The organism is Kitasatospora sp. NPDC052868 (assembly GCF_044547105.1).
Lineage (GTDB): Bacteria > Actinomycetota > Actinomycetes > Streptomycetales > Streptomycetaceae > Kitasatospora.
In genome coordinates this window covers 283,060-337,279 of the sequence record NZ_JBITZW010000004.1, presented here as the reverse complement: position 1 = coordinate 337,279, position 54,220 = coordinate 283,060, and the positions used below count along the sequence as shown (strand labels likewise).

Sequence of the window (54,220 nt, the reverse complement as noted above, 5' to 3'; positions counted from 1 at the left end):
CTCGCCGACGAGCTGGCCGCGATCACCGCCACCACCGACGAGCAGGTCAGGACCGACCTCGACTACCTGGCCGCCGAGCACGACGGCCGGCTCCCCGCGCGGCTCTGGCCGCTGTACCGGGAGCCGGCCGCCCAGCTCCCCAAGGTCGCCGCCGAGATCGAGGCCTACTGGCAGACGGCCCTCGCCCCCTACTGGGCCAGGATCCGCGCGGTACTGGAGGCGGACGTCTTCCACCGGGCCCGGCAGGCCGCCGAGCAGGGCACCGCCCGAGTCCTCGACGATCTGCACGAGACCGTCCGGTGGGACGGCCAGGCGCTCCGGCTGGCCGAGCGGCACTGCGCCGTCCAGCGGATCGAGGCCGGCGCCGGGCTGCTGCTCGTCCCGTCCGCCTTCGCCTGGCCGCGCGTGCTGACCCGCTCGCTGCCGCCCGACCCGCCGCAGCTCGCCTACCCCGCCCGCGGCATCGCCACCCTGTGGGAGCCCCGGACGGGGAGCGACTCGGACGCGCTCGCCGCCGTACTCGGCCGCTCCCGGGCCCTGCTGCTGACCGAACTCGACTCGCCCGCCTCGACCACCGAGCTCGCCCGCCGGAGCGGAATGTCGGCCGCCGGGGTCTCCCAGCACCTCACCGCGCTACGGGCGGCCGGCCTGACCAGCGCCCACCGGGCGGGCCGCGCGGTCCTCTACGCCCGCACCGCCGTGGCAGACGCCCTGCTCGCGCCGTCGGACGGCCCCGGACACCCCGCCGGGTAACCCGTCGGTACGAATGGCCCCTCGCAGCACCCCTCGGCGCACCCCCTCCTCATATGATCGGAGCGACATGCGCCATGCTTGGTGATGCAGAGCACTGTACGAAAACTTGCGCCGGACGGCCCCAGGGCCGAACGGCCGAGAAGGAGGAAGCACGTGGACGACGTTCTGCGGCGCGCCGCACTCTTTGCGGCACTCGACGACGAACAGGCCGGCGAGCTGCGCGCTTCCATGACCGAGGTCACCCTCGCCCGTGGCGAGTCGCTGTTCCACGAGGGCGACCCGGGCGACCGGCTGTACGTCGTCGCCGAGGGCAAGGTCAAGCTGCACCGCGCCTCGCCGGACGGGCGGGAGAACATGCTCGCCGTCCTCGGCCCCAGCGAGATGATCGGCGAGCTGTCGCTGTTCGACCCGGGCCCGCGCACGGCCACCGCCAGCGCGCTGACCGAGGTCAAGCTGCTGGGCCTCGGTCACGGGGACCTCCAGCCGTGGCTGCACGCCCGCCCCGAGGTCTCGATCGCGCTGCTGCGCGCCATCGCCCGGCGCCTGCGCCGGACCAACGACGTGATGTCCGACCTGGTCTTCTCCGACGTGCCCGGTCGCGTCGCCAAGGCCCTGCTGGACCTCTCCCGCCGGTTCGGCGTGCAGTCCGACGAGGGCATCCACGTCGCCCACGACCTCACCCAGGAGGAGCTGGCCCAGCTGGTCGGTGCCTCCCGGGAGACGGTCAACAAGGCGCTCGCCGACTTCGCCGGCCGCGGCTGGCTGAAGCTCGAGGCCCGCGCGGTGGTCCTGATGGACGTCGAGCGGCTGTCCCGCCGCTCGCGCTGACCCCGGTCGGAGCAGACGTACGCGAGGGCCCGTGCACCGGTTGGTGCACGGGCCCTCGCGTGTGTCCGGGCCTTCGCGTGTGTCCGGACGGCCGGAGCGGGTGTCAGATCAACCCGTGCTCCTCCAGGTACTGCAGCTGGGCGCGGACGGACAGCTCGGCGGCCGGCCAGAGCGCGGGATCGACGTCCGCGTAGACCCGGGCCACCACCTCGGGCGCCGTCCGGCAGCCGGCCTCGACCGCCGTCTCCACCTGCGCGAGGCGGTTGGCCCGGTGGGCCAGGTAGTAGTCCACGGCGCCGAGGGCGTCCGCGAGGACCGGCCCGTGGCCGGGCAGCACCGTCCGCACACCGTGCTCGGAGGCCATCGTGTGCAGGCGGCGCAGCGAGTCCAGGTAGTCGCCGAGCCGGCCGTCGGGGTGGGCGACCATCGTGGTGCCGCGGCCGAGCACGGTGTCTCCGGTGAGGACCGCGCCGTCGGCCGGGAGGTGGAAGGTCAGCGAGTCCGAGGTGTGCCCGGGGGTGCCGACCACCCGCAGGTCCAGGCCGCCGACGTCCAGGCGCTGGCCGTGGGTGAGGCCCTCGGAGCCGAGACGGTGCGCCGGGTCCAGCGCTCGCACCTCGGTCCGGGTGAGCTCCGCGAAGCGGGCCGCGCCCTCGGCGTGGTCGGCGTGGCCGTGGGTGAGCAGGGTGAGCGCGATGCGCTTGCCCTGCTGTTCGGCGGCGTCGACGACCCGGCGCAGGTGGCCCTCGTCGAGCGGGCCGGGGTCGACGACCACGGCCAGGTCCGAGCCGGGCTCGGAGAGCAGCCAGGTGTTGGTGCCGTCCAGCGTCATCGGTGACGGGTTCGGCGCCAGCACGCAGAGTGCCCGGGGGGTGGCCTCGCCGCCGATGGCGGCGGCGGGGTCACCCGGGAGGAGTCCGCTCACCGGCCGCCCCCACCGGGGTGGCCGAGCACGCGCGCGGGCAGTGCCCGGAGGAGGTCGCGCAGGCCGCGACCGCCCTCCTCGACGATCTCGGCCTCGAAGGCCAGGGTGCGGGGGGTCAGGCTGCGGGCGGGCATCTCGCGTGCCGTCCGGCGAGCCACATCGTTGTGGGTCATCGGGCGTCGGTCCTTCCTCTGTCGGCGTTGCGGAAATCGGTGGGCTGTACCGGCGGGCCGAGCGGCCCCGGGTCAGCGGTCCAAGGTCAGTCGTCCCCGGGGTCAGCGGTCCCCAGGGTCAGCGGTCCTCGGGAAAGTCTCCATCGATGGTCAGCTCTTCATACCCCGACCATCGAACCGTCATTCGATCACCCCTCACCTCGGCGCGGCCGAGGATCGGGTCCAGCGACCGGCCCGCGGCCGCGTCCAGCGCCCCGGCGGCGTCGCGCACCGGCAGCAGCTCCCGCAGCACCGTGACGGTCGGCGGCAGCATGCCGTACCGGCCCTGCTCGTAGCCGCTGACGGCGTCGGCCGGGGAGAGCCAGGCGACCTTGTCGGCCTCGCCGACCTCCTGGGCCGCACTCTGACCGGGCGGCAGGGCCGCGACGAAGAACCAGGTGTCGTACCGGCGCTCCTCGAAGGCCGGGGTGACCCAGCGGGCCCAGCCCGCCAGCAGGTCGCTGCGCAGCAGCAGCCCGTGGCTGCGGAGGAAGTCGGCGAAGGAGAGCTCGTGCGCCTCCAGGGCGGCCCGCTCGGCGGTCCAGTCCCGGGGCTCGGCGGTGCTGTCGGCGTCCGGTCCGGCCAGCAGGACGCCGGCCTCCTCGAAGGTCTCCCGGACTGCCGCGCAGACCACCGCCTGCGCGGTCCGGGCGTCCACGCCCAGCCGCCGTGCCCATTCGGCGGGGCCCGGTCCGGCCCAGCCGAGCTCGGCCTCGGCGTCGCGCGGGTCCACCCCGCCGCCCGGGTAGGCGTACATGCCGGCGGCGAAGGCCATCGAGGTGCGTCGGCGCAGCAGGTACGCCTGCGGCCCGTCGGCCGCGTCCCGCAGCAGCACCACGGTGGCGGAGGGCTTGGGCGCCGGCGGGGTCAGCTCGCCGGACTCGACCGCCCGGATCCGGGCAGGCCAGCCGGGCGGCATCGGGAGCGTCGTTGCTCGATGGTCCATGCCCGGATGCTAAGCGCCGGGGGGCGGGCTTGGACAGAGCCGCCCGGTCCCCCGTTCGGCGGCGGCGCGCCCCACGGCTCAGGACGCGCCGCGCCGCACGATCACACGCCCGTCTTGACCCGGACCTGGAGCTCGACCTCGACCGGGGCGTCCAGCGGCAGCACGGTGACGCCGACGGCGCTGCGGGCGTGCACGCCCGCCTCGCCCAGCACCTGGCCGAGCAGCTCGCTGGCACCGTTGATGACACCCGGCTGACCGGTGAAGTCGGCGGCGGAGGCGACGAAGCCGACCACCTTCACGACCCGCTCGATCAGGTCCAGGTCGCCGATCACCGACTTCACCGCGGCCAGCGCGTTGAGCGCGCAGATCTGCGCGAGCTGCTTGGCCTCCTCGGGGGTGACCTCCGCTCCGACCTTGCCGGTGTTCGGCAGCTTGCCGCCCACCATCGGCAGCTGGCCGGAGGTGAACACGAACTCGCCCGACCGCAGGGCCGGCACGTACGCGGCGACCGGGGCGGCCACCGGCGGCAGGCTCAGGCCCAGCTCGGCGAGCTTCTCCTCGACCTTGCTCATGCGCTCTTCTCCCGCTTGAAGTAGGCCACCAGCTGCTCCGGGTTCGGACCCGGCACGACCTGGACGAGCTCCCAGCCGTCGTGGCCGAAGTTGTCCAGGATCTGCTTGGTGGCGTGTACGAGCAGAGGCGCCGTCATGTATTCCCACTTGGTCATGGCCAGACTCTAGACGAGCCTTCACGGCGATCCGCGCGGGCCGCGGCCCGGCGTGTGAGGTGGGCCACAAACCGGGCATGATTCAGGTCCGGCCCCCCTGATGCTCCCGGCATCCGGCGCGGTCCCTGGTTACCCTCGCGGGAGGGCACCTGTGGAAGGGCACCGGAACGGTGTCTGCCGGCGGAGCGGCCCACGGCCCTCGAAGACGGACGGAGACGGAGCGTGGCACGCACCCCCGGCCAGGCGGCCCGGCGCGATCCCGACTGGGAGGGCGTACGGCTGCACGTGGTCAGCGGCAAGGGCGGCACCGGGAAGACCACCCTGGCCGCGGCGCTGGCACTGGCGCTCGCCGCCGACGGCAGGCGGACCCTGCTGGTAGAGGTGGAGGGCCGCCAGGGCATCGCCGAGCTGTTCGGGATCGCCGCGCTGCCCTACGAGGAGCGCCGGATCGCCTCGGTCTCCCGGGCCCAGCTCGGCCTGCCCCCGGCCACACCCGCCGGCGACGGCGGCAGCGGAGGCGGTGGTGTCAGCGGCAGCGGCAGCGGCAGCGGAGAGGTCTATGCGCTGGCCATCGACACCGAGCTGGCGCTGCTCGAGTACCTCGACATGTTCTACAAGCTCGGCCGGGCCGGCAAGGCGCTGCAGAAGGTCGGCTTCGTCGACTTCGCCACCACCGTCGCACCCGGCGTCCGGGACGTGCTGCTCACCGGCAAGGCCTGCGAGGCGTCCCGGCGCAAGGGGCCGGACGGCCGCCGGAAGTACGACGCGATCGTGATGGACGCGCCGCCGACCGGGCGGCTCACCCGCTTCCTCAACGTCAACTCCGAGGTGGCCGGACTGGCCCGGTTCGGGCCGATCCACACGCAGGCGCAGGCCGTGATGCGGGTGCTGAAGTCCCCGGAGACCGCGGTGCACCTGGTCACCCTGCTGGAGGAGATGCCGGTGCAGGAGACCGTCGACGGCTTCGCCGAGCTTCGCGAGGCCGCCCTCCCGGTGGGCGGGGTGATGGTGAACATGGTCCGGCCGCCGGTGCTGGACGCGGCGGCGGTCGCAGCCGTGGACGGGGACCACCGCGAGGAGGTCGCGCTGGCCCTCGGCGAGGCGGGCCTCGGCGGGCGCTCCCGCAAGCCGGAGACCGTCCGGGCCGCGGTGGAGCCGCTGATCGACCCGCTGCTGGAGCAGGCCAGAGAGCATGCCGAGCGGGTGGAGCTGGAGCGCGAGCAGCGCGCGGACCTGCAGCAGCTCAAGCTGCCGACGTACGAGCTGCCGCTGCTGGGCGAGGGCGTGGACCTCGGCGGCCTCTACCGGCTGGCGGGCGAACTGAAGCGTCAGGGGGCGGCGTGAGCGGGCAGGGTGGGCGGGGCAACGCGATGCGTGGGAACGGCGGCCGTCTCGACGTGGACGGGCTGATCGACGACCCGAAGACGAGGATCATCGTCTGCTGCGGCTCGGGCGGGGTCGGCAAGACCACCACCGCCGCGGCGCTCGGGCTGCGGGCCGCCGAACGCGGCCGCAAGGTCGTCGTGCTGACGATCGACCCGGCCCGCCGACTGGCCCAGTCGATGGGCCTGACCGAGCTGGACAACACCCCCCGGGTCGTCAAGGGCGTCACCGGCGAGGGCGAGCTCCAGGCCATGATGCTCGACATGAAGCGGACCTTCGACGAGGTCGTGCTGGCCCACGCCGATCCCGAGCGGGCCAAGGCGATCATGGAGAACCCCTTCTACCAGTCCCTGTCGGCCGGCTTCGCCGGCACCCAGGAGTACATGGCGATGGAGAAGCTCGGCCAGCTGCGCGCGGCCGAGGAGTGGGACCTGATCGTCGTCGACACCCCGCCGTCCCGCTCCGCGCTGGACTTCCTGGACGCGCCGAACCGGCTCGGGTCCTTCCTGGACGGCAAGGTGATCCGCATCCTGACCGCGCCGGCCAAGGTCGGCGGGCGCAGTGCGATGAAGTTCCTCAACGCCGGGATGGGCCTGCTCACCGGCACCCTCGGCAAGATCTTCGGGGCCCAGCTGCTGACCGACGTACAGACCTTCGTCAGCGCGATGGACTCGATGTTCGGCGGCTTCCGGGAGCGCGCGGACCGGACGTACCAGCTGCTCAAGGCGCCGGGTACGGCGTTCCTGGTGGTGGCGGCGCCCGAGCGGGACGCGTTGCGCGAGGCCGCGTACTTCGTCGACCGGCTGGCGGCCGACCGGATGCCGCTGGCCGGCCTGGTGCTCAACCGGGTGCACGGTACGGGGGCTCCGCAGCTGACCGCCGAGCGCGCGCTGGCAGCGGCCGAGGCGCTGGAGGAGAACGGTTCGGAGAACGCCTCCCCCGAGGCCGAACTGCTCGCCGCCGGACTCCTGCGCCTGCACGCCGAGCGGATGCAGATCCTCACGAGGGAGCGTCGCACCCGCGACCGCTTCGTCTCGGTGTACCCGGACGTGTCGATCGTCGAGGTCGGTGCACTGCCCGGGGACGTCCACGACCTGGAAGGGCTGCGCGCCATCGGGGACCGCCTGAGCGGTGCCGTGTAGCGCGGCCGTTCCATGCAGCCCGACGGATCCGTACAGCTCCGCGGATCCGTGCAGGTCGGCGGGCGCCGTGTGGTCCGGCGCCGTGTGGTGTGGCGCTGCGTGGTGCGGCGCGGTGTATGCCGGACGGTCCGTCCGGACGCCGCTGCTCAGCCCGCCTGGGCGTAGTCCGTCAGTATCACGCCGGTGGCGAGGGACTCCTCGTACTCCGTGCGGGCCGTCTCCAGCAGCCGCCGCCAGGACATCACCGTCGGACGGCGGCGCAGCAGCGCCCTGCGCTCGCGCTCCGTCATACCGCCCCAGACCCCGAACTCCACCCGGTTGTCCAGCGCATCCGCCAGGCACTCCGTGCGGACGGGGCACCCGCTGCACACCGCCTTGGCGCGATTCTGCGCCGCCCCCTGGACGAACAGTTCGTCCGGATCACTAGTGCGGCAGGCGGCCTGCGCACTCCAGTCGTCTACCCAGCCCATGCCGGCGCCGTCCTCTCCCGAATCGAGGCTCCCCCACGGCGGCAACGGCATATTCACCGTTGCCAGTTGAGGACGTTACGGAAGAACGACAGCTTGCAACAGCCCCTTCGGGCTCAATCTCGAATGACCCGATTGGACTATGGGTATCACTCAGCTCACTCGTTGGAGTGATCGCAGGTCGCAAGCCTTGCCAGGAACACGGGCGCCACTCTAGCCACGCGCGTCGTCACGGAGCGCCACCAAAAACAGGGGTGCAGCAGGTGACAGCTACCTCAAAAGCAGCCCATCGGGGGGCAATTCGGGCAAACCTCATCACTCACAAGAGTGAGCGATGTTGACGCACCGAAGCTGTCGCAAGCTTGTGACAAGCCTAGGCGAACACCTGCGCCTCTGTGCGGTATTCGGCGACGTAGGGTTCTCCCCATGGCACCGAAGCGCCCCCAGGCATCCCAGAGCCCAGGCAACAACGGAGCTCCGCGCGGCCGGCGCCGCGGGTCACCGCTCGAGTTCGCGGGACACGGAGTGAAGTTCCTGGGTGTCAGCGTGCTCTCCGGAGTCCTTCTCGCCGGCATGGCCCTGCCCGCCGTCGGCGCGCTCGGGCTCACCGCGAAGAACACCGCGGAGAGCTTCGACAACATCCCCGACGACTTCAAGACCCCGCCGCTCACCCAGGCCACCCAGATCTTCGACGCCAAGGGCGGTCTGATCGCCAAGGTGTACGAGCGCGACCGCACGGTGTTGACCGCCGACCAGATGTCCCCCTACATGCGCCAGGCGCAGGTGGACATCGAGGACGCGCGCTTCTACGAGCACGGCGCCGTCGACCTCAAGGGCGTGCTCCGCGCGGCCAGCAAGAACGCCGAGAGCGGCACCGCCTCGCAGGGCGCCTCGACGCTGACCCAGCAGTACGTGAAGAACGTCAACGTCGAGAAGGCCGGTGACGACCAGGCCGCCGTGCTGGAGGCGCAGCGCAAGACCCTGGGCCGCAAGATCCAGGAGCTGAAGGTCGCGATCAAGCTGGAGGAGGATCTGACCAAGGACCAGATCCTCACCAACTATCTGAACATCACCTTCTACGGTCACCAGGCCTACGGCGTGGAGTCGGCGGCCCAGCGGTACTTCAGCAAGAACAACAAGGACCTGACCATCGCCGAGGCCGCCACCCTGGCCGGCGTGGTGCAGAACCCCTCCCAGTACGACCCGGTGCGCTACCCCGAGAACACGGTGAAGCGGCGCAACGTGGTGATCGACAAGATGCTGGAGAACAAGCACATCACCGCCGACCAGGCGAAGGAGGCGAAGGCCGCCCCGCTGGGTCTGAAGTACAAGGACCCGCAGAACGGCTGCATCACCGCCAACGCCGGGATGGGCTTCTTCTGCGACTACGTCCGGCACGTGGTCAAGCAGGACCCGGTGTTCGGCAAGACCGCCGCCGAGCGCAAGAAGTTCTGGGACCAGGGCGGCCTGAACATCTACACCACCCTCGACCCGGACAAGCAGGCCGCCGCCCAGAACGCGGTGACCAGCAAGGTCAAGGTCACCGACTCGGTGTCGGCCGCCGCGACCATGATGGAGCCGGGCAGCGGCAAGATCCTGGCGATGGCCCAGACCCGCCCGTACGGCCTGGACCCGAACAAGAACCAGACCGTCGTCAACCTCAACGTCGACGCGGCGATGGGCGGCGGCAACGGCTTCCAGCCGGGCTCGACCTTCAAGCCGATCATCGCGGCCGCGGCGCTGGAGTCCGGGATCTCCCCCACCCAGGCGTACCCGTCGGAGAACCGCATCGAGTGGCCGACGATGAAGACCTGCGAAGGCACCTGGAAGAACACCGAGAAGGGCGACAAGCGGTTCGTCCCGAACGAGAGCAAGAGCGAGGTCGGCCCCTACGAGCTGAAGGAGGCGATGGCCCGCTCGGTCAACACCTACTTCGTGCAGATGGAGGCCGAGATGGGTCTCTGCCCGGTCAAGCAGATGGCCAACAAGCTCGGCATCACCACCCGGGCCAGCGGTGACAAGCTGGACGTCGTTCCGGCCATCACCCTGGGCACCCAGGAGATGTCCCCGCTGACCATGGCGAACGTCTACGCGACCTTCGCCGCCCGGGGCAAGTACTGCACCCCGATCGCGGTCAACAAGATCACCACGGTGGACGGCAAGGACATCAAGGTCCCGGCCTCCAGCTGCAGCCAGGCGATGTCGGAGAGCACCGCCGACGCGCTCAACACCGTGCTGCTCAACGTGACGGAGAAGGGCACCGGCGCCTCACTCGGCCTGGAGGACGGCCGCCAGATCGCGGGCAAGACCGGTACCACCGACAAGAAGAAGGCCGCCTGGTTCAACGGCTACACGCCGCAGCTCGCCACCGCCGTCTGGATCGGCGGCCCGGCCGGCGGTGTGGAGATGAAGAACATCAAGATCGGCGACACCTACTACGGCGGCGACGGCGTCTTCGGTGCCACCGGCCCCGGCCCGATCTGGAAGCTGGCGATGGACCAGGCGCTGAAGGGCTCCGCCAAGGAGAGCTTCCAGACCGTCAACATCCCGGACCCGGCACCCAAGCCCGACCCCAACGCCACCCCGACCGCCGGCGCCACCCCGCCGAGCGGCGACGCGGCGGGCGGCAACCCGGCCGGCGGCAACCCTGCGGGCGGCAACCCCGGCGGCGGCAACCCCGGCGGCGCGACGAACGCCGGCGGGATGATCGGCGGCGGGTTCACCCTCCCGCCCGGGATCATCGGCGGGAACGGGAACGGCAACGGTAACGGCAACGGCGGCGGCCACCGCTGACCCGCTGACGCAGCGAATGGAAAGGGGCGCCCCCCGAGTGGTCACTCGGGGGGCGCCCCTTCGCCGTGGGCACCGGCCACGTCAGCGGGCCGGGCGTCGGCGCGTGCTCAGGAAAGCGCGGCCTTCACCACGGCGGCCACCCGGCCGCCCTCGGCCAGACCGTCCACCTTCGGCTTCACCAGCTTCATCACGGCGCCCATGCCCTGCGGCCCGGTCGCGCCGCTCTCGGCGACGGCGGCGGCCACGATCGCCGCCAGCTCCTCGTCGGACAGCTGCTTGGGCAGGTACCCGTCGAGCACCACGCCCTCGGCCCGCTCCCGGTCGGCCTGCGCGGCCCGACCGGCGTTGTCGAACGCCTCGGCGGCCTCCCGGCGCTTCTTCGCCTCGCGGGCGAGCACCTTCAGCACCTCACCGTCCGAGAGCTCCCGCTTCTCCTTGCCCGCCACCTCCTCACTGGTGACAGCGGCGAGCGTGAGCCGGATGGTGGACGAGCGGAGCTCGTCCCGTTCCCTGATGGCAGCCGTGAGGTCCTCCTGCAGCTGCGCCTTGAGCGTCGTCATGGGCCCGAGTCTCCCACCTGCGCCGTTCGATCGCCCGGCATTAACCCCGAAGCCTCCCCCCGAGCAGCTGTAACTCCTCATAATGGTTACATGACTGCTTCCGACGAACCGGCCTCCGGACTGGTGCTGACCACCCCCGGAGGCGCGCGGTTCCGCTTCGATCCGGGGGCGCTCTGCCTGGAGCTGCTGGTGACCGGCGGACCGGGTGCCTACGCGCGGTACGAGGTGCTGCACCGGCCGGAGGACCTCGCCGCGTGGCTGCCCCAGTCGCGGCTGCGGCAGCCGGCGGACCGGATCGCCATCAGCGCGGAGCAGCTCGCCGCCGCGCGGACCCTGCGCGACGCGCTCTGGCGGCTCGCCGAGGCGTGCGCCCACGGGGAGGCCGGGGCGGCGGCGGACTACGCCGTGCTCAACCGGGCCGCCGCGCACCCCCCGCTGGTCCCGCAGATCGGCCCCGACGGCTCGGCCGCCGCGCCGCTGCCGGCCGACGGCGACCAGCTCGTCTCCACCGTCGCCCGCGACGCGATCGCCCTGCTCACCGGGCCGCACGCGGACCGGGTCCGCCAGTGCGGCGGCGACAACTGCCAACTGCTCTTCGTCGACACCTCCCGGCCCGGCCGACGGCGCTGGTGCTCCATGGAGCGGTGCGGCAACCGGCACAAGGTCCGGGCACTGCGGGCCCGGCGCGACCACGCCGACGAGCACCCGGGAGGCCGGGAGGAGAGCTGACCCCGCGACCGCCCTGGCGCGCCGGGCCCGGTTCCCCGGGACCGCCCGGCGGCCGACTCGCCCGACGGGTCGGCGGGATCGTCAAGGCCTGCGAAGGCTCCGCGGGCGGGCTGGGCAGCCGGCCCGACGGCCCCGGGGAACGGTCCCGGCCACGCGCGCACCGGCGAGCGGTGCCGGGCCCGGCGGCTGCCGGGCCCGGCACCGCACCGAAGGCGCATGGAGTACGCCCGCGTGTCCCCCCGCGCCCACCGGACGTTCACCAGCTGATCCGCCGTCTGAGAGCATGGAGCGATGCGACCGCTGTACTCCGTCCCCCTCGGAATCGCCGCCACCGGCGCCGCCTGCCTCGCCTACTCGGTTGGGTACGAGGTGCGTTCCTTCCGGCTGCGCCGGATCGAGGTCCCCGTCCTACCCCGGGGCGCCCGTCCCATCCGGGTACTGCAGGTCTCCGACATCCACATGGTGAGCGGCCAGGACAAGAAGCAGCGCTGGCTGCAGAGCCTCGCCGGGCTCCGTCCCGACCTGGTGGTGAACACCGGCGACAACCTCTCCGACCCGCTCGGCGTCCCCGCCACCCTGGACGCGCTCGGGCCCCTGATGGAGTTCCCCGGCGTGTACGTCTTCGGGTCGAACGACTACTACGGCCCCGCCCGCAAGAACCCGGCCCGGTACCTCCAGGCCATGCGCAGCGGCGTCCACGGCATGAACAACCCCGACGGCACCGCCGGCCGCGGGATCAGCGGCGCCGTGCACAACCCGTGGGAGAAGCTGCGCGACGGCTTCGACGCCGCCGGCTGGCTCGACCTCACCAACACCCGGGGCCGGCTGACCATCAACGGGCTCGACCTGGAGTTCACCGGCCTGGACGACCCGCACATCCGGCGCGACCGCTACAGCGAGGTCACCGGCGGCCCGTCCGCCGACGCGGACCTCTCGCTCGCCGTCGTCCACGCCCCGTACCTCCGGGTCCTGGACGCCTTCACCGCCGACCGCTACCCGCTGATCCTGGCCGGCCACACCCACGGCGGCCAGCTCTGCATCCCCTTCTACGGCGCCCTGGTCACCAACTGCGACCTCGACGCGAAGCGGGTCAAGGGCCTCTCCACCCACCAGGCCGGCGGCCGCCGCTCCTACCTGCACGTCTCCGCCGGCTGCGGCACCAACCGCTACACCCCGGTCCGCTTCGCCTGCCCCCCCGAGGCCACCCTGCTCACCCTCACTCCACCCCGCTGACCTGCGGCGGACGCTCTCCGGGAATCGGATTTCGTCTCTCGGCGAGCGTCCGGTAGAGTTCTACTCGTCGCGAAGGAGACGGAGCGGCAAACAGCAGGACCGGGGTGTGGCGCAGCTTGGTAGCGCGCTTCGTTCGGGACGAAGAGGCCGTGGGTTCAAATCCCGCCACCCCGACCCAGTAACACCAGCTCAGGGCCGGTGTCCTTCACAGGACACCGGCCCTGACTGCTTTTCAGGGGCGCCTCTGGAGAGATCCGGGAGAAGACCCCGAAGTCCACCTCCAGGGCGGCCCCGCTCGGGAGCCTCCGGCGTGCTCGGCTGCACAGGGGGCGAGCGGGTCAGAAGAGGGCGGGGAGGTCGGTGCGGGAGGTGACGTCGAGTTTGGGGTAGGCCTTGTAGAGGTGGTGGCCGACCGTTCGGGGGCTGAGGAAGAGCTGGGCGGCGATGTCCCGGTTGGTGAGGCCCTGGGCGGCGAGGCGGACGATCTGGAGCTCCTGCGGGGTGAGGGCGGCGAGTGAGCCCTCGGGGGCGTCGGCGGGTGTGGTCGCGGGGGCGGCGGTGCCGGTGGCGGTGAGTTCGGTGCGGGCGCGCTCGGCCCAGGGGTGGGCGGCGAGGCGTTCGAAGGTCTCCAGGGCGGCGCGCAGGTGGGGGCGGGCGTCGGTGCGGCGGCGTTCGCGGCGCAGCCACTCGCCGTAGAGCAGGGCGGTGCGGGCCTGCTCGAACGGGCGGTCGGTGCCGTCGTGGAGCTCCAGGGCGGACCGGTAGGCGGACTCGGCGAGTTCGTCCGGGCCGAGCAGGGCCTGGCAGCGCAGCCGCAGGGCCTCGGCCCAGGGCCGGTCGGCGGCGCGGGCCCAGCGGGCCAGGCGCTCGTACGGTTCGGCGGCGCGGTCGGGGGCGCCGAGGCGGACGGCGGCCTCGACCAGGTCGGGGATCGCGCGGGTGGCGCAGACGTGGTGCCGGTAGCGGCCGGTGGTGAGGGCCTGGAGGCGGACGGCGGCGTCGGCGGCCCGGCCCTGGCCGAGGTCGAGCAGGCCCAGTGCCCACTGTGCCCAGGGCTCACCGGGGGCGGGGGCGGCGGACCGCGGCGCGTCGGCGGCCAGGGCCGGGCCGGCCAGGGCGGTGGCGGTCAGGGCCACGCACTCCTCGGCGGCGCCACCGAGCGCGGCCAGGCAGGCCAGCAGCGCGCTGAGTTGGCTGACCCACTGGTGCTGACCGCTGTCCCGGGCGAGGGTCAGCGCCTCGCCCGCGGTGGCCTCGGCGTCGCGGTGGCGGCCGTGGAAGAGCTCGGCCTCGGCGAGGAAGAACTGCAGGGTGGGCAGGACGCCGAGGGTGCCCTTGGAGCGGGCCTCGGCGATGAGTTCACCCGCGAGGTCGATGGTCTCGGCGTCGCGGCCGAGGATCAGGGTCGCGCCGCAGAGCTGGACCAGGTCGCTCGGGGTCTCGGCGCCGTCCCGGCGGGCGGCCGCCGCGGTCTCGCGGGCGGTGGGCAGCGGCTCGGCCGGGCGGCCCAGGGCGGGGAGGACGGCGGCCGGCAGGTGGCGGGCCAGCGCGGTGTGGGGGTCACCCTCGGGCAGCGGGAGCCGGGCCAGCCGGTCGAGCACGGTGACGACCGGCTCCTCGCCGGCGTACCAGGCGGCGTGGAAGGCCTGGAAGAGCATCCGCGCGGCGTGCGGTGCCTCGATGTCGGTGGCGGCGGCGGCGTCCAACAGCAGCCGGTAGGCGGCCTGGTAGGAGCCGCGCCAGAAGTGCGCGGTGGCCCGGACCTGGTCGAGCAGGGCGTGCGCGAAGATGCTGTCGGTACGGGCTGCGGCGCGGTCGGCGAGTGCCTCGGCCTGCGCCAACTTGCCTTCCTCGGTGGCGGCTTCGGCGGCCAGCACCAGGCGTCGGGTGGCGCCGTCGCGGTCGGGGGTGAGGCGGGCGGCGCGCTCGTACGCGGCGGCCGCACCGCCGTGGCCGCCGCGGGCCTCGGCGCGCAGCGCGGTGCGCTCCAGCGCGTCCGCGAGGTCGGCGTCCGGCGCGGTGGCGGCGAGGGCGAGGTGCCAGGTGCGGCGGTCGCCCTCGCCCAGCGCTTCGCCGATGGCCCGATGGACGGTCAGTTTCTGCTGGAGCGGCGCGCGTTGGATGATGGCGGCACGCAACAGGGGGTGCCGGAAGGCGAGTCGGCGGCCGGCGGTGGCGGAGACCAGGCCCGACTCCTCGGCGGGGGTGAGGTGCTCCGCGGACACCCCGAGCGCGGCGGCGGCCGGGAGGATGACGTCCAGATCGCCGTTCTCCTCGGCGGCGGCGACCAGCAGCAGCGTCTGGGTGGCCGACGGCAGGCCGGTGACCTGGCCGTGGAAGGCGATCTGCAGCCTGCTGGTGAGCGGGAGCGCACCCGGATCGGCGGGCGGGGCCGGGGTGGTGGGCAGTTCGGTGAGGGCGAGCGGGTTTCCGGCCGCCTCGGCGAGCAGTCGGCGGCGCACCTCGCCCGGGAGGCCCGCTCCGGCGCGGGAGGTGAGCAGCCGGTCGGCGTCCGGCTCGTCGAGCCCGGCCAGGCGCAGCTCCGGCAGTCCGGCCAGCGGAAGCACCTCGGCGGGGCCGCCCGGGCCGGCTCCGGGGCCGCCGTCGCGCGCGGCGAGCAGCAGGGCGACCCCCTCCGCCTGAAGCCGACGGGCGGCCAGCAGTACCGCGTCCAGGGAGGCCCGGTCGAGCCACTGGACGTCGTCCACTACGCACAACAGGGGCTGGTCGGCGGCTAGTTCGGCGAGCAGTCCGAGGGTGGCGAGGCCGGTGAGCAGTCGGTCGGCGGGCGCTCCCCCGGGTGCGGTGACGGCCTCGCCGAGTCCGAACGCGGCCTCCAGCGAACGCCGTTGCGGGCCCGGCAGGGCGGTGAGCCGGTCGAGGCCCGGGGCGAGCAGCAGACTGAGCCCGGCGAAGGGCAGTTCGGCCTCGTACTCGACGCCGGCCGCGCGGACCACCCGGAACCCGTCACCCGCCTCCGCCACCGCGTGCTCCAGCAGCGCGGTCTTGCCGATGCCCGGCTCCCCGCGCAGCACCAGCACCCCGCTGCGGCCGCCCCTTGCCCCGTCGAGCAGGCCGTCGACCAGCGCCTGCTCCCGCTCCCTCCCGTACAGCATCCCCCGACCCTACCGGCGCGACCTACGTACACCCCTACCTATGCGTGACGGATTCGCCCGCCGCGCGCCGTCCGTACCTTCATGACCAGCAGGAACAAGCAGCCGGAACCAGCGGTGGGACGGAAGCCGGAGAGCCGGCCAACCCCCCGCCAGGACAAGGGAGAAGACCATGAACGCCATCCAGAGCAGCGACCTCCAGCAGCTCGCCGAGCGCTACCTGGCCACCTGGAACGAGACCGACCCGACGGCCCGCCGCAAGCTGATCGACGAGCTGTGGAGCGAGGACGGCGGCTACACCGACCCGCTGGCGGCCGTCACCGGCCGGGACGGCATCGACGCCGTGATCGCCGCGGCCCAGGGCCAGTTCACCGGGCTGGAGTTCACCCTCGGTCCGGTCGACGCCCACCACGACATCGCCCGGTTCACCTGGAACCTCGGGCCGGCCGGGGCCGAGCCGCTGGTGGTCGGCTTCGACGTGCTGGTGGCCGGTCCGGACGGACGGATCGCCTCCGTGTACGGCTTCCTGGACCGCGTCCCGGGCGCCTGAGCCCTGCGGCCACCGGGCGGGAGGCGGCACCCGGCCGCCCCCGCCCACCTGTCCCGCACCCTCCCGCCCCTGTTCACCGCGCCGAACCCCCTTGAGGAGCATCCGAGATGAGCACCGCCCTGCGGACCAGGCCGACCACGGCGAAGAGCCCGGACCCCTCCACCAGGGGGCTGCTGCCGGTCGTGCTGACCACCACCTTCATGACCGCGCTCGACTTCTTCATCGTCAACGTGGCCGTCCCGTCCGTCCAAGCCGATCTACGAGCCGGACCATCCGCCGTCCAATGGGTGATCGCCGGGTTCGGTCTGGCGCTGGCCGCTGGACTGGTCACCGCCGGCCGGCTCGGCGACCGCTACGGGCGGCGCCGGGTGTTCGCCCTCGGCCTGGCCCTGTTCACCCTCGCCTCGGCGGGCTGCGGCCTGGCCCCGACGGCGTCCGCACTGGTCGGGGCCCGGGTCGTGCAGGGTCTGGCGGCGGCGCTGATGGGCCCGCAGGTGCTGGCCATCCTGCGGACGGCGTTCAGCGGCGCGGCCCAGGCCAGGGCGTTCGCGATGTACGGGCTGACGATGGGCGTCGGCGCGGTGTTCGGCCAGTTGATCGGCGGCGTGCTGATCCGGGCGGACGTGTTCGGCCTGGACTGGCGCAGCTGCTTCCTGATCAACCTGCCGATCGGGCTCGCCGCGCTCGCCCTGGTCCGCCGCTGCCTGCCGGAGTCCCGCGCCCCGCAGCGCCCCGGCCTGGACCCGGTGGGCGTGCTGCTGGCCACCCTCGGGCTGACCGGTCTGGTGCTGCCGCTGATCCAGGGCCGTGAGCAGGGCTGGCCGCTGTGGACCTGGCTCTGCCTGGGCGGCGCGGTCGCGCTGCTCGCCGTCTTCGCCGTCCACCAGCACCGGCACACCGGTACGCCGCTGGTCGACACCGGGCTCTTCCGCAGCCGGGCCTTCACCGCGGGTCTGCTCGCCCAGCTCGCCTTCTGGCTCGGCCAGGCGTCCTTCTTCCTGGTGCTCGCCCTGCACCTGCAGCTGGGCCGAGGCCTGGACGCGCTCGGCGCCGGCCTGGTGTTCACCGCGATCGGCCTCGGCTATCTGCTCACCTCCACCCGGGCGCACCTGGTCGCCGCCCGCCTCGGCCGCCAGGCGGTCGCGCTCGGCGGACTGCTGATGGCGGCCGGGCTGGTCCTGCTGGACCTGGCCGTGTACGGCGGCGGGACGACCGGCAGCGTCTGGTGGCTGGTGCCGGGCCTGTTCGTGGACGGCCTGGGGATGGGCCTGGTGATCGCCCCGGTGACCGGCGTGGTGCTGGCCGGGGTCGAGCCGCGGCTGGCCGGTTCGGCGGCCGGGGTGCTGGCCACCGTCCAGCAGGTCGCCGGGGCGCTCGGGATCGCGCTGATCGGCCTGGTCTACTACGGCGCCGGCGACCCGGTCGCGGCCTTCGGCCGGAGCCTCGCGGCCCTGACGGTACTGGAACTGCTGCTCGCGGGCCTGGTCCAGCTGCTGCCGCGGCGGCGGGCGGAAACGGACCGGAGCTGAGGCGGCCACCGCCGTAGCGGCGGGCGCAAGCGGGCGGGTGGGCCGATCGGGCCCGCCCGCCCGTTCCGTTCCCTCCCGCGGATCGGGTTGGATGGGTGGATGAGCGAGGAGAAGAGCGCCGTACCGGCGTGGGAGCAGCGGTTCAGGGCGGCCAGGGTTTCACTGCCGGACTGGGCGGAGGACGCCCCCGCCCGGGCGCTGTACGTGTCCAACGCGACCGGTACCTACGAGGTCTACGCCTGGGACCGCGCCAACGACACCCACCGCCGGGTCACCGACCGGCCGAACGGCACCACGGACGCCGAGCTGTCCCCCGACGGCGCCTGGGTGTGGTGGTTCGACGACCACGACGGCGACGAGTTCGGCATCTGGCGCCGCCAGCCCTTCGCCGGTCGGCCGGACGGCGCGGACGGCCCCGACGAGGAGGCCGTGCCCGGTCTGGCGGCCTCCTACTCGGCGGGCCTGGCGCTCGGCCGGGACGGCACGGTGGTGGTCGGCCGCTCCACCGACGAGGACGGCACCACCCTGCACCTGCGCCGCCCGGGGGCCGCCGAGGCCGTCGAGATCTACCGGCACGAGGAGTACGGCGGCATCGGGGACCTCAGCTACGACAGCGCCCTGCTGGCCATCGACCACACCGAGCACGGCGACGCCATGCACTCCGCGCTGCGGGTGGTCCGGCTGGCCGACGGCTCGACCGTCGCCGAGCTGGACGAGGTCACCGGCCGGGCCGAGCCGCGCGGCGTCGCCTGCCTCGGCTTCGCCCCGGTCGAGGGCGACACCCGACTGCTGGTCGCCCACCAGCGCAGCGGCCGCTGGGAACCGATGCTCTGGGACGTCGCGACCGGCGCCGAGACGGCGCTGGAGCTGCGCGACGAGCAGGGGCGCGAGCTGCCCGGCGACGTCTCGGCGCAGTGGCGCCCGGGGGCGCGTGCGCTGCTGGTCGAGCACGAGTACGAGGCGCGCAGCGAGCTGTTCTCCTACTCCCTGGACTCCGGGACGCTGACCCGGCTGGAGACCCCGCGCGGCACGGTCGGCGGGGCGACCGCCCGCCCGGACGGCACGGTGGAGTTCCTCTGGTCCTCCGCCGCCGAGCCGTCGGCCGTCCGCTCCACCGTCGGGACGGTGGTGCTGCGGGCCCCCGGCCCGGTACCGCCGGGCTCGGTGCCGGTCGAGGACGTCTGGGTGGACGGGCCGGGCGGACGGGTGCACGCGCTCGTCCAGCGGCCGGCCGGCCAGGGCCCGTTCCCGACCGTCTTCGACATCCACGGCGGTCCGACCCACCACGACAGCGACTCCTTCGCCGCCGGGCCGGCCGCCTGGCTGGACCACGGCTTCGCGGTGGTCCGGGTCAACTACCGCGGCTCCACCGGCTACGGGCAGGCCTGGACGGACGCACTGCGCGAGCGGGTCGGCCTGATCGAGCTGGAGGACATCGCGGCGGTGCGCGCCTGGGCGGTGGCGAGCGGGCTCGCCGACCCGGAGCGGCTGGTGCTCACCGGCGGCTCCTGGGGCGGCTACCTGACCCTGCTCGGGCTCGGTGTCCAGCCGGAGCTCTGGACGCTCGGCGTCGCCGCCGTCCCGGTCGCGGACTACCTCACCGCGTACGACGACGAGATGGAGGCGCTGAAGTCCCTGGACCGCACGCTCTTCGGCGGCACGCCCACCGAGGTCCCCGAGCGGTGGACGGCCTCGTCGCCGCTGACGTACGTGGAGCGGGTGCGGGTGCCGGTCTACATCAGCGCCGGGGTGAACGACCCGCGCTGCCCGATCCGCCAGATCGAGAACTACGTCGAGCGGCTGGAGGGACTCGGCACGCCGCACGAGGTCTACCGCTACGACGCCGGGCACGGCTCGCTGGTGGTGGAGGAGCGGATCAAGCAGCTGCGGCTGGAGATCGACTTCGTCCGGCGGCACCTCGCGCAGGCGGGAGTCGGGCAGAATCCGACGGGCGAGGCTCCCGTCGGGGACGGCCCCGCCGGGAGATCCGACAGGGGGACCGTGTGAGACGTGCGTTGACGATCATGGGGGTGGGGGTGGCCGCGGCACTCGCGCTCACCGGCTGCTCGGGGCAGGACGACACCGACGCGGCCTGCCCGCCGCCGCCGGGGCCCACGGTTACGGCCACCGCTTCGGCACCGGCCCCCGCTTCGGCTTCGGCCTCGGCGAGTGCGCGGGCCATGGGCGCGGTGGGGAGCGGCGTCGTGCAGGCGGCCTTCCACACCGGGGAGGACGGCGGCAGCGTCCTGCTGGCCAAGTCCAAGTCCTCCGGGTCGAAGGGGTCCAAGGGCTCGAAGGGGTCGTCCAAGGGGCGCACCACGCGCCACCACGCCAACTCCTACGACTCGGACGACGACAGCGGCGGTAGCGGGAACAGCAGCCGTTGCGGCAACCAGCCGCCGCCTTCGCAGTCGCCCACGGCCTCCCCGTCGGCGACGCCCGCCAGGCCGGCCACCCCGACCGTGCCCACGGCGGCGCCGGTCCCGTCCAAACCGGCGGCGCCGGCCGTACCGCCCGCGAAGCCGAGCCGCTAAGGCATCGAGCCGCCAGGGCGCCGAGCCGGCGCGCTACTCCAGGACCGGGTCCAGCCCGAGGGCCCGGTCCTGCTCGGCCTCCGCCTCGCGGCGGACCAGGCGGAACCACATGAAGACCACGAACCCGCCGAAGACGAACCACTCCAGGGTGTAGCCCAGGTTCTGGAACGCGCGCAGGGTGAGCCCGTTGCCCCCCTGCGGCTGCACGGTCGGTACCGGGCTCAGCCCGGCCGGCACCGAGTCCGCGGACACCCAGCCGTCGTACCAGCCGTCGTCCGAGAGCTTGTTGACGAGCGCGGCCCGGTTGATCGTGCCGAGCTGGCCCGCCGGGAGCCCGCCGGCCACCGCGCCGCCGCTGCCGCTGGTCTCGCCGGCCTGCAGGCGGCCGGTCACGCTCACCTCGCCCGCGGGCGCCGGGGCCACCGCGGACCCGCCCTCGGCGGACGTCTCCCCGCCCGGCGCGCCCGGGGCCCAGCCGCGGACGACGGCGACGGTGCGGCCGTCGCCGGTGTGCAGCGGGGTGAGGACGTAGTAGCCCTGCTTTCCGTCCACCACCCGGTTGGGGACGAGCAGCTGGTGCGCCTGGTCGAAGGTCCCGGTCACCGTCACCGGTCGGCCGACGGTGTCGGTGGTGACCTGCGGCTGGGCGGCGCTCAGCAGCTCGCCGAGCGGTCTGGCCGGACCGGTCGCGCCCGCCGCCTGCTCGACGTCCCGGTGCGAGGAGACCTTGTCCTCGAAGCGGCCGAGCTGCCAGGTGCCGAGCCAGACGCACACCGCGACGGCGGCCACGGCCAGCGCGGTGCCGCTCAGCCAGCGCGGAGTGAGGAGGAACCGGTACACACCCCCACGGTAACGACTCTTCACACCCCTCCCGACCACAGGGTCCCCCGCCGCACCGGGCGGGCCCCACGCGGGCCGGGGCCGCCCGGCAGCACCGAGCGGACCGGCACCGGTCGGTTCAGCCCGCCGTCGGGGAGCCGGTCGGGCCCGGGGTCGGGGCGGGGGCGGGCTCCGCCTGGGTGCGGTAGACGGTGCCGGAGCAGGCGCCGAGCAGCACGGCGGTGGCGGCGGTCGGGCTGCCCGGTGCCGGGGTGTGGGAGAGGGTGACGGTGGGCGGCGGGGTGCTCGGGCCCGTGGTGACGGTGGCCGTCGGGCTCGGGGCTCCGGTCGGGCCGGCCGTCGGAGAGGCGGAGGCCGGGGGCGCCGCACTCGGCGGCACGGAGGCCCGCATGGCGGGGGCCACGCCTCCGGAGCCGCCCGAGCCGCCGGGCTGGGCCGCCGGGGAGGGGCCCGCAGCGGCGGCCTGGCCGACGGCAGCGGTGGGCGAGGCGCCGGTCGGCGCCGGGCAGCCGCTGTCCGGCACCCAGCCGAACTCCACCCGGTACCCGGCCTGCGGGGCGAGCACCAGTGCCGGGCCGTTCCCGTCCGCGATCGGCGCTCCGACGGGTGCGGGCAGCCCGGTCGCCGGGTCGCCCGCCGTGTGGTCGACCACCCGGATCCGTGCCGGGTCCGTGCCGCTCGCGCCGCTGACCGCCACCGCGCCCGGGCCGCCGAGCAGACAGCTGTGCCCGGAGGTGTTGACCACGGTGAAGGAGCCGTAGATCCGCCCGTCGCCGTCGGGCGCGCCGACCTGTGAGGTGGCCTGTCCGAGGTCGGCGCGGGTACAGAGCGGTACGGGCGGGCCCTCGGTGCCGCCCGCGGTGGCCGCGGCGGAGGAGGCCGCCGGGCCGCTGCCCGGATCGGCCGTGCCGGCCCAGGCGCTGGGCGAGGCGGTGGCGGAGCCGGACGGGCCGGTCGTCCCGCCGGGGCCGCTGGTGGCGGGGTGGGCCGGCCAGACCGGTCCGGCGGAGCCGCCGCCGGTCGTCCCCGGGCCGCGGGTGACCGCCGGGGTGGCGCTGCTCTGCTCGGAGGGCGAGCCGGGGCCGCCGGAGAGACCGAGGTGCTCGTCGTCGTGCAGGGTGGGCAGGGCGATGGCCAGCGCGACCGCGAGCGCGGCGGCCCCGGTCCAGGCGCCGCGTCGGGCGGCCCGCCGACGGGGTACCGCTCGGCGGATCCGGGGCAGGGCGGCGGGGTCGGGTTGGACGTCGGACACCGCCCGCTGCATCAGCACCCGGACCAGGCGCTCCTCGGGGTCCAGACCGTCCGCGCCGGCCGGGGACGCGCCGCCGGGGGACGCACCGCCGGAGGACGCACCGCCGGAAGGCGCGCTGCCGGTTCGGCGTTCCGGGCCGACCGCATCGGCGGAGCCCCCCGCGCCCTGCCGATCGTCGCTCATGCCCCGGCCTCCATCCGGACCCGCAACGCGGCCAGCCCCCGTGAGCCGTACGCCTTCACCGAGCCGAGCGAGATGCCCAGGGCCTCCGCGACCTGCGCCTCCGTCATGTCCACGAAGTAACGCAGCACCAGAACCTCCCGCTGACGGCGTTGCAGACCCCGTAGCGCGGCCTTCAACTGATCGCGCTCCAGCGCATCGTAGGCGCCTTCTTCTGCACTGGCCATGTCAGGCATGGGCTTCGGCAGCAGCCGCAGACCGAGGATCCGGCGACGCAGGGTGGAGCGGGACAGGTTGACCACGGTCTGCCGCAGATAGGCGAGGGTCTTCTCCGGCTCGCGCACCCGCCGCCGGGCCGCGTGCACCCGGATGAACGCCTCCTGCACCACGTCCTCGCAGGTGGAGAGGTCGTCGAGGAGCAGCGCGGCCAGCCGCAGCAGGGAACGGTAGTGGGCTTGGTAGGTCTCGGTGAGCAGGTCCTCGCTGGTGCCCGCGCCGAGGCCGGCCCCGGAGTCCGCCGGGCCGGGTGCGACCGCCGTCATCTGGCTATCTTCCGGCCTATCCGCGGGCCGCGGGGCGCGCGTCTCCGCGGGCCGCCGGCCGCCCCTGTCCACCGGTCGCGGGGCACGCAGCGGGAGCGTCACCGCGGCCGTCGCCGAGATGCCCGCCCGTACCCCCACCATCACGTTCGCCACGCCCGTTGGACACTCGATCCCCTGTCATGGTTGCCCAGCCCACAGGACATTCTTCCGTATGCGTGGAAGACCCCTCCAGGGGATCCTCGGGGGGATTCCGGACAGGAATGTGCAGACGTGGTTCGCACCGGGCCGACGAAGGGTCAGCCGGACAGCTCGCCCGCCACCAGTTCGGCGAGCTGAAGGGCGTTCAGCGCCGCGCCCTTGCGCAGGTTGTCACCGCAGAGGAAGAGGTCCAGCGCGGCCGGGTCGTCCAGCGCCCGCCGCACCCTGCCGACCCAGACCGGGTCGGTCCCGACCACGTCGTTCGGGGTGGGGAACTCCCCCGCCGCCGGGTCGTCGTACAGCACCACGCCCGGGGCGTCCCGGAGGATCTGTTGGGCGTGCTCCTGGGTGACCTCGCGCTCGAAGACCGCGTGCACGGCCAGCGCGTGGGTGCGGATCACGGGGATGCGCACACAGGTCGCGGACACCTTGAGGCCGGGCAGGCCGAGGATCTTGCGCGACTCGTTGCGGAGCTTCAGCTCCTCGGACGACCAGCCGCCGTCCATCAGCGAGCCCGCCCACGGCACCGCGTTGAACGCCAGCGGCGCCGCGAACGGCCCGTGGTCGGCGATCACCGCACGGAGGTCCCCGGTCTGTTCGCCGACCTCGGTGCCGGCGACCATCGCGACCTGGTCGCGCAGCGCGTCCACCCCGGCGCGGCCCTCGCCGGAGGCCGCCTGGTAGGTGGCGACGACGAGTTCGGCGAGCCCGTACTCGGCGTGCAGCGCCCCGATCGCCGCGATCATCGCGAGGGTGCCGCAGTTCGGTCCGGCGACGATGCCGCGCGGCCGGATCCGCAGCGCGGCCGCGTTGACCTCGGGGACGACCAGCGGGACGTCCCCGGCCATCCGGAACGCGCCGGAGTTGTCCACCACCACGACGCCCTTGGCCGCCGCGATCGGCGCCCACTGCGCGGAGACCTCGTCGGGCACGTCGAACAGCGCGACGTCGATCCCGTCGAAGGCCTCCTCCGCGAGCGGCACCACCTCGACGGGCTCCCCGCGCACGGTCAGCTTGCGCCCGGCCGAGCGCGGGGAGGCGACGAGACGGATCTCGCCCCAGATGTCCTGACGGAGGGAGAGGAGGCCGAGGAGCACCTCGCCGACCGCGCCGGTGGCGCCGACGACGGCGAGGTTCGGCCGCCGGGTCATCGCCCGGTGCCTCCGTAGACGACCGCCTCGTCCGAGTCGCTGTCCAGGCCGAAGGCGGTGTGGACGGCGCGCACGGCCTCGTTGACGTCGTCGGCGCGGGTGACGACCGAGATGCGGATCTCCGAGGTGGAGATGAGCTCGATGTTGACGCCGGCCTCGGAGAGCGCCTCGAAGAAGGTCGCGGTGACGCCCGGGTTGGAGCGCATGCCGGCGCCGACCAGGGAGATCTTGCCGATCGCGTCGTCGTAGCGCAGCGACTCGTAGCCGATGCCCTCCTTGACCCGGCCGAGGGCGTCGATGGCCTTCTGGCCCTCGGTCTTCGGCAGGGTGAAGGAGATGTCCGTCAGGCCGGTCGACGCGGCGGAGACGTTCTGCACCACCATGTCGATGTTGACCTCGGCGTCCGCGATCGCGCGGAAGATGCGCGCCGCCTCGCCCGGCTTGTCCGGCACGCCGACGACGGTGACCTTGGCCTCCGAAGTGTCGTGGGCGACTCCGGAGATGATGGCCTGCTCCATCTCGCCCCCTTCGGGCTGGTTCGGGTTGTCGTTGCTGACGATCGTGCCGGGAAGGCCCGAGAAGGACGAGCGTACGTGAATCGGGATGTTGTAGCGCCGCGCGTACTCGACACACCGGTCGAGCAGCACCTTGGAACCGGACGAGGCCAGCTCCAGCATGTCCTCGTACGCGATCCAGTCGATCTTGCGGGCCTTCTTCACCACGCGCGGGTCGGCGGTGAACACGCCGTCCACGTCGGTGTAGATCTCGCAGACCTCGGCCTTGAGGGCCGCGGCGAGGGCGACGGCGGTGGTGTCCGAGCCGCCGCGGCCGAGCGTGGTGATGTCCTTGCTGCTCAGCGAGACACCCTGGAAGCCGGCCACGATCGCGATGTTGCCCTCGTCCAGGGCGGTGCGGATGCGGCCCGGCGTCACGTCGATGATGCGCGCCTTGTTGTGGACGGAGTCGGTGATGACACCGGCCTGGCTGCCCGTGAAGGACTGGGCCTCGTGACCCAGGGATTTGATCGCCATGGCCAGCAGGGCCATGGAGATGCGCTCTCCAGCGGTCAGCAGCATGTCGAACTCGCGGCCGGCAGGAATGGGTGACACCTGCTCCGCCAGTTCGATGAGCTCGTCCGTCGTGTCGCCCATCGCGGACACCACGACGACGACCTCATGGCCGGCCTTCTTGGCGTCAACGATTCGACGGGCCACGCGCTTGATGCCCTCGGCATCCGCAACGGATGAGCCGCCGTACTTCTGCACGACAAGGCCCACGTGCGCTCCTCGACTTGTGTCGTTTCCGGGGGCTCCAGGCCCCCGCACCCCCGGGTGGCGGGGGCTGTGCGGTCGGCGCCAGTCTACCGAGCAGGGGTGCCGTGCCCGTCGCTTTCCATATGATGAGACACCGGTTTCAGCAGGTGGGCGGCGGTACGGGGGAGGCGACCGGCAGGTCTGCGGGGTATTCGGTACGGCCCCGAAGAATCGGCGGGTGAACGGACGGTGCCCGGGGGTTTTCCCTTTCACCGGAAAACCCTGAGGTTTACGTCACAATCCGTTCCCGCTGATCCGGTTCCGCCGCGGAGCCGGCTTTCCCGACTGTTTCCGTCGGACCGATTCCGTCGCCGTTTCCGTCGGACCGTCTCCGTCGGACCGTCTTCGTCGAACCGGGTTCTAACGCCCGAGGCCGAGCTCGGCCGCCATCAGGTCGCCGGCCTGCTGCTCCAGCTGCTCGTCGGTCAGCCCGTCGTCGTCGGTGTCCGCGCCGTCCGGCACCGCGCCGATCGGGCTGTCCAGCCGCACGTGCGCGATGAGCGACTGCAGCGCCCGCAGCACCGCCGAGCAGGTCGTGCCCCAGTTGGACAGGTACGAGAACTGCCACCACCAGAGCGCCTCGCTGACCCGCCCCTCGCGGTAGTGGGTCAGACCGTGCTGGAGCTCGCTGACCACGCCGGCCAGGTCGTCCGAGATCCGGAACGCGTTCGGCTTCTCCGGCGGCCCGTACGGGTCGAAGACCTCGTGGTAGACGTCGATCGGCGCCAGCAGCACGGCCAGCCGCTCGCGCAGCTGCTCACCGTCCGGCTCCGGTCCGGTGTCGGGCTCGAAGCGGTCCTCCGGGACGACGTCCTCGATCGCGCCGAGCCGACCGCCGGCCAGCAGGAGCTGCGAGACCTCCAGGAGCAGCAGGGAGACCGCGCTGCCGGGCTCGTCGCCCTTGGCAACCTCGGTGACGGCGAGCACGAAGCTCTCCACCGAGTCCGCGATCTGCACCGCGAAGTCGTCCGGCTCCGAGCCGTGCGCATGGGTGTGCGGGGCGTGCCGGTCCGCCTGCGGGCCGGCCTGGTGGGGCGTGTGGGGCTGCTGGTTGATCGTCCGGTCAGACATCGAGCAGTCGTCTCCCTTCGAAGGCGCGACCGAGGGTGACCTCGTCCGCGTACTCCAGATCCCCGCCGACGGGCAGTCCGCTCGCCAGCCGGGTCACCTTCAGGCCCATCGGCTTGCAGAGCCGGGCCAGGTAGGTGGCGGTCGCCTCCCCCTCCAGGTTGGGGTCGGTGGCCAGGATCAGCTCGGTGACCGTGCCGTCCGCGAGGCGCGACAGCAGCTCGCGGATCCGCAGGTCGTCCGGGCCTACGCCCTCGATCGGGCTGATCGCGCCGCCCAGGACGTGGTACCGGCCGCGGAACTCACGGGTGCGCTCGATCGCGACGACGTCCTTGGACTCCTCGACCACGCAGATCACCGCGAGGTCGCGGCGCGGATCCAGACAGACCCGGCACTGCTCGGCCTCGGCGACATTGCCGCAGACCGCGCAGAAGCGGACCTTGTCCTTGACCTCCAGCAGCGCGTGCGCCAGCCGGCGGACGTCGGTCGGGTCGGCCTGCAGGATGTGGAAGGCGATCCGCTGCGCGCTCTTGGGCCCGACGCCGGGCAGCCTGCCCAGTTCGTCGATCAGGTCCTGAACCACGCCCTCGTACAACGTCGCGCCTTCCCTCGTGCGGCTGCAGGTGCTCCGGTGGTGCTCCGGTGCCATCATCCAACGAATCGGGCGTCGGACACACCGTCCGACGCCCGACTCCCACATAAATCACATGGGTCTGTTGCCCGAACTTCAGACCTTCACAGGCACCGGGGGCTGCGGTTGCGGGCCTCCGGGCCCGCCGGAGTGCCCCCCGTGCCGGGGCTCGGATCGGCCCCCGCGCGCCCCTGTGGCGGGGTTGCCGGGGTTCAGTGCGCCCCTGCGCCCTGGTTCCCCTGTGCCGGGGTTGCCGGGGCTGCCGGGGCTGCCTGGGTTGCCTGGGCTGCCTGGGCTGCCTGGGTTCAGAACGGCAGGCCGGGGATTCCGCCGCCCAGGCCCTGGGTCAGCGGGCCCATCCGCTCGGCCTGCATCTTCTGCGCCGCCTGGTTCGCGTCCCGGACGGCCGCCAGGACCAGGTCGGCCAGCGTCTCGGTGTCCTCCGGGTCGACCGCGGCCGGGGCGATGGTCAGCGCCACCAGCTCGCCGGCACCGGTCACCGTGGCCTCGACCAGGCCGCCGCCCGCCGTACCGTTCACCTTCGTCTCGGCCAGCTCCTGCTGGGCCCGGGCGAGATCCTCCTGCATCTTCTGCGCCTGCTTGAGCAGCTGCTGCATGTTGGGCTGACCACCACCGGGGAACACGGCTCACTCCTTGCGTCTGTGTTCGTTCTGCGTTGCTGCGTACTGCGTTGCCGCGTACTGCGGTCCGCGTCCGCTGGGTCGCTCGCGCGTCGCAACGAGCCTACGTGCTGCCGGACGTACCCGTGCAGGGTCGGCGGGCCGGTCCGGTCCCGCTCCCAGGGCTGGGCCCTGACCCGCCTATGCGCCGCCGTGATGGATCTCCTCCAGCACCGTCGCGCCCAGCTCGCGGATGATCAGGTCCTGACCGGAGAACGCCTGCTCGTTGAGGTCCGGATCGTCCTCCTCCGGGATGTCGTCCTCCGGTGCCACCACCGGCCCCGGCGGCGGGGCCACCGGCTGCTGCGGCCGGGCGGCGGCCGGGGCCGGCGGCTGCGCCTGGACGGGTGCGGGCGGCGCGGCCATCGGGGGCGCGGCAACGGGCGCGGCAGCCGGCACGGACGTCGGCGCGGACTGCATCGCGGGCGCCGGCGCGGCCGGGCGGGCCGCCGGCGGGGCTCCCCAGCCACCGCCGCCACCGCCAGGGGCACCACCGCCGCCGAAGCCGCCGGTGCTGCCGCCGCCTCCACCGCCTCCACCAGGGCCGCCGACTCCCCCGGAGGGGTCGACGATGCACTCGATCCGCCAGTCCACGCCGAGCGCGTCGGTCAGCGCCTGGCGCAGCACGTCGTCGCTGTTGCTGCTGACGAAGCTGTCACGGGCGCCCGCGTTGATGAAGGACACCTGGAGCACGCTGCCGTCGAACCCGGCCACCTGGCCGTTCTGGCTGAGCAGGATCCAGGTGAAGCGGCGGCGGTTCTTCACCGCCTCCAGGATCTGCGGCCACAGCTGCCGAACCTGCCCGGCGCCCTGCTGTGCGGCCGCGGACGGCTGCCCGCCGGGGGCCGCGGCGGGCGCGGGCGCCTGAGCCGCGGGGGCCGGCGGGGGTGTCGCGGCCGCCGGCTGCACGGGTGCCGCCGCAGGGGCGGGTGCCGCCGCAGCGGGTGCGCCGCCCGCCGAGAAGCTGCGCGGGATCGGCCACGCGCCCGGCGCGGGGGCGGCCGGAGCTGCGGCCGGAGCGGGGGCAGGAGGGGCCGGGGCGGGCGCTGGGGCAGCCTGTACCGGCTGTGGCACCGGAGCGACCTCCGCCGCCATCGGCGCCCCCGGGGCCGCCACATCCTGCACGGGAGCGGCCTGCATCGGCGCGGCGTACACCGGTGCAGCCTGCATCGGGGCGACCTGCATCGGGGCGCCCGCGAAGCCGCCGGCCGAGGCCTGCCGCTCCAGCTTGTCCAGCCGGGCCTGCAACGAGAGCTCGTCGCTGTACGCGCCCGGCAGCATCACACGGGCGCAGATCAGCTCCAGCTGCAACCGGGGAGCCGCGTTCCCGCGCATCTCGGTCAGCCCGGTGTTGACGAGGTCGGCGGCCCGGCTCAGCTCGGCCGCCCCGAAGGCGTCCGCCTGCGCCTGCATGATCGCGACCCGGTCCGCCGGGGCGTCGAGCAGCCCCTTCTCCCCCGCGTCCGGCACCGTCGCCAGGATCACCAGGTCGCGCAGCCGCTCCAGCAGGTCCGTCACGAACCGGCGCGGGTCGTGTCCGCCCTCGACCACCCGGTCGATCACCTGGAACACCGTCGCCCCGTCCTGCGCGGCGAAGGCGTCCACCACCTCGTCCAGCAGCGCCGAGTCGGTGTACCCGAGCAGCGAGGTGGCCATCTGGTACGTCACGCCGCCCTCGGTGGCGCCCGCGAGCAGCTGGTCCATCACCGACATCGAGTCACGCACGGACCCGGCCCCGGACCGGACCACCAGCGGGAAGACGGAGTCCTCGACCTGGATCTGCTCCCGGCCGCACACCTCCGCCAGGTAGTCCCGCAGCGTGCCGGGCGGCACCAGCCGGAACGGGTAGTGGTGCGTCCGGGAGCGGATCGTCCCGATCACCTTCTCCGGCTCCGTGGTCGCGAAGATGAACTTCAGGTGCTCCGGAGGCTCCTCCACCACCTTCAGCAGCGCGTTGAAGCCGGCCGAGGTCACCATGTGCGCCTCGTCCAGGATGAAGATCTTGTACCTGCTGTGCACCGGCGCGAAGAACGCCCGCTCCCGCAGGTCACGCGCGTCGTCCACACCACCGTGCGAGGCGGCGTCGATCTCGATCACGTCGATCGACCCCGGCCCGCCCGTCGCCAAGTCCCGGCAGGACTGGCACTCACCGCACGGCGTAGGGGTCGGCCCCTGCTCGCAGTTCAGGCAGCGGGCCAGGATCCGCGCGCTCGTCGTCTTACCGCAGCCGCGCGGGCCGCTGAACAGGTAGGCGTGGTTGACCCTGTTGTTGCGCAGGGCCTGCTGGAGCGGAGCGGTCACGTGCTCCTGCCCGATGACCTCGGCGAAAGTCTCGGGGCGATAGCGGCGGTACAGGGCTAGGGACACACCCCCGACGATATCGGGACGGACCGACAAACGCGGCGCCCCTCGACCCGGCCGACCCGGCCCCGGGAACGCAAAGACCCCTCGTGCACCCGCCAGAGCCCTCTTACCCTTGCTGCCTTCCGGCCCTGGGGGGGTTCAGAGAGATAACGCCACACGAGGGGCTGACCACCACAGTACCGGATCCACGCCCCCGACCTCCACCACCCACCCCCTCGACAATCCGCAGGCCCCACCCCTCACCCACCCCCGGGATACGTGGTCGCAAGCACCCCGGAACATGTACTAAGCTCTCCCACGGAGGATTCGCCTAGAGGCCTAGGGCGCACGCTTGGAAAGCGTGTTGGGAGCAATCCCTCACGAGTTCGAATCTCGTATCCTCCGCCTCTGCCAGCCATGGCAGCACGAAGGCCCCGACCGGGAAACCGGCCGGGGCCTTCGTCGTTCCGTTGCCTCACTTCAGATGAAGAGCTGCGTCGAAGTCGGTCGGCTCCCGACCATGGCCTCCGAGAACTCCGAACCGACTCGGAGCCCCGCCAGAGCCGGCCACCAACCTCAAGTGCAATATGTCGAGCCCTCGACGACACATCAGCTGACAGCCGAGCGATGCGCCGGACAGAGATTTCCGCGCCGAGCGCGGGCTTCCCCTACACAAGGCCCTCGCGGCTGGATAGCGTAGCGGTCTGTAGCCGGTTGGGTACGATCCGCGGGGGTCTGCGGTGGGGGACAGCAGGACGTTCGGCACATTCATCTCGCTCCGCCGGGCGGTTCTGGGGTGGACGCAGCTCCGGCTAGCCACTGAGGTCGGCCGCAGCGAGGACTGGATGTCCCTGGTCGAGCGGGACATGCAGCAGGTCAAGGACTTGACGCTCCTCCAACGCTTGGCCGAGGTGCTGGGTGTCGACCTCGCGGAGCTGATCGCGTTGCCGCAGCCGGCCGCCGAGCGGGCGAGGTCCCGTCCGCGAAAGCCTGCCTCCGCTACGCTGACGAGCACTTCCGCTGCCGAGGAGGACGATGTGCGACGCCGCCCGTTCCTGACCCTGGCGGCTGCCGCCCTCTTCGCCCCGACTGTCGGTCAGCAGGCGGCGCACGCCGCGGAGAAGACCTCGCTGGCCGATCTGGAAGACCTTCTCCTGTACGGGGCGGGCCGGATTCCCTCTCCCCGCCGCGAGCCGTCCCAGGAGACTGTCGCCACTTCACTGGTCACGTCACGCCGGGAGTTCAAGGCGGCCCAGTACGACCTCTTGGCCCGCGCCCTGCCCGGTCGGATCACAGCCGCTGAGATGGTCGGATCGGCGGAGGAACGGGCCCGCAACGTCGCCCGGCTCTACAACATCGCCGTCCGGCTGTGCATCAAAGTCGGCACCAACAACCTGGTGGCCATCACCGCGGACCGCGCGCTGACCGCCGCCCGGCTGGGTGGGGACCCGCTGATCATCGCGGAGGCCCAGCGCATGGTCTCCAGTTCCTGGCGTCGCCAGGGCAGCCTGGCTCGCGCCACCGACATCGTGGTGGTCGCCGCCGAAGACCTCCTCGCCGATGCTTCCGTCTCCGAGACCGCCCGGCTGGCCACCCGCGGAGACCTGTACGCCACCGCCGCCTACACCGCTGCGAAGTCCGGTGACCGCTCCTACGCACACGCCCTGATCCGGGAGGCCGCCGACAGCGCCGCCGCAGCGAGCCGGTCCTCCGGCCTGCTGGACGGCGTCCAGAGCGTCGCTCTGCACGAGCTGTCGGTGCACTATGAGCTCGGCGACGCCGGCCGCGCCATCGAAATGGCCGCCACCATCGACCCCGCCGCGCTGCCGACCGCTGAGCGGCAGGCCCGCTTCTTCACTGACGTGGCCCGCGCGTTCGACCAGTGGGGCAAGCCCGAGCAGTGCTACCGGGCTCTGCTCGCCGCCGAGGAGGCCGCTCCGCAAGAGGTCCGCAGGGGCGCTGTGCGCGACCTCGCCGCCGGCCTGCTGCGGCACGACCGCAAGCTTCCCGGCGTCCGGGACTTCGCCGCCCGCGCGGGCGTGCAGATCATCTGACCCGTAGCCGGACTACGGGCCGTAGCCCGGCTACGGATCAGGTGTCCCGCCCGGCAGTTCACTGGGGAACGTCCACCCCTCCCCCCTGCTGCCGAAGGCCCTCCCATGCCAACGCACAGCACCGCCATGCCCTCCGACGGACCCCGGCACGCCGCACCGGACCGGGACCGCCTCGGCACCTTCCTGACCGCCTCCTGGACCGCCCTGCACCTGCCCGTGCTCGTGCTGCTCGGCCTCGCTGTCGACCACCAGGCCGAGGCACGCCCTCAGGTAGCGGCCACTACTCCGGACCTGCCCGTCTCGTAGGCCCAGAGGTCGTCACCACGCCCCCCCGCACGTCTTCCCCTCCCTCGCCCGAGAGGAGAACCGGCTATGCACCGGCTGACCGACGCGCCCCGGATCGACACCGAGCTGGAGCGCATCGACTACCGCACCACGCCCGCGTACTACATCGACACCGAACAGGTCACGGACCCGGTGGTCCTGCACCTGCTGAACTGCTGCCCGACCGTGTTCGGCCTCAAGAAGGCCATGGTCGACCTGCTGGCCGGACACCTCGGCATCACGCTCCCGGAGCCCGCCGGAACCGTCGAGCCCGGTGCGACGGTCCGGGGCAACGTGGTCGTGGCGGCCGGGGCCGTCATCGCCGAGGGCGCGTTCGTCACCGGCCCCGCCCTGGTCTGTCCCGGCGCAGTCATCGAGGCCGGCGCCCGCGTGCGCGACAACACGGTCATCGGCCCCGGCTGCCGGATCGGGTTCGGCGCCGAGGTCACCCGCTCGCTGCTGACCGGCGGGGTCTTCATGAAGCACACCAGCTTCGTCGGCGACTCCGTGCTCGGCCTGGGCGTCAACATCGGCGCGTTCGTGTCCACCACCGGCCTGCGGGTGACCTCCGGCCCGGTCACCGAGCCGGCCACCGAGGAGGTGTGCGCCCACCTCGACGGCCACCGGATCGCCACCGGCCAGACCAAGTTCGGCGCCGTGGTCGGTGACGGCGTGATCGTCCCCGCGGGCACGGTCCTGCAGCCCGCCACGCTGATCGGCGCGCACACCCTGCTCTACCCCAAGACCCAGGTCGGGGGCTTCTTCCCCGCCGGAAGCCAGGGAAGGTAGCCATGCCCACCACCGACACCACCGCGACGACCGACGAGCGCGCCGTGCACATCACCGGCGGCCGGCCCCTGACCGGCACGGCCACGGTGCAGGGCAGAAAGAACATCGCCCTGCACCTGTACGCCGCCGCGATCCTGGCCGACGACCCGCTGACCCTCGCCGGCGCCCCCGAGATCCTCGACACCGGCGTGGTCGCCGACATCCTGCACCGCACCGGCACCCGCACCACCGCGGTCGGCTCCGAATTCACCACCCGCCCGGCCGATTCCTACTTCCCCGTCGTCCCGGACGACCTCGGCAGGCGCGTCCGTACCACCGCCGTGATGGCCGGCGCCCTGCTGGCCCGCGCCGGGAAGGTCACCTTCCCTACCCCGGGAGGAGACGCCTTCTGCGCGCGGTACATCGACCGGCACCTGGCCGCGATGGCGGCTGCGGGTGCCGAGGTGGAGGTGGACCGGGGCCGGGTCCGGGCCCGCTTCACCGGCAAGCGGCTGCCGTTCGTCACCGACGCCGAGACCCGCGCCTGGGGCCCGAGCCTCGGGGCGACGGTCACCGCGATGCTCCTGGCCGCCCGCACCCCCGGCACCTCGGCGATCCTCAACCCCAGCGTCGAACCCGAGGTCACCCACACCGCCGCCCTGCTCTCGCAGGCCGGCGTCGGCATCGAGTGGCGGGGCAGGAACGCCCTGAACGTCACCGGCACCGACCGCATCCGGGGCGGAGTGTTCACCGTTCCTCCGGACCGGCTGGAGGCCGCGACGCTGGCCCTGGCCGCCGCCATCACCGGCGGCACCGTGCACCTGGACGGCTTCCCCACCGCCGCCTTCCCGGACGGCCTGGTGTCGGTGTTCGCCGACGCCGGCATCCGGCTCGACCCGGTGGACGGCGGGACCACCGTCAGCACCCCGGCCGGACCGCGGGCGGTGCAGACGGCCACCGGCCCGCACCCCGGCTTCCCGACCGACGTCCAGCCCCAGCTGACCGCCTTCCTCACCCAGGCCGAGGGCGCCTCCCGGATCGAGGAGCGGATCTACACCCGGCGCGACACCCACGTATCCGCCCTCACCGCGTTCGGCGCCACCGTCAACGCGAGCGGCTCGATGATCACCGTCCGGGGCCGGTCCGCGCTCGCCGCCGCCGACGTGGCCGGCGAGGACATCCGGGCGGTGACCGCTCTCGTGATCGCCGCCCTCGCCTCCGAGGGCACCTCTACGATCCGAGGGATGTATCACCTGCGGCGCGGATACGGCAGCCTGCTGCCGAAGTTGGCCGCGCTCGGTGCCGACCTGACGATTGACCAGGAGTAGCCGTGACCAACACCGTGCCGTGGAAGCCGAACGCGCTCGCCGACCTGCGCGAGTGCCTGGAGCTGCTGACCGCCGACGGGACTGTTCCCGGCGGCGTCATCGCCCACGGCACGTTCGACGCCGAGCCCGGATTCCTGGCCTCCGGCATCGTCGCCCCCGAGTGCGGCGACGCCCGACCGGGGCCGGACACGGTGTACGACGTGGCTTCGCTGACCAAGGTCCTGGCCACCTGGCCGCTGGTCGGCACCTCCCTCATGGACGGCTTCACCCTGGACGCCCCGATCCGGGACCTGCTGGCTGGCATCCCGACCGACGCACCCGGCGGCCGGGTGACGGTTGGCCAGATTCTGGCCCACACCTCCGGCCTGCGGGCCGACACTCGCCTCGACCAGTACCGGGGCCGCACCGAGCCGCTGGCCGAACTCATCTGCGGTGAAGACCTGATCGCCGAGCCCGGAGCCGGTCACCGCTACATCAACCGCGGTTTCATCCTCCTCGGCCTGGCCCTGGCCCACTGCCGCTGCCAGCGCCTGGACGAGCTGGCAGCAGAGCTCTGGCAACACCTCGGCATGGCCAGCACGACCTACGGACCGGTGCCCCGCTCCGCTCAGGTCGCCCCGACCGAGCAGCGGCTGACCGGCGGGCCCCGGCTGTGGGGCATGCCGCACGACGACAACGCCGCCCTGCTCGGCGGAGTCGCCGGCCATGCCGGGGTGTTCACCACCCCGGCCGACCTCGCCACCTTCGCCACCCACCTGCTGGGCTCGCACGCCACCGATGGGCCCCTCGGCCGCTGGCTCGCCCACAGCATGCAGCCGCAGGCCGAGATCGAGGCGGGCCTCGACCGTGGCCTGGCCTGGATCCTCGCCGACGAGGGCAGGGTCGCCTACCACCACGGCTTCACCGGGACCAGCCTCTACCTCGCCCCGGCCACCGGCCGCTACCTAGCCATCTGCACCAACGCCGTCTACCACCACCAGGACAACCGCACCCGCCTCGCCCCGTTGCGGGCCCTCGCCCTGAAGGCGATCACCGACGAACCCTAGGAGGGCCACCCGTGCCCAGCACCACGCTCGCGTCCCTCACCACCCTGCGGCTCGGGGGCCCCGCCGAGCACGTTCTGACGATCTCCACCCCCGCCGACTGGGCCGACGCAGTCAGGACCATCGGGCAGCGCCACGAACAGGCCGCCGTGGTGCTGGGCCACGGCAGCAACGTCATCGCCTCCGACGCCGGCCACCCCGGCACCGTCGTGGTGATGAACACCAGGGGCATCACCGCCACCCGCGTGGACGACACCACGGTCGAGGTCACCGTGCAGGCCGGACACCCGCTCACCGACCTCACCGCCTGGGCCACCGCCGAACACCTGGCCGGCATCGAGTGCCTGGTCGGCATACCCGGCACCACCGGCGCCGCCCCCGTCCAGAACGCCGGCGCCTACGGCCAACAGATCTCCGACACCCTCGACCACCTGACGGTCTGGGACTGGGAGATGGGCCGCATGCGGACCCTGCCCGCCGAGGCATGCCGCCTGCGCCACCGCAGCAGCCGGTTCAAGAGCAACCCCGGCCGCTGGACCGTCCTCACGGCGACGTTCCACCTCACCCGCTCACCGGCCGCCCCCGTCACCTACCAGCCGCTCGCGGACGAACTCGGCACATCCATCGGCACCCGGCCGCCCGTCGCCGAGGTGACGGCCGCCGTTCTCGCCAACCGCCACCGCCGTGGACTTCTCCTCGACCCCCACGGCCCCGCCGCCCGCCAGGCCGGATCGGTCTTCCTCAACCCGCCCGTCACCGCCACCCAGGCCACCCGCCTGTCCGCCGCCGGATGCCCCACCCACACGGACAGCGACGGACAGCTCCGAGCCAGCACCGGCTGGCTGCTGGAACACATCGGCTACCGCCCCGGCTACAAGATCGCAGACGGCATCCGCTGCTCAGAACGCCGGACCCTCACGCTCACCGCCCACAACGGAGCGACCGCGACGGGCTTCGCCCATGCTCTCACCGAGCTCTCGGCCCAGGTCGAGATCGCGACCGGGATCAAACTCCGGCCCGAGCCGACGTTGGTCGGCGCCTGGGCGTGAGGCCCAGGCTGGTCTCAGTTTTCATTCACCCCCCTCCGACCAGGTTCGGTCGGAGCCCAGTGGCCCGCTCCACCGCAGGTCAGAACTGGTGTGAACCCCGGCGGACAGCGTTCGGGAGAATTGGAAAGCGTGTTGGGAGCAATCCCTCACGAGTTCGAATCTCGTATCCTCCGCCTCTGCCAGCCATGGCAGCACGAAGGCCCCGACCGCACAGCGGTCGGGGCCTTCGGCGTGTTGGTGAGCGAGCCGCCGCAGTGTTCCGTCAGACGGGGTGCCGGCGAATCCGCCAGAGGGCGAGGGCGGCCAGGAGGGTCGTCAGGGCGGCGAAGAGCGCGGTCTCCAGATACTGGAAGGTCCAGTAGCGGTCCGCCGGCTGCTCGGCGATCTCGACATGGACGTTCCCCTTGGCCAGGCAGGCGGGCAGTTCCGAGAGTGAGCTGTGGTTCATGCAGTCCTGGAACCAGGCGGTGTGGCCGACCTCCTTGCCGGAGGAATCGAGGATGGCGCTGGTCTCGACGACCCAGGGGCCGCCGGGGATGCGCAGCCCGCCGATGTCGCCGTAGGTGCCGATCTTGGTGAGGCGGCCGATCAGTTCGGCGGTGAGGGGGACCGAGGTGCGGGTCGGCGCCTGGTAGTGGGGGCGGATCAGCGTGGGGACGGCGATCTGGAGGGCGGCGAAGACCACCAGGGTGGCGGCCATGGCCGGGACGGCGCGGCGCAGGATCAGGCCCAGGGTGGCGCCCAGGACGAAGGAGAAGGCCGCGTAGGCGAGCGGGACGAGGTTGCGGGAGGCGAAGAGCACCGGCTCGAAGCGGTTGTTGAGAACGGTGGTGACCGGGCCGGTCGCCCAGGTCAGCAGCAGGCTGTACAGGCCAGCGGTGGCCACGCTCAGCAGGCCGACCACTCCGAGTTTGGCGGCGAGCCAGCGGCCGCGGGTCACGCTCTGGTTCCACGCCAGGCGGTGGGTGCCGGCTTCCAGTTCCCGGGCGATCAGCGGTGCGCCCCAGAAGACGCCGATGGCGCCGGGAACGGCGAGCAGCAGGTAGCCGAGCAGGTCGGCCTGGAGGCTGTAGTGGTCGGCGAAGGCTCCGAGCGGTCCCGCGCAGGCGTCGCGGGTGGCGCAGTGGGCGAGGGCGTCGTCGTACGTGTCGTGGATCTGCCCGCCGAGTACGACCAGGTAGACGGCCAGGAGCACGAGTGCCCCGAGGACCACGAGCGCCTGGGCGCGGAACTGGCGCCAGGTCATCCAGATCATCGGTGAACCTCTGCAACGGTCGATGGAGCCACTGGCCGGAGGCTGGGGGATGGTCGGGGGCCGGGCTGTTCCACCCGGCCGAGGTAAGCGAGCACCAGCTCTTCGAGGCCGACCTCGGCGACGGCCCAGGGGCCACCGGCCAGCAGTGCGCGGTCGGCGCGCACGACGGCGGTGCTCTCGTGTTCGGTCCGGTCGGTGCGCAGGATGGTCTCGGCACCGCCGGGCAGGGCCGCGAGGTCCGTACGGCGGGCGGTCACCCGGACGTGGCGGTCGAGCAAGTCCGCTACGTCACCAGCCAATTGGACACGTGAGCCGGCCAGCACGATCAGGTGGTCGCACACCCGCTCCACGTCGGGGAGGGCGTGGGAGGAGAGGACGGCGGCGGCGCCGAGTTCGGTGACCGACTCCATCAGGTGGTCCAGGAACGCGTGCCGCGCCAGCGGATCCAGGGCGGCGGCGGGCTCGTCGAAGATCAGCAGCTCGGGGCGCTTGGCCGCAGCGATGGTCAGGGCGAGTTGAGCGCGCTGGCCGCCGGAGAGCCGGCCGCCCCTGTGCCGGGGATCGAGGTCGATCCGGGCGAGTCGACGGCGGGCGAGGTCCGCGTCCCAGCCGGGGTTGAGCCGGGCGCCCATCCGCAGGTGGTCGGCGACGGACAGGTCGGCGTAGACCGGGGTGTCCTGGGCGACGAAGCCCACCTTGGCCAGGTGGGCCGGCCCGGCGGCGGGGGTGTCGCCCAGCACACGGATCGTGCCCGAGCTGGGCGTGATCAGTCCGCAGGCCAGTTGCAGCAGGGTCGACTTGCCGGCGCCGTTCGGGCCGACCAGCCCGATCACGCGGCCGGGCGGGACGTTCAGGTCGACGTCCGTGAGCGCGTGGTGGCGGCCGTACCGCATGCCCAGCTTCACGGCTTCCAGTACTGGTGTCATGTCGCGCTCCCGGTCAGCCGCGCCGGGCGCGCTTGGCGCGCCACGACCGGACGAGGCGGTACACGCCGTAGCCGACCGCGATCAGGACGGCCAGATTGAGCGCCCACCAGGCGTAGAGCAGTGGGCTTCGCTCGGTCTTCTCGGCTTGGGCCGCCGCCGTGGCCAGCAGGGTGGGTGCGGAGATGAAATCAACCATGCGGCCCAGCCTGTGGAACCTCGGCGCCCGCCGCAGCGGCCGAAGGGACGGTCTGCCTACCGCCGAGTCGTACTTTCGGCTGGTTCGAGGCCGACGGGGTATCGCCTAGCGTGGCGTGGGTGAGTTCGATGAAGCGCCCGACGGCGCTGGTCAACGCGGTACTGGGGCTGCTGTTCGCCCTGACCCTGGTCGCCATGGCCGCCCAGTACGCGGCCCAGGGCCGGGTCTGGGCCTTCGACGCGGCGGTCGGCGCCGTCGTGTGCTCGATCGCGCTCGGCCGTGGGCGGCACCGGGGCTGGGCGACGGCCCTCGGGCTTCTGGTGACAGGCGGGGCAGCGGTCGTCGCCCGGTTCGCCCACCTGCCCGGTGAGCCCGGAGCCGCCGCGGTGCTGGGGCTGCTCGCCCTCGGCGGATCCGCCGTCCGGGCGCTCGCCTGGCGGCAGGCGGCCACTGTCGCGGCGGCCGGGTTGGCCCTGATGACGGCAGGCCTGCTGACCGCCGAGGCGCCGAGCACCCCGTTCCGGGTGGGGATCGAGGTCTGGATCCTCGCGCTCGGCGCCGGGCTCGGCCTGCGCTTCCTGGACCACCGCCGCCACGCAACCGCCGAGGCGGTTCGCCAGGAGGAACGTCTCACCCTGGCAAGGGAGTTGCACGACGTGGTCGCCCACCACATCACCGGCATGGTCGTCCAGACGCAGGCCGCTCGGATCGTGGCAAGGCATCGGCCCGAGAACCTGGATACCACCCTCGCCGGTATCGAGGAAGCCGGCGGCGAAGCGCTTGCCGCGATGCGCCGGGTGGTCGGCCTGCTGCGCGACACCGACGATGTCGCCAGCACGGCCCCCACGGCACTCGGCCCGGAGCAACTGGCTGAACTGGTCCGGCGGTTCGACGGGCACGGCCCCGAGGTGAGCATGCGACTGACCGCCGGGCCGGCACCCTGGCCGCCCGAGGTGGCCACCACCGTCCACCGGATCGTCCAGGAGGCTCTGACCAACGTGGCCCGTCACGCCGCACACGCTCGCACCGCCATCGTCGACATCGTCCAAGGTCCGGCAACCTTGAGCGTCACGGTCACCGACGACGCCCGGCCCGGCCGCCCTCCGCGCAAGCACCATGGCGGCTACGGCCTCATCGGCATGCGCGAGCGGGTCGAGGCGCTCGGCGGCCACCTGTCCGCCGGCCCTGCGCCGGACACCGGGTGGTCGGTCCACGCGGCCCTGCCCCTCTCCGGGAAGGCGCCCCGTTGAGCATCCGCGTCCTGCTCGCCGACGACCAGTCGATGATCCGCGGCGGCCTGCGGCTCATCCTGGAGGACCAGGACGACATCACCGTGGTCGGCGAGGCCGCCGACGGCGCCGAGGCGGTCGAACTCGCCCGCCGGCTTCGACCCGACGTGTGCCTGGTCGACATCCGCATGCCCTGCCTGGACGGCATCGACGTCACCCGCGCCCTGTCCGGCCCCGGCGTCACCGACCCGCTGCGGGTGGTCGTCGTCACCACCTTCGACCTGGACGAGTACGTGCACGGCGCACTGCACGCCGGGGCGGTCGGCTTCGTCCTCAAGGGCGCCGCGCCCGCGCTGCTCGTCGAAGCCGTCCGCGCCGCGCACGCCGGAGACGCCCTGATCTCCCCGTCCATCACCCTGCGACTGCTCCGCAACCTCGCCCCCACCCGGACGACGTCCGTCGCCCGGCCCGCCCAGCCGCTCTCGGCCCGCGAGACGGAGGTGATCCGGGCCATCGCGCGAGGTCGCACCAACCAGGAGATCGCCGCCGCCCTCTTCATCACACTGAGCACCGTCAAGAGCCACCTGGCGACCATCCAGAACAAACTCGGCGTCCGCAACCGCGTCGAGATCGCCGCCTGGGCCTGGGAAAGCCGCCTCATGGACTCCGCCGGAAGAGGCTCCTGAGGCCACGCCGTGGTCTCAGTTCTGGTCTCGTTCACCACCGTCGGGCCGGGTCCGACTGCCGGCCAGCGGATCGCTCCACCGCAGGTCAGAACGAGTGTGAACCACGGCGGACGGCGTTCGGGAGAATTGGAAAGCGTGTTGGGAGCAATCCCTCACGAGTTCGAATCTCGTATCCTCCGCCTTCACGAAGGCCCCGACCGCTCAGCGGTCGGGGCCTTCGCCGTTTCGTGATCGCGGTTGCGGCGGCCCACCGGACCGGCGGAAGGTCGGCAGGAGAACGCGGCCGGTACCGCCGCGCTCCGGACCGTCGCCAGGCCAGAAGATCCGCGAGGGCGGCCGGGTCGCCAACGTCCACTGCCCCGTCGCTGTCGGCGTCGACAACGAGGGCCGACGCGAGGTCCTGGGCCACGGGTGCGTCGGATCGACAACCTCGCCGCTGCGGGGTGTCCGCCCGAAGGTGCCGGGCACCAGATCGACCACCGCGACCGTGCCGGGCTCGGCCGAACAGGGAGTAGCCTGGAGATTACCGAAGGCACTTCGTATGCCGGTACCGGATATTGGCGTCGTCTGCGGCGAACGGCAATGCCGGACCCGACCTCTCGGCCGGGCCCGGGGACAGGCCTTTGATCATGACCACGACCCTCGATCGTGCGACGACGCCCACCGCCACGGATTCCACGGCACGGCTCTCCCTTACGCCCAGCGGCGTGCGGCCCGGCCGTCTGGACGGAGCCTGGTGGCCGCGCTCGCGCGATCTTCTTCTCGAACTCCCCGCCCTGGCCGCCGAGATCGACGAGCGGTGGGGCCGGATCACCCGGATCACTGTGAACCCCGCGCAGTGGCCCGTCATCCCCCGGCGGATAGCGGTCACTGGACACACCGTCCACGCGGGGTGGTTCACCATCGAACAGGACCTGCACGTGATCACGGTCTGTTCCTACGCCCCCCGCCGGCTGAACCTACTGGTCGTCCCGCCCCAGACGGATGCCGTCGAGGCCGCCCGGCTGATGGCCGAGGCCGCCGATCCCGCGAACACCAGGACCGCGAGCGAGCTGCTCGCCGCCGAGTCGAGCGCCGGTGCGACCGGGCCGGACGTCGGTTCCGACTTCCTGCCGTCGGCCGTCACACCCTCCACCGGGCTCGGCGAGGCCGACCGGCGAGCCGATCTCGCCCGGAGCCGGGCCGCCTCCTGGCCGGCGACCGCGTAGGCGGCTGGCGGGAGCCGCCCCGGGCCGGCGCCGGGCCTGCGTCACTCGCGTGACCACTCGGTCGCGGCCTGGGGATCGCCGTCGATACCGGTCCCTTCCCAGAGCCGGACCCGGACTGCCCGGGGGCCCGGCGCGGGTCGGGAGAGGGTCCGAACGAACACGTCCCGGAGGTGGTTGGCCGCCCGCTGCGGCGGACCGTCGTACTCCAACGGATTCGGCATCGCCGTGTCGTCCTGCCGGGACCAGCGGCCGTCGTCGTCCTGGGTCTCCAGAATCCACCGGTAGCGCTGCATCGTGCCCTCCTTGACAACGCTCCTGCCCTGACACGACCGTACGAGGCGGGCGGGCGGAGGGCGACCGGGGATGTCGGCCGGCAGCTCCGGTGCCACGATGGAACCTGGAGCGGAGGAGGTGGCCGATGTTCGAGGCAGGCGACATCCGGGAGTGGCGCGGCCATGACGTGGTCGACGCCGGCGGGCACAAGATCGGCACGCTGGAGTCCGTCTACGTGGACACCGCGACCGATCAGCCGTCCTTCGCCACGGTCACGGTCGGCCTGCCCACCCGCCGCCGCCTGGTGTTCGTCCCGCTGTCCGACGCGACGGTAGGTCCCGGCTACCTGAAGGTCCCCCTGCTCAAGAGCCAGGTGAAACACGCCCCGAGCATCGACACCGACGGCGAGCTCCCCGCCGGGGACGAGGCAGCGGTCTTCGCCCACTACGGCCTGACCTACGCACCGGGCACGGGCGGCGAGCGCCGCCTGGCCCGCCGCTAGGAGCCCATCCAGACCATGAAGGAGGCCGACGATGGCACTGGTGCTGTTGCTCGTCATCGTGGCGATCGTGCTCGGACTGGTCGGTGTCGTCGCCGAGGGCCTGGAGTACCTGCTGTTCATCGGCATCGCCGTACTGATCGTCACGCTGATACTCTCCGCCGTCCGGTTCCGTCGCGGGGGCCGGTCCGTGAACCGCTGAGTACCGCGCCGGGTCCGGGCCGGACCGGGAGTAGCCTGGGCATCACCGAAGGCACCCCGCATGCCGGCACCGGACACTGGCGTCGTCTCCGGCGAACGGCAATCCCGGGCGTGGCACCGGTCAGGTTCGGAGACGGGTCCTTGATCATGACTGTGATCGACGGCGCGACCCTTGCCGGTCCCGAACCCGCCCTGCGGTTCTGCCTGACACCGTCCGGCTCGCGAGCCGGACGGCTGGACGGGGCGTGGTGGCCCCGATCGGACGACCTTCCTTTCGAACTCCCCGCCCTGGCCGGCGAACTGGACACGCGGTGGGGTCGGGTCGCCAGGATCACCGTGAACCCCGCCCAGTGGTTGACCGTCCCCCGACGGATCCCGGTCGCGGGCCACACCGTCCACGCGAGCAGTTTCACCGCTGTGCAGGACCGGCACACGATCTCGGTCCGCTCGCACCTTGCCCGCCGGCTGACCCTGCTGGTCGTCCCGCCGCGGACGGGGGCCGTCGCTGCCGCCCGGCTGATGGCCGAGGCCGCCGATCCCGCGAACACCAGGACCGCGAGCGAGCTGCTCGCCGACGAGCCGTCCGCGAAGGCACCCGACCAGCGGGGGATCGTCTGGCCCGTACGCGACCCCTCGGTCTCGGCCTGGAGCTCCGCCCGGTCGGGCGGCCCGTCGCCCCCCGGCGCTCCGCCTCGGGCCCGCGGCCGACCGGCGGTGACGCCGACCACTGGTGACGCCGCCGTCCGATCCGTCGCTCCTGCGCTCCCGGCGGACCGCCGTCAGTGCTCGGAGCCGCTTCGCAGGTAGGTACCCATGACCTGGAGCCACGCTCCGGGGCCGACGCACGCCTCGATCCGGTGCGGGGTGTCCTCGAAGACCCGCAGGACACGAAGCGCCCCGCTGGAGTGCAGGTCGTACTCGAAGGTGACGCCGTCCGCGCCGTCCGCGCCGTCCTCGTACCGCAGGTCCAGCGACCCACTCGACGGCTCCGCCGGCGGAGAGCAGCGGCGGGGTGGCGCTGTCAGCGCCACTCGATCAGGAACAGGGTGGCGTCGTCGCTCGTGTGCCCGCCCCGCTTCTCCTTCAGCACGTGGGAGAGCGCCCGCACCACGGCCCGCACCCCCTCCTGCGAACGCTCGACGCGGTTGACCCAGTCGATGAGCTGATCCTCCCCGAACTGTTCCCCGCCGGCCTCGCGCTCCTCGACCAGGCCGTCGGTGAAGCACAGGACCCGGTCACCGTGCCGCAGCACCCGCTCGCTGATCACCGGCTCCTCGCCGCCGAACCCGACCGGCAGAGTGGTGACGCTCTCCAGCCGCTCGACGACGACGTGGTCGCGGATCAGCAGCGGACGTGGATGGCCGGCGTTGACCCACTGCAGGTGGCCTCTGACGGTGTTGAGGCGCATCATCTGCGCGGTGACGAAGTGGTCCGGCCCGAACTGCTCCGCGATGGCCCGGTCCATGAACGCGTAGATCTCGGCCAGTCCGATGTCGGCTCGCCTGGCGTGCCGGTACGCGCCGATGGCCACGGTCGCCATGGCAGCGGCGTCCAGCCCGTGGCCCATGGCGTCGATCGTGGCCACGTGCAGTAGGTCGTCGTTCAGCGCGTAGTCGAAGCTGTCGCCGGCCACCTGGTAGGCGGGTTCGAGGATGCCGGCCACGGCGACCCGCGGGGCGGTCATCGCCAGCGGAGGCAGCAGTGACCACTGGATCTCCGCGGCCACGCTCATTGGCTGGAGGCGCCGGGCCTGAAAGATCCGGTCGGTGTAGCCGCTCTTGGTGACCAGCAGATCCGCGACCAGGGAGGCGAAGCGCCGCAGGAGCCGCCGGTCGTCGCCATCGACGTCGTCCAGCGTGAGTGCCAGCACTCCCACCTCGTCCCCGCCGTCCAGCAACGGCAGGTACACCCGCACCCCGTCGCCCTGCGGCACCTCGACGGAGACGGCACGCAGAAAAGCCGCACCTGCGGGCGAGCCGTCGATCGGCACCGGCTCCCCGGCGGCCAGCCCCCGGCCGGACAGCGGCACCAGCACCAGCTGCCCGTAGTCCTGCAGCAGGAGCACCGGGTCACGGCCGCCGAACCCACGCACCGCGTCGGCGACCAACGGAGCGATCAGCTGGGGCGGAAGCTCGTGGGCCTGGTCGAGCAGCGCGCCCAGCAGGTGTTCGCCGAACCCCTCCGACCGGTCCAGGCGCCGCTTGCCGTCCCTGCCCACCGACGGATCCTTCCTGTCCCGTACGAGTAGGCACGGGCGCGATCAACCCCGGCACTCCGGTGCGGTTCACCGGGCCGGTCCTTCCATTACGCCCGACGGCGACGCATTCCGCCCCCGGTCACGCCCCTCCCCGCGGGGCGACGCCGCCGAGAAATCGGCCCTGCAGACTGTGGGCACGACCCCGATGCGCTGCGCAGACGCCGATCCCGGTCTCAGTTCTGGTCTCATTCACCCCCGTACGGCCGCGTTCAACCGCCGCTCAACCAGACACTTCGCCGCAGGTCAGAACCGGTGCGAGTGCTGGCGGACAGCGCTCGGAAGAATTGGAAAGCGTGTTGGGGGCAATCCCTCCGAGTTCGAATCTCGTATCCTCCGCCTCTGCCAGCCATGGCAGAGGCGGAGGCCCCGACCGGGAAACCGGCCGGGGCCTTCGCCGTTTACACGTCCCGGCCGGTTGCGGCCGCCAGCAGGACTTCGGCGGCCTCGGTGCGGACGTAGAGCACGTACCGCCCGCTTCGATGTGCATTCACCAGGCCTGCGGCGCGCAGTGCTGCCAGGTGCTGGGAGACACCGCCGGCCGTGATCCCGGTGCGCCGGGCCAGGTCGGTCGTCGATGCCGGGCTCGCGAGTTCGGCCAGCAGTACCGCCCTGGAGCGACCGAGGACCGATGCCAGGGCGTGTGGGGCACTCATCCGGCGTTCCCAGAGCGTGGCCACTCCGTGGGGCGGGAAACGCAGCACGGGCTGCCAGGTCGGGCTGGTCACGGAGAAGATCCGGGGCCAGACGAACACCGACGGTACGAGAAGCAGACCGTGCCCGCCGAGGTGTCGGATGCCGTGGGTGGAACGGTGCTGGACGTGCAGCGTGTCGGCGTCCCAGGCCACCTTGGGGTCGAGGTCGTTGAGCAGTTGCTGGGCGCCGCCTTCAGCGAGAAGCATGGCCCGGCGGAGCACGTCGCCTTCCAACAGGGAGCGCATCCGCGGCCAGTACGGGGCGACGGCGATCTCCCAATAGGCGTGCATGGTCTCGGCGAGTTCCGCCAGGCCGCGGTGCGGATCGCTCAGGAGCGCGTCGATCCGCTCGGAGCGCGGTGCCCGCCGACCGCCGAGGCCCGAGCGGAGCTGCTCCGGGGTGGTGGACTTCAGGACGGCGAGCTCAAGTCCGATGTCGGGCACCGACGTTGTGGGTGGCGGAGCGATGAAGACCGGTATGAGCAGCGGCGGCTGCGGGACCAGGTCGGCCAGCAGGGACCACTCCAGCCCCGAGGCCGCAAGCCGTGGCCGGACCTCGTCGCTCCACGGCCGGAAGAACGGGTGCTCAGCGGGGTGCTTGATGATCCGGACGCTGGCCACCAACTCCCACAGAGGCGACAGCGCGAACCTGGTACGGGCCAGATCGCGGGTGGAGAACGCCAGGTTCAGCACGGTGCTTCCTTTCGATTCAGCACAGACTAAATTCATCGCCCGCCGGGTCGGGCGGGCCGCAGGCTCGCTCCATGACCACGACCGATCGAATGCGGCAGTCCGGCCTGCCCACGCCCGCACCAGGACCGCGCCGTTCAGTGCTCCGCAACCAGGGCTTCCGGCTACTGATCAGTGCGGCGGCGGTGAGCAAGCTCGGCACTTCGGTCAACTCGCTCGCCCTCCCGCTGGCGGCGGTGTTCGCCCTGCACGCCTCAGCCGGCCAGGTCGGCCTGCTGGCGATGCTGGGCACCCTCTCCTTCCTCCTGATCGGTCTGCCGGCCGGTGCCTGGATCGACCGGATGCGAAAGCGCCCGGTGATGATCGCCGCCGATCTGGCCCGGGCGGCACTCTTCGGATCGGTGCCGGTCTCCTGGCTGTTGGGAATTTTGACCATCCATCAGCTCTACCTGGTCGCCCTGTTGGCGGGCGCGGCCACGGTCTTCTTCGACGTCGCCGTGCAGAGCCATCTCCCCGACCTGGTCGGACGCGAGCAGCTCACCGACGCCAACTCCCACCTGGTGACGGTGGACGCCATCACCCAGGTCGGCGGCCGAAGCGCCGGCGGCCTCCTGGTCTCGCTGCTGTCCGCTCCCGCGGCCGTCGCCGTCGACGCGGTCAGCTACCTGTGGTCGGCGGCCTGCCTGCGGCGGATCCGCCAACCCGAACCGCACCCGCGACAGCGCGCCGATCGCAGCCTGGCCAGTGAGGTCCGCCAGGGCCTGCGGTTCGTGTTCGGCCACCCGCTGCTCCGTCCGATCGCCTTCGCCGGGGCGGCCACCAACCTGTCCATCCAGCTCTGCCAGACCATGCTTCCCGTGGTGTTCGTCCGGGAGCTGGACCTCCCCGGCAGTGCGATCGGCCTGTTCTTCGCCACCGGCGGGATCGGTGTGTTCCTCGGCTCGCTGTCGGCCCGATGGCTCACCCGCCGCTTCGGCGCGGGCCGAGTGCTGGGGCTGATGGGCCTGGCCGTCGCTCCGCTGGGCGTCCTGGTCGCGCTGGTCGACCGTGGCCCAGCGCTCTGGCTGGCCGCCGGGGCCTGGCTCGTCACGACCTGCAAGGTCGGCATCGACAACGTGATCAAGGTCAGCTTCCGTCAGCACGTCACCCCCGACCCACTGCTCGGCCGGATGAACGCCACCATGCGTGTGGTCCTCACCGGTTCCCTCACCATCGGCGCCGCCCTGGCCGCCCTCCTCGGCGAGTTCGCCTCCCCCCGTACCGCCCTCTGGATCGGCGCGGCCGGCCTCGCCACGGTCTGGATCCCGATCCTCTGCTCCCCCCTCCGCACCACCCGCCACCTGCCCGGACCGGCACCAGCACCAGCACCAGCACCAGCACCAGCACCAGCCGACAGCGAGGCACGAGCCTTCAGCGCCGGACCCCGGCAGAACCGGGGGTGAGGCCACGGCCGTTCCGGGAGCATGCCTCACTGCCACGGACCTGCCGCCTCGAGTTCACCTGAGGCGGCAGGTCTCCGCATGGCGGACCTCGGTAGGAAGCGGGCACATCCTGAGCCTCGGCATCATCAGGTCAGAAGGCCCAGGCCGGCGTCAGACAGCCACGAGCCGTACGCGGTCACCACAGAGTTTGGTCATGTCGTCGATGTCGGATGTCAGCAGGACGACCGGTCGTCGCTGCCGCAGCGCCATCTCAGCCACTGCCGCGTCGATTGCGCACTTGTGGCCGTGAAGACCTGCCGCCATCAACATCGCGGAGGCCGCTCGGGCCTCCTCGTCCCCCACCTGCACGATCCGCAGCCCGGACAGAATCCACCGGAGGCGGGCCTGGTCGGTACGGCTGTGCACGGCTTCGATGATGGTCAGAGCGCTGATGACCACCTCCATGCCCCGCTTCCGCGCCTCCGCGACCAGCGCGACGGCGGGCTCGTGGTCGTCGAGCAGCTTGGAGAGACCCTCGGAGTCGAGCACCAGGGTGCCCTCGTGACTCAGCTTGCGACGGGCCATCCGTCCTCCTCGGCGAACACCTCGTCGAAGACCTGCCGCGCGCGCTCCTGCTCCGCCGGCGAGATCGATCCGTTCCGGCGTTCGTAGTCGGCCAGGTACTCGTCAAGGATCTGACCGCGCAGCTCCCGCTCGACGGCGGCAGTGATGAACGCCGAGAACTCGCGCTTGCCCACCCGTTGGCGGATCGCCTCGGCCGTTCCTTCGGGCAGGGAGAGGCTGACTCTGGTGGCCGGCCCCTCGCCGATGCTGTAGGGCGTCTCAGTCATGGAGCAAGATTATCAAAGAAGTAGGAATGGGAGCCCGGACCGCACAGCGGTCCGGGCCGTCATCGGCTGGGGATCAGCACAGGTGAATCCTTTCCGGGCCGCTGGGCCTCTCATCCATGTGACCGGCGCACTGGCCGGTGGATACCTGGAGGAGAAGCACCATGATGATCGTCGGCATCGCAGTGATCGGCACGCTGCTCGTGGGTGCGTGCACCTGGCATCTGGTGCGGCGTCGGAAGAGCCGGGTCTGACGGGCGCGTTCCGGATACCAGGAGGACGCATGAACCAGAGTCTCCGCTGGCCGGACGCGCGGCTGATCGAGGCCGCGCAGGCCGGCGACGTCACGTCGCTCACCGCCGTCGTCGTGGAGTCGCAGCCCCATGTACGCAGGTTCGCGCTGTCCCTGTGCGCCTCGCCGCAGGATGCCGAGGACGCGGCGCAGGAGGCGCTGATCATCCTCTACCGGAAGATCGGCACCCTGCGGGCGACCGGTGCGCTCGCCTCGTGGGTGTTCCGGATCGTCCGCAACGAATGCCTTCGGCAGGTGCGGGTGCTCGTCTCCCGTGCCGACGAGGCGGCCGCCGAACCGGAGGCGGGCGAGGAGCCGTCCGCCGAGGAGGCGGTGCTGCGCAGGCTGGAGGCGGAGCGGATCGCGGCCGCGATCGGTGCCCTGCCCCGTGACCAGCGGCAGGTCCTGATCATGCGGGACGTGCAGAACCTGCCCGGCAGGGCCGTGGCCCGTTCGCTCGGTCTGAGCACGCCCGCGATGAAGTCGCGGCTGCACAGGGCCCGCGCGGCGTTGCGGTACTCCTTGGCCGTGCCCGATGAAGTCGTCGATCCACCAGTCGCAGGAGCAGGAGCAGGAGCAGGAGAACAATGACCGTGACGCTCATGAAGACGCCGGCCGCGCCCGAGACGGGTTTCGCCAGCAAGTCCGTTCCGCGCCACCTCGCGCGCGGCCTCCTCGGCTTCGGGCTGATCATCGGCTCGATCGCCCTGACTCCCCTGGTCGGCCCGGTCGTCCTGCTGGCGGCGCCGCTCGGCCTGGTCGCGCTGCGCGGCTGCCCCGCCTGCTGGACGATCGGCCTGGCGCAGACGATCTCCCGCGGCCGTCTGCAGCGCGCGTGCGTGGACGGCGTGTGCACCCTCACCACGGCGCGGCGTCCGGGCGGGGAGGCCCCGTAACCGCCTGGACGCGGTGATGCCCGGGCGGGGTCTGGACCTTCGGCGTTCCGCGGTCGCCTCAGGACACCGTGGTCGACGGCCCCCCGTCCGCCGTGAGGCCGGTGGCGACGGCGAGGACGGCGAGGCGGATGCGGTTGTCCCGGCCCGTCTTCGCCATCAGGTTCGCCACGTGTGTCTTGACCGTGGTGACGCCCAGGTGCAGGCGGTCGGCGATCTCCTTGTTGGACAGGCCGCTGCCGATCAGGCCGAGCACCTCCCGCTCGCGCGGGGTGATGGCGGGCGCCACCGGGACCTCGGCGCGGGTGCCGCGGGACACCCCGACGCGGGCGTCGACGGCGTGCCCGACGAGCCGGTCGAGAGCGTCCCGGCTGAACGGGGCCTCGCCGTCCGCGGCCCGGCGTACGGCGTCGATCAGCTCGGCCGGCGGGGTGTCCTTGACCAGGAAGCCGCAGGCCCCGGCTGCAAGCGCCGGGTAGAGGTGATCGTCGTCGTCGAAGGTGGTGAGCGCGACCACGCGAGCGGCGGGGCAGCCGGCCAGGATGCGCCGGGTGGCGGTGATGCCGTCCATGACGGGCATCCGCAGGTCCATCAGGACGACATCCGGCCGGAGGCGCTCGGCCAGCCGCACCGCCTCTGCGCCGTTGACCGCCTCGCCGAGGATGTCGATGTCCGGGGCCTGCTCGAAGAGCATGCGCAGGCCCATGCGGACGAGTTGCTGATCGTCGGCCACCAGGATGTTGATCACGGTGTCTGCTCCGGGACTCGTACGGACGCGGGCGGGGCGGGGAGTGCGGCCGTGAGCCGCCAGCCCCGGGGTGTCGGACCTGCGTCCAGGCGGCCGCCGAACAGGTCCACGCGTTCGCGCATGCCGATCAGCCCGTGCCCCGACGGCCCCGGGTCCGACGGTCCGGGACGACCCGCGCCGTCGTCCTGGAGCGTCAGGTGCACGGCGTCGTCGTCGGCCAGCCGTACGGTCAACTCGGCCGTGGTACCGGGGCCGGCGTGCTTGGCCGCGTTCGCCAGGCCCTCCTGGGCCAGGCGGAGCACGGCAAGGCCGCGTACCGCGTCGAGGCGCGCGAGCGCCGGGTCCACGTCCGCGGTGACGGCCAGACCAGTGCGGCGGCTGCCTTCCAGCACCGACTCCAGCACGGTCGGCAGCGCTCCGGGCGTGACCAGGGCGGAGGCCGTCCCGGCTCCCGCGACGCTGTCCGGGTCACGCAGGACGGCCACCAGGCGGCGCAGATCGGCCAGGGCCTCGCTGCCGCTGGAGTGCAGGTCGTCGAAGACCTCGGTGACCCGCGTGTCGACGGTGGCGGGGATGACGTGCCGGGCGATACCGACGCGCAGCACCATCGACGAGACGTGGTGGGCCACCAGATCGTGCAACTCGCGTGCGATGGCCGTGCGTTCCACAGCGCGGGCGGCCAGCAACCGCTGACCGGCCCGGACCTTCTCCTGATCCGCGTGCATGCGGGCGGTGCGGGCGGCGTCGCGGGTGACCCGTACATAGGCGCCCATGAGCAGCGGCAGGCCGGCCACGATGCCCATCTTGTAGAGCACCGAGGGGAGTTCGCCGGGCAGGTCGGCGAGGCGGTTCACCGCGACGGCGAGCGCCAGTGCCGCCGCCCCGGCCGCCGGGCGTCGGCCGCACCCCCGTAGGGCCAGCTCGAAGAGGACGACGGCGGCCAGCACCTTCACCGCGGGGACGATGTCCGAGCCGAGGACGTGCGCGGCGACGAGAAGGCCGGACAGCGCGAGCAGCGCGCCGAACGCCCACCGGCCCGCGACCGCACACAGCGCGAGCCCGACCGCGGCGAGACCCCAGTCCCGGGCACCGGCGGGCCGGTGCACCAGCAGGAGGTCACCGACGAGCACGCCGACCAGTACCACCGCCCGCACGGCGGCGAACCGTTGATCGAACACGAGCTCAATCCCTGATCGATTCACGCGCTTCACGATAGGCGGGTGCCGCTGCGCCCCGGGTCCTGCGGTGGGAGGAGGCGCCTCCTCCCACCGGCCGCGATGACCGGCCCGCGGGAGGAACCGGACACCCGGTCCGGACTGCGAGTGTGGTCGCCATGGATACGAACGGGAACGGGAAAAGCGGGAACGAGAAGACGAACGGCAACGGGAACGCCGGTTCCCTGCACCGGCGTTCCCTCCTTGGCGGCGCGGCCGCCCTCGGGGTGGTGGCGGGCTCGGTCCTCGGCGCGGGCGCACCCGCGGCGAGCGCCGCCCAGGGCGGGTCGCGCGCCAAGGACGGGCGGTTCCAGGGGAAGTCGGTGCTCATCACGGGCGGCACCTCGGGTATCGGCAGGGCCACCGCCCGCGCCTTCGCGGCGGCCGGCGCCCACGTCGGATTCTGCGGCAGGCGGGCCGAGTTGGGGCGCCAGGTGGAACGGGAGATCCGGGACGCCGGCGGCGAGGCCACCTACATCCAGGCCGATGTGCGGGTGGCCGACCAGCTGCAGAACTTCACGGACCGGGTCGCGAGCCGCTACGGCGGCATCGACGTGGCCTTCAACAACGCGGGGATCGGCAGCGGCCGACTGCCGCACGAGCTGAGCGTCGAGGAGTGGGACGACGTCCACGCCACCAACGCCCGGGGCGTCTTCCTCGCCGTCAAGTACCAGGTCCCGTACATGCTCAAGGCCGGGCACGGCGTCATCGTCTGCACCTCCTCCTCGGCGGCCGACCAGGCCCGGCCGACCAGCGCCGCGTACACCGCGAGCAAGCGGGCGGTGCAGGGCATCGTGAAGGCGGCCGCGCTCGCCTACGGGACCCGGGGCATCAGGGTCAACGCCCTGCTGCCCGGCACCACCGACACCCCCTTCGTCCGCCCGCCCGGCATCCCGGACGAGGCCTGGGCGGCGTACAAGAAGGCGTTCGGCCCGCTCAACATCGACGGCCTGGAGCGGATGGCCGAGGCCGAGGAGATCGCGCGCGCCGTGCTCGGGCTCGCGTCCGACGACTTTCCCTACATGACGGGCGCCTCGGTCGCGGTGGACGGCGGAAGCACCGCCGGCCGGAAGATGGTCCAGCCGAGCCGCGGCTGAGGACGCGGTGGACTCGTCGGTCGATCCGGTGTGCCCGTAACGGCGGGAGCCTTCCGATGCACACGGGAGCACGGGCCGCGACCCCCGGTGCGGACGCTTCCGCCGGTCATTTCGGCGATCGGGCAGTGGTCCCGGCGGCATTTCCCGGCTCCGGGTGCCGGGTGAAGGCGGTGCGATAGGCGCTGGGGGTCAGGCCGGTCCGCCTCGACAGGTGCTGGCGCAGGGAGTCGGTGGTGGCGAGGCCGCTGTGCCCGGCCACCTGGTCCATCGGCAGGTCGGTCGCCTCCAGGAGCTCCTGTGCGCGGATCACGCGCTGGTGGAGGAGCCACTGCAGCGGGCTCAGTCCGGTTTCGTCGTGGAACCTGCGGGTCAGGGTGCGGACGCTGACTGCCGCGTGAGCGGCGAGG

General features: G+C 72.8%; 57 protein-coding genes, 2 tRNA genes, 1 other RNA gene and 1 pseudogene (2 of these 61 running past the window's edge). 31 read left to right on the top strand and 30 right to left on the bottom strand.

What is annotated here, in order from left to right; translation table 11 throughout:
• On the top strand, positions 1-753 hold the 3' portion of the coding sequence (locus ACIGZJ_RS10210) for a DUF5937 family protein (RefSeq protein WP_396456788.1). 258 nt of this gene lie to the left of the window's left edge; the window shows 753 of its 1,011 coding nt (coding positions 259-1,011); its start codon lies beyond the left edge, outside the window; its stop codon occupies positions 751-753.
• A 153-nt stretch (positions 754-906) separates the two neighbouring features.
• Complete coding sequence (locus tag ACIGZJ_RS10205; protein ID WP_030392646.1) at positions 907-1,581, top strand: Crp/Fnr family transcriptional regulator; 675 nt, start codon at positions 907-909, stop codon at positions 1,579-1,581.
• Between the two features lie 103 nt (positions 1,582-1,684).
• Here ACIGZJ_RS10205 and ACIGZJ_RS10200 read toward each other — a convergent pair whose 3' ends face one another.
• The 5 genes from ACIGZJ_RS10200 to ACIGZJ_RS10180 all read right to left on the bottom strand — a co-directional run bounded on the left by ACIGZJ_RS10200 (position 1,685) and on the right by ACIGZJ_RS10180 (position 4,391).
• A complete protein-coding gene (locus tag ACIGZJ_RS10200; protein WP_396456787.1) occupies positions 1,685-2,506 on the bottom strand; it encodes an MBL fold metallo-hydrolase in 822 nt (273 codons plus the stop codon).
• The gene (locus tag ACIGZJ_RS10195) at positions 2,503-2,679 is read right to left on the bottom strand and encodes a hypothetical protein (RefSeq protein ID WP_396456786.1); all 177 of its coding nucleotides are present in this window, start codon (positions 2,677-2,679) and stop codon (positions 2,503-2,505) included. The genes ACIGZJ_RS10200 and ACIGZJ_RS10195 overlap by 4 nt, the downstream gene beginning before the upstream one ends.
• A gap of 118 nt (positions 2,680-2,797) precedes the next feature.
• A complete protein-coding gene (locus ACIGZJ_RS10190; RefSeq protein ID WP_392930830.1) occupies positions 2,798-3,664 on the bottom strand; it encodes an NUDIX hydrolase in 867 nt (288 codons plus the stop codon).
• Between the two features lie 101 nt (positions 3,665-3,765).
• Positions 3,766-4,236 (bottom strand): RidA family protein, encoded by a 471-nt coding sequence (locus tag ACIGZJ_RS10185; RefSeq protein WP_392930828.1) that lies wholly within the window; start codon positions 4,234-4,236, stop codon positions 3,766-3,768.
• Positions 4,233-4,391 (bottom strand): DUF4177 domain-containing protein, encoded by a 159-nt coding sequence (locus tag ACIGZJ_RS10180; RefSeq protein WP_387949865.1) that lies wholly within the window; start codon positions 4,389-4,391, stop codon positions 4,233-4,235. Before ACIGZJ_RS10180 ends, ACIGZJ_RS10185 begins: the two co-directional genes overlap by 4 nt.
• 222 nt (positions 4,392-4,613) lie before the next feature.
• Here ACIGZJ_RS10180 and ACIGZJ_RS10175 point away from each other — a divergent pair, with 222 nt between their 5' ends.
• Together ACIGZJ_RS10175 and ACIGZJ_RS10170 are read left to right on the top strand one after the other, a co-directional pair.
• Complete coding sequence (locus ACIGZJ_RS10175) at positions 4,614-5,735, top strand: ArsA-related P-loop ATPase (RefSeq protein WP_396456785.1); 1,122 nt, start codon at positions 4,614-4,616, stop codon at positions 5,733-5,735.
• Between the two features lie 26 nt (positions 5,736-5,761).
• Positions 5,762-6,916, top strand: coding sequence for an ArsA family ATPase (locus ACIGZJ_RS10170; protein WP_396456868.1), 1,155 nt, complete (start codon positions 5,762-5,764; stop codon positions 6,914-6,916).
• A 146-nt stretch (positions 6,917-7,062) separates the two neighbouring features.
• Here the strand turns inward: ACIGZJ_RS10170 and ACIGZJ_RS10165 are convergent, their stop codons facing one another.
• Complete coding sequence (locus tag ACIGZJ_RS10165; RefSeq protein WP_033333275.1) at positions 7,063-7,386, bottom strand: WhiB family transcriptional regulator; 324 nt, start codon at positions 7,384-7,386, stop codon at positions 7,063-7,065.
• 423 nt (positions 7,387-7,809) lie between these two features.
• Here ACIGZJ_RS10165 and ACIGZJ_RS10160 point away from each other — a divergent pair, with 423 nt between their 5' ends.
• Positions 7,810-10,176 (top strand): transglycosylase domain-containing protein, encoded by a 2,367-nt coding sequence (locus ACIGZJ_RS10160; RefSeq protein ID WP_396456784.1) that lies wholly within the window; start codon positions 7,810-7,812, stop codon positions 10,174-10,176.
• A gap of 107 nt (positions 10,177-10,283) precedes the next feature.
• Here ACIGZJ_RS10160 and ACIGZJ_RS10155 read toward each other — a convergent pair whose 3' ends face one another.
• On the bottom strand, positions 10,284-10,736 hold the full coding sequence (locus ACIGZJ_RS10155; protein ID WP_392930824.1) for a GatB/YqeY domain-containing protein: 453 nt from the start codon (positions 10,734-10,736) through the stop codon (positions 10,284-10,286).
• 90 nt (positions 10,737-10,826) lie between these two features.
• Between ACIGZJ_RS10155 and ACIGZJ_RS10150 the strand changes: the two genes are divergently transcribed.
• The 3 genes from ACIGZJ_RS10150 (at position 10,827) to ACIGZJ_RS10140 (ending at position 12,872) form a co-directional block, all read left to right on the top strand.
• A complete protein-coding gene (locus ACIGZJ_RS10150) occupies positions 10,827-11,465 on the top strand; it encodes a CGNR zinc finger domain-containing protein (RefSeq protein ID WP_396456783.1) in 639 nt (212 codons plus the stop codon).
• Between the two features lie 291 nt (positions 11,466-11,756).
• Positions 11,757-12,698: a metallophosphoesterase gene (locus ACIGZJ_RS10145; RefSeq protein WP_396456782.1), complete on the top strand. Its 942-nt coding sequence runs from the start codon at positions 11,757-11,759 to the stop codon at positions 12,696-12,698.
• A 100-nt stretch (positions 12,699-12,798) separates the two neighbouring features.
• A tRNA-Pro gene (locus ACIGZJ_RS10140) sits at positions 12,799-12,872 on the top strand.
• Positions 12,873-13,036: 164 nt separating this feature from the next.
• On the opposite strand, the gene ACIGZJ_RS10135 is transcribed toward ACIGZJ_RS10140, so the two are convergent.
• Positions 13,037-15,814: an AAA family ATPase gene (locus ACIGZJ_RS10135; protein ID WP_396456781.1), complete on the bottom strand. Its 2,778-nt coding sequence runs from the start codon at positions 15,812-15,814 to the stop codon at positions 13,037-13,039.
• Positions 15,815-15,983: 169 nt separating this feature from the next.
• Between ACIGZJ_RS10135 and ACIGZJ_RS10130 the strand changes: the two genes are divergently transcribed.
• The 4 genes from ACIGZJ_RS10130 (at position 15,984) to ACIGZJ_RS10115 (ending at position 20,424) form a co-directional block, all read left to right on the top strand.
• Complete coding sequence (locus tag ACIGZJ_RS10130; protein WP_392930778.1) at positions 15,984-16,361, top strand: nuclear transport factor 2 family protein; 378 nt, start codon at positions 15,984-15,986, stop codon at positions 16,359-16,361.
• A gap of 107 nt (positions 16,362-16,468) precedes the next feature.
• Positions 16,469-17,890 (top strand): MFS transporter, encoded by a 1,422-nt coding sequence (locus tag ACIGZJ_RS10125; protein WP_396456780.1) that lies wholly within the window; start codon positions 16,469-16,471, stop codon positions 17,888-17,890.
• A gap of 99 nt (positions 17,891-17,989) precedes the next feature.
• The gene (locus ACIGZJ_RS10120) at positions 17,990-19,897 is read left to right on the top strand and encodes a S9 family peptidase (protein ID WP_396456779.1); all 1,908 of its coding nucleotides are present in this window, start codon (positions 17,990-17,992) and stop codon (positions 19,895-19,897) included.
• A 29-nt stretch (positions 19,898-19,926) separates the two neighbouring features.
• Positions 19,927-20,424 (top strand): hypothetical protein, encoded by a 498-nt coding sequence (locus tag ACIGZJ_RS10115; RefSeq protein WP_396456778.1) that lies wholly within the window; start codon positions 19,927-19,929, stop codon positions 20,422-20,424.
• A gap of 33 nt (positions 20,425-20,457) precedes the next feature.
• On the opposite strand, the gene ACIGZJ_RS10110 is transcribed toward ACIGZJ_RS10115, so the two are convergent.
• The 10 genes from ACIGZJ_RS10110 to ffs all read right to left on the bottom strand — a co-directional run bounded on the left by ACIGZJ_RS10110 (position 20,458) and on the right by ffs (position 30,812).
• Entirely contained in the window at positions 20,458-21,264 is an 807-nt protein-coding gene (locus ACIGZJ_RS10110) for an SURF1 family protein (RefSeq protein WP_396456777.1), read from the bottom strand.
• 118 nt (positions 21,265-21,382) lie between these two features.
• Positions 21,383-22,699, bottom strand: a complete 1,317-nt coding sequence (locus ACIGZJ_RS10105) for a hypothetical protein (RefSeq protein ID WP_396456776.1) — start codon at positions 22,697-22,699, stop codon at positions 21,383-21,385.
• Positions 22,696-23,238 (bottom strand): SigE family RNA polymerase sigma factor, encoded by a 543-nt coding sequence (locus tag ACIGZJ_RS10100; protein WP_392930768.1) that lies wholly within the window; start codon positions 23,236-23,238, stop codon positions 22,696-22,698. The genes ACIGZJ_RS10105 and ACIGZJ_RS10100 overlap by 4 nt, the downstream gene beginning before the upstream one ends.
• Before the next feature lie 296 nt (positions 23,239-23,534).
• Positions 23,535-24,587: an aspartate-semialdehyde dehydrogenase gene (locus ACIGZJ_RS10095; protein WP_396456775.1), complete on the bottom strand. Its 1,053-nt coding sequence runs from the start codon at positions 24,585-24,587 to the stop codon at positions 23,535-23,537.
• Positions 24,584-25,864, bottom strand: a complete 1,281-nt coding sequence (locus tag ACIGZJ_RS10090) for an aspartate kinase (RefSeq protein ID WP_396456774.1) — start codon at positions 25,862-25,864, stop codon at positions 24,584-24,586. The genes ACIGZJ_RS10095 and ACIGZJ_RS10090 overlap by 4 nt, the downstream gene beginning before the upstream one ends.
• Positions 25,865-26,260: 396 nt before the next feature.
• On the bottom strand, positions 26,261-26,971 hold the full coding sequence (locus ACIGZJ_RS10085) for a DUF5063 domain-containing protein (protein ID WP_392930762.1): 711 nt from the start codon (positions 26,969-26,971) through the stop codon (positions 26,261-26,263).
• On the bottom strand, positions 26,964-27,563 hold the full coding sequence (gene recR / locus ACIGZJ_RS10080) for a recombination mediator RecR (protein ID WP_387949893.1): 600 nt from the start codon (positions 27,561-27,563) through the stop codon (positions 26,964-26,966). The genes ACIGZJ_RS10085 and recR overlap by 8 nt, the downstream gene beginning before the upstream one ends.
• Positions 27,564-27,904: 341 nt before the next feature.
• Positions 27,905-28,243: a YbaB/EbfC family nucleoid-associated protein gene (locus ACIGZJ_RS10075; RefSeq protein WP_392930759.1), complete on the bottom strand. Its 339-nt coding sequence runs from the start codon at positions 28,241-28,243 to the stop codon at positions 27,905-27,907.
• Positions 28,244-28,420: 177 nt separating this feature from the next.
• Positions 28,421-30,646 (bottom strand): DNA polymerase III subunit gamma and tau, encoded by a 2,226-nt coding sequence (locus ACIGZJ_RS10070; RefSeq protein ID WP_396456773.1) that lies wholly within the window; start codon positions 30,644-30,646, stop codon positions 28,421-28,423.
• 69 nt (positions 30,647-30,715) lie between these two features.
• Positions 30,716-30,812: signal recognition particle sRNA small type (gene ffs, locus ACIGZJ_RS10065), an RNA gene on the bottom strand.
• A 130-nt stretch (positions 30,813-30,942) separates the two neighbouring features.
• Here ffs and ACIGZJ_RS10060 point away from each other — a divergent pair.
• The 7 genes from ACIGZJ_RS10060 (at position 30,943) to ACIGZJ_RS10030 (ending at position 37,188) form a co-directional block, all read left to right on the top strand.
• Positions 30,943-31,027 (top strand) — tRNA-Ser (locus ACIGZJ_RS10060).
• Positions 31,028-31,467: 440 nt separating this feature from the next.
• Entirely contained in the window at positions 31,468-32,676 is a 1,209-nt protein-coding gene (locus tag ACIGZJ_RS10055) for an XRE family transcriptional regulator (protein WP_396456772.1), read from the top strand.
• A 105-nt stretch (positions 32,677-32,781) separates the two neighbouring features.
• Positions 32,782-32,982 (top strand): hypothetical protein, encoded by a 201-nt coding sequence (locus ACIGZJ_RS10050; RefSeq protein ID WP_396456771.1) that lies wholly within the window; start codon positions 32,782-32,784, stop codon positions 32,980-32,982.
• 66 nt (positions 32,983-33,048) lie between these two features.
• On the top strand, positions 33,049-33,789 hold the full coding sequence (locus tag ACIGZJ_RS10045; RefSeq protein WP_396456770.1) for a hypothetical protein: 741 nt from the start codon (positions 33,049-33,051) through the stop codon (positions 33,787-33,789).
• A gap of 2 nt (positions 33,790-33,791) precedes the next feature.
• A complete protein-coding gene (locus tag ACIGZJ_RS10040) occupies positions 33,792-35,096 on the top strand; it encodes a UDP-N-acetylglucosamine 1-carboxyvinyltransferase (protein ID WP_396456769.1) in 1,305 nt (434 codons plus the stop codon).
• A 2-nt stretch (positions 35,097-35,098) separates the two neighbouring features.
• Positions 35,099-36,142 (top strand): serine hydrolase domain-containing protein, encoded by a 1,044-nt coding sequence (locus ACIGZJ_RS10035; protein WP_396456768.1) that lies wholly within the window; start codon positions 35,099-35,101, stop codon positions 36,140-36,142.
• A gap of 11 nt (positions 36,143-36,153) precedes the next feature.
• On the top strand, positions 36,154-37,188 hold the full coding sequence (locus tag ACIGZJ_RS10030) for a UDP-N-acetylmuramate dehydrogenase (protein WP_396456767.1): 1,035 nt from the start codon (positions 36,154-36,156) through the stop codon (positions 37,186-37,188).
• 262 nt (positions 37,189-37,450) lie between these two features.
• Here the strand turns inward: ACIGZJ_RS10030 and ACIGZJ_RS10025 are convergent, their stop codons facing one another.
• Genes ACIGZJ_RS10025 through ACIGZJ_RS10015 form a run of 3 tightly spaced genes read right to left on the bottom strand, consistent with a single transcriptional unit; the run spans position 37,451 to position 39,565 of the window.
• A complete protein-coding gene (locus tag ACIGZJ_RS10025) occupies positions 37,451-38,443 on the bottom strand; it encodes an ABC transporter permease subunit (protein WP_396456765.1) in 993 nt (330 codons plus the stop codon).
• Positions 38,440-39,369 carry an ABC transporter ATP-binding protein gene (locus tag ACIGZJ_RS10020; protein ID WP_396456764.1) on the bottom strand — a complete coding sequence of 310 codons (930 nt, stop codon included), beginning with the start codon at positions 39,367-39,369 and terminating at the stop codon, positions 38,440-38,442. Before ACIGZJ_RS10020 ends, ACIGZJ_RS10025 begins: the two co-directional genes overlap by 4 nt.
• 13 nt (positions 39,370-39,382) lie before the next feature.
• Positions 39,383-39,565: a hypothetical protein gene (locus ACIGZJ_RS10015; RefSeq protein ID WP_396456763.1), complete on the bottom strand. Its 183-nt coding sequence runs from the start codon at positions 39,563-39,565 to the stop codon at positions 39,383-39,385.
• Positions 39,566-39,693: 128 nt separating this feature from the next.
• Between ACIGZJ_RS10015 and ACIGZJ_RS10010 the strand changes: the two genes are divergently transcribed.
• The 4 genes and pseudogenes from ACIGZJ_RS10010 (at position 39,694) to ACIGZJ_RS09995 (ending at position 42,688) form a co-directional block, all read left to right on the top strand.
• A complete protein-coding gene (locus ACIGZJ_RS10010; protein WP_396456867.1) occupies positions 39,694-40,815 on the top strand; it encodes a sensor histidine kinase in 1,122 nt (373 codons plus the stop codon).
• Positions 40,812-41,480, top strand: a complete 669-nt coding sequence (locus ACIGZJ_RS10005; RefSeq protein WP_396456762.1) for a response regulator — start codon at positions 40,812-40,814, stop codon at positions 41,478-41,480. The genes ACIGZJ_RS10010 and ACIGZJ_RS10005 overlap by 4 nt, the downstream gene beginning before the upstream one ends.
• Positions 41,481-41,802: 322 nt before the next feature.
• Positions 41,803-41,877: pseudogene (locus ACIGZJ_RS10000) on the top strand (hypothetical protein); the annotation flags it as partial.
• Between the two features lie 232 nt (positions 41,878-42,109).
• Positions 42,110-42,688, top strand: coding sequence for a DUF5994 family protein (locus ACIGZJ_RS09995; protein ID WP_396456761.1), 579 nt, complete (start codon positions 42,110-42,112; stop codon positions 42,686-42,688).
• A gap of 41 nt (positions 42,689-42,729) precedes the next feature.
• On the opposite strand, the gene ACIGZJ_RS09990 is transcribed toward ACIGZJ_RS09995, so the two are convergent.
• Positions 42,730-42,981 (bottom strand): hypothetical protein, encoded by a 252-nt coding sequence (locus ACIGZJ_RS09990; RefSeq protein WP_396456760.1) that lies wholly within the window; start codon positions 42,979-42,981, stop codon positions 42,730-42,732.
• 125 nt (positions 42,982-43,106) lie between these two features.
• On the opposite strand from ACIGZJ_RS09990, the gene ACIGZJ_RS09985 reads away from it, so the two are divergent.
• The 3 genes from ACIGZJ_RS09985 (at position 43,107) to ACIGZJ_RS09975 (ending at position 44,468) form a co-directional block, all read left to right on the top strand.
• A complete protein-coding gene (locus tag ACIGZJ_RS09985; RefSeq protein ID WP_396456759.1) occupies positions 43,107-43,463 on the top strand; it encodes a PRC-barrel domain-containing protein in 357 nt (118 codons plus the stop codon).
• A gap of 31 nt (positions 43,464-43,494) precedes the next feature.
• Positions 43,495-43,662 carry a hypothetical protein gene (locus ACIGZJ_RS09980; RefSeq protein ID WP_396456758.1) on the top strand — a complete coding sequence of 56 codons (168 nt, stop codon included), beginning with the start codon at positions 43,495-43,497 and terminating at the stop codon, positions 43,660-43,662.
• 146 nt (positions 43,663-43,808) lie between these two features.
• Positions 43,809-44,468, top strand: a complete 660-nt coding sequence (locus ACIGZJ_RS09975; protein WP_396456757.1) for a DUF5994 family protein — start codon at positions 43,809-43,811, stop codon at positions 44,466-44,468.
• Here the strand turns inward: ACIGZJ_RS09975 and ACIGZJ_RS09970 are convergent.
• From ACIGZJ_RS09970 to ACIGZJ_RS09960, 3 genes are all read right to left on the bottom strand, one after another.
• Positions 44,441-44,692 carry a hypothetical protein gene (locus ACIGZJ_RS09970; protein WP_396456756.1) on the bottom strand — a complete coding sequence of 84 codons (252 nt, stop codon included), beginning with the start codon at positions 44,690-44,692 and terminating at the stop codon, positions 44,441-44,443. The genes ACIGZJ_RS09975 and ACIGZJ_RS09970 overlap by 28 nt on opposite strands.
• Positions 44,683-45,879, bottom strand: coding sequence for a PP2C family protein-serine/threonine phosphatase (locus tag ACIGZJ_RS09965; protein WP_396456755.1), 1,197 nt, complete (start codon positions 45,877-45,879; stop codon positions 44,683-44,685). The genes ACIGZJ_RS09970 and ACIGZJ_RS09965 overlap by 10 nt, the downstream gene beginning before the upstream one ends.
• A 437-nt stretch (positions 45,880-46,316) precedes the next feature.
• Positions 46,317-47,303 (bottom strand): DUF5937 family protein, encoded by a 987-nt coding sequence (locus ACIGZJ_RS09960; RefSeq protein WP_396456754.1) that lies wholly within the window; start codon positions 47,301-47,303, stop codon positions 46,317-46,319.
• A gap of 71 nt (positions 47,304-47,374) precedes the next feature.
• Here ACIGZJ_RS09960 and ACIGZJ_RS09955 point away from each other — a divergent pair, with 71 nt between their 5' ends.
• A complete protein-coding gene (locus ACIGZJ_RS09955) occupies positions 47,375-48,742 on the top strand; it encodes an MFS transporter (RefSeq protein ID WP_396456753.1) in 1,368 nt (455 codons plus the stop codon).
• A gap of 150 nt (positions 48,743-48,892) precedes the next feature.
• Here ACIGZJ_RS09955 and ACIGZJ_RS09950 read toward each other — a convergent pair whose 3' ends face one another.
• A complete protein-coding gene (locus ACIGZJ_RS09950; RefSeq protein WP_396456752.1) occupies positions 48,893-49,306 on the bottom strand; it encodes a DNA-binding protein in 414 nt (137 codons plus the stop codon).
• On the bottom strand, positions 49,288-49,572 hold the full coding sequence (locus ACIGZJ_RS09945) for a hypothetical protein (protein WP_396456751.1): 285 nt from the start codon (positions 49,570-49,572) through the stop codon (positions 49,288-49,290). The genes ACIGZJ_RS09950 and ACIGZJ_RS09945 overlap by 19 nt, the downstream gene beginning before the upstream one ends.
• Positions 49,573-49,733: 161 nt before the next feature.
• Between ACIGZJ_RS09945 and ACIGZJ_RS09940 the strand changes: the two genes are divergently transcribed.
• From ACIGZJ_RS09940 to ACIGZJ_RS09930, 3 genes are read left to right on the top strand one after another with little or no spacing between them, the layout of a single operon-like run.
• On the top strand, positions 49,734-49,823 hold the full coding sequence (locus tag ACIGZJ_RS09940; protein WP_396456750.1) for an LPXTG cell wall anchor domain-containing protein: 90 nt from the start codon (positions 49,734-49,736) through the stop codon (positions 49,821-49,823).
• Positions 49,824-49,852: 29 nt separating this feature from the next.
• On the top strand, positions 49,853-50,452 hold the full coding sequence (locus ACIGZJ_RS09935; RefSeq protein ID WP_396456749.1) for an RNA polymerase sigma factor: 600 nt from the start codon (positions 49,853-49,855) through the stop codon (positions 50,450-50,452).
• Positions 50,449-50,757, top strand: coding sequence for a hypothetical protein (locus ACIGZJ_RS09930; protein ID WP_396456748.1), 309 nt, complete (start codon positions 50,449-50,451; stop codon positions 50,755-50,757). The genes ACIGZJ_RS09935 and ACIGZJ_RS09930 overlap by 4 nt, the downstream gene beginning before the upstream one ends.
• Before the next feature lie 58 nt (positions 50,758-50,815).
• On the opposite strand, the gene ACIGZJ_RS09925 is transcribed toward ACIGZJ_RS09930, so the two are convergent.
• Both ACIGZJ_RS09925 and ACIGZJ_RS09920 read right to left on the bottom strand, forming a co-directional pair.
• Positions 50,816-51,502 carry a response regulator gene (locus ACIGZJ_RS09925; RefSeq protein ID WP_396456747.1) on the bottom strand — a complete coding sequence of 229 codons (687 nt, stop codon included), beginning with the start codon at positions 51,500-51,502 and terminating at the stop codon, positions 50,816-50,818.
• The gene (locus ACIGZJ_RS09920) at positions 51,499-52,680 is read right to left on the bottom strand and encodes a sensor histidine kinase (RefSeq protein WP_396456746.1); all 1,182 of its coding nucleotides are present in this window, start codon (positions 52,678-52,680) and stop codon (positions 51,499-51,501) included. Before ACIGZJ_RS09920 ends, ACIGZJ_RS09925 begins: the two co-directional genes overlap by 4 nt.
• Before the next feature lie 155 nt (positions 52,681-52,835).
• Between ACIGZJ_RS09920 and ACIGZJ_RS09915 the strand changes: the two genes are divergently transcribed.
• Complete coding sequence (locus ACIGZJ_RS09915; RefSeq protein WP_396456745.1) at positions 52,836-53,813, top strand: SDR family NAD(P)-dependent oxidoreductase; 978 nt, start codon at positions 52,836-52,838, stop codon at positions 53,811-53,813.
• Positions 53,814-53,919: 106 nt separating this feature from the next.
• On the opposite strand, the gene ACIGZJ_RS09910 is transcribed toward ACIGZJ_RS09915, so the two are convergent.
• Positions 53,920-54,220, bottom strand: the 3' end of a protein-coding gene (locus tag ACIGZJ_RS09910; protein WP_396456744.1) for a GlxA family transcriptional regulator. It continues 686 nt past the right edge of the window; the window shows 301 of its 987 coding nt (coding positions 687-987); its start codon lies beyond the right edge, outside the window; its stop codon occupies positions 53,920-53,922.

Coding starts and splice junctions, on each gene's coding strand:
- ACIGZJ_RS10195 (WP_396456786.1), bottom strand. CDS start 2,679: ATGACCCACAACGATGTGGCTCGCCGGACGGCACGCGAGATGCCCGCC.
- ACIGZJ_RS10190 (WP_392930830.1), bottom strand. CDS start 3,664: ATGGACCATCGAGCAACGACGCTCCCGATGCCGCCCGGCTGGCCTGCC.
- ACIGZJ_RS10185 (WP_392930828.1), bottom strand. CDS start 4,236: ATGAGCAAGGTCGAGGAGAAGCTCGCCGAGCTGGGCCTGAGCCTGCCG.
- ACIGZJ_RS10180 (WP_387949865.1), bottom strand. CDS start 4,391: ATGACCAAGTGGGAATACATGACGGCGCCTCTGCTCGTACACGCCACC.
- ACIGZJ_RS10170 (WP_396456868.1), top strand. CDS start 5,762: ATGCGTGGGAACGGCGGCCGTCTCGACGTGGACGGGCTGATCGACGAC.
- ACIGZJ_RS10165 (WP_033333275.1), bottom strand. CDS start 7,386: ATGGGCTGGGTAGACGACTGGAGTGCGCAGGCCGCCTGCCGCACTAGT.
- ACIGZJ_RS10160 (WP_396456784.1), top strand. CDS start 7,810: ATGGCACCGAAGCGCCCCCAGGCATCCCAGAGCCCAGGCAACAACGGA.
- ACIGZJ_RS10155 (WP_392930824.1), bottom strand. CDS start 10,736: ATGACGACGCTCAAGGCGCAGCTGCAGGAGGACCTCACGGCTGCCATC.
- ACIGZJ_RS10150 (WP_396456783.1), top strand. CDS start 10,827: ATGACTGCTTCCGACGAACCGGCCTCCGGACTGGTGCTGACCACCCCC.
- ACIGZJ_RS10145 (WP_396456782.1), top strand. CDS start 11,757: ATGCGACCGCTGTACTCCGTCCCCCTCGGAATCGCCGCCACCGGCGCC.
- ACIGZJ_RS10135 (WP_396456781.1), bottom strand. CDS start 15,814: ATGCTGTACGGGAGGGAGCGGGAGCAGGCGCTGGTCGACGGCCTGCTC.
- ACIGZJ_RS10130 (WP_392930778.1), top strand. CDS start 15,984: ATGAACGCCATCCAGAGCAGCGACCTCCAGCAGCTCGCCGAGCGCTAC.
- ACIGZJ_RS10125 (WP_396456780.1), top strand. CDS start 16,469: ATGAGCACCGCCCTGCGGACCAGGCCGACCACGGCGAAGAGCCCGGAC.
- ACIGZJ_RS10120 (WP_396456779.1), top strand. CDS start 17,990: ATGAGCGAGGAGAAGAGCGCCGTACCGGCGTGGGAGCAGCGGTTCAGG.
- ACIGZJ_RS10105 (WP_396456776.1), bottom strand. CDS start 22,699: ATGAGCGACGATCGGCAGGGCGCGGGGGGCTCCGCCGATGCGGTCGGC.
- ACIGZJ_RS10100 (WP_392930768.1), bottom strand. CDS start 23,238: ATGACGGCGGTCGCACCCGGCCCGGCGGACTCCGGGGCCGGCCTCGGC.
- ACIGZJ_RS10095 (WP_396456775.1), bottom strand. CDS start 24,587: ATGACCCGGCGGCCGAACCTCGCCGTCGTCGGCGCCACCGGCGCGGTC.
- ACIGZJ_RS10085 (WP_392930762.1), bottom strand. CDS start 26,971: ATGTCTGACCGGACGATCAACCAGCAGCCCCACACGCCCCACCAGGCC.
- ACIGZJ_RS10055 (WP_396456772.1), top strand. CDS start 31,468: ATGTCCCTGGTCGAGCGGGACATGCAGCAGGTCAAGGACTTGACGCTC.
- ACIGZJ_RS10050 (WP_396456771.1), top strand. CDS start 32,782: ATGCCAACGCACAGCACCGCCATGCCCTCCGACGGACCCCGGCACGCC.
- ACIGZJ_RS10045 (WP_396456770.1), top strand. CDS start 33,049: ATGCACCGGCTGACCGACGCGCCCCGGATCGACACCGAGCTGGAGCGC.
- ACIGZJ_RS10040 (WP_396456769.1), top strand. CDS start 33,792: ATGCCCACCACCGACACCACCGCGACGACCGACGAGCGCGCCGTGCAC.
- ACIGZJ_RS10025 (WP_396456765.1), bottom strand. CDS start 38,443: ATGATCTGGATGACCTGGCGCCAGTTCCGCGCCCAGGCGCTCGTGGTC.
- ACIGZJ_RS10020 (WP_396456764.1), bottom strand. CDS start 39,369: ATGACACCAGTACTGGAAGCCGTGAAGCTGGGCATGCGGTACGGCCGC.
- ACIGZJ_RS10015 (WP_396456763.1), bottom strand. CDS start 39,565: ATGGTTGATTTCATCTCCGCACCCACCCTGCTGGCCACGGCGGCGGCC.
- ACIGZJ_RS10010 (WP_396456867.1), top strand. CDS start 39,694: ATGAAGCGCCCGACGGCGCTGGTCAACGCGGTACTGGGGCTGCTGTTC.
- ACIGZJ_RS09995 (WP_396456761.1), top strand. CDS start 42,110: ATGACCACGACCCTCGATCGTGCGACGACGCCCACCGCCACGGATTCC.
- ACIGZJ_RS09990 (WP_396456760.1), bottom strand. CDS start 42,981: ATGCAGCGCTACCGGTGGATTCTGGAGACCCAGGACGACGACGGCCGC.
- ACIGZJ_RS09985 (WP_396456759.1), top strand. CDS start 43,107: ATGTTCGAGGCAGGCGACATCCGGGAGTGGCGCGGCCATGACGTGGTC.
- ACIGZJ_RS09980 (WP_396456758.1), top strand. CDS start 43,495: ATGGCACTGGTGCTGTTGCTCGTCATCGTGGCGATCGTGCTCGGACTG.
- ACIGZJ_RS09975 (WP_396456757.1), top strand. CDS start 43,809: ATGACTGTGATCGACGGCGCGACCCTTGCCGGTCCCGAACCCGCCCTG.
- ACIGZJ_RS09955 (WP_396456753.1), top strand. CDS start 47,375: ATGACCACGACCGATCGAATGCGGCAGTCCGGCCTGCCCACGCCCGCA.
- ACIGZJ_RS09950 (WP_396456752.1), bottom strand. CDS start 49,306: ATGGCCCGTCGCAAGCTGAGTCACGAGGGCACCCTGGTGCTCGACTCC.
- ACIGZJ_RS09945 (WP_396456751.1), bottom strand. CDS start 49,572: ATGACTGAGACGCCCTACAGCATCGGCGAGGGGCCGGCCACCAGAGTC.
- ACIGZJ_RS09940 (WP_396456750.1), top strand. CDS start 49,734: ATGATGATCGTCGGCATCGCAGTGATCGGCACGCTGCTCGTGGGTGCG.
- ACIGZJ_RS09935 (WP_396456749.1), top strand. CDS start 49,853: ATGAACCAGAGTCTCCGCTGGCCGGACGCGCGGCTGATCGAGGCCGCG.
- ACIGZJ_RS09930 (WP_396456748.1), top strand. CDS start 50,449: ATGACCGTGACGCTCATGAAGACGCCGGCCGCGCCCGAGACGGGTTTC.
- ACIGZJ_RS09915 (WP_396456745.1), top strand. CDS start 52,836: ATGGATACGAACGGGAACGGGAAAAGCGGGAACGAGAAGACGAACGGC.